The organism is Pseudoalteromonas sp. J2K-J979 (assembly GCF_058169715.2).
Window position 1 is genome coordinate 2,704,384 of the sequence record NZ_CM200281.1, and the last position, 57,671, is coordinate 2,762,054.

The window sequence follows — 57,671 nt, forward strand, 5'->3', positions numbered from 1 at the left end:
GGTTCAGCAACCCGATCTTCCATAATGGACAATGCGGCATCAAATTGCTGAGTGTGCAACAAGCTCGTAAAGGCAGACAAGCGCTGTGCAAACTCAACACTGTCGTGCATTGATAGAGATTGAGGTAAAACTGCGCGCGCTTTTGCGGTATTTAATGTAAAGCCCGGAAACGCCACCACGTAATACCATTGATCACACACAGGTAAGGATAACGATTTATTGGGAATTAAATCACCGGTGAGCTGCAAACCACCAAGGTAACAAGGAGTGATGTTATCGTAATGACGTCCACCACTGACTTTGGCCTCAAAATCAGCCATCAACTCAATCAACTCAACTTGGCTCAGTTGTGTATCTGCAAATTTATCTAAAGCTGCAAACGTTGCCACGACTGAACACGCACTTGAGCCCAGCCCAGATCCTATCGGTAAGTTCTTTTTAAGCTCTAACCGAACCGCAGCCATATTCGGTGCAACATGCTCACGAAAGTGCACTAAACATTGATACGCTAAGTTTTCCAATGGCTCTGCAGGCAGTTTATGTGCATAATCCCCGCTACAAATAAATTCATCTTTATTCGCACTTTGTACGGCAACTACATCCCCTAATAATTGCCCATCAATAGGCGCTAGTGCTGCGCCTAAAGCATCAAATCCAACCGCAAAATTACCCACAGAGGCTGGCGCGTAAACTTCAAACATAACCCCTCCTAGCGCGATACGATTTTTAAAATGTCAGAAAACACACCCGCAGCCGTTACCTGAGAGCCGGCACCATATCCTCTGATCACAAATGGACGTGGCTGATAGTATTGGCTTAGTATTGCCAGCGCGTTCTCGCCATCGCGAATATCGTTAAGGGCATGATCTGCTCCGACTGCTTCGATGCCTACTTTACAGTGACCATCAACAATACTCCCCACATAACGTAACACCTTTCCTTCATCTCGTGCCTGTGTAATGCGCTGACCAAAGACTTCATCTAATGAAGGTAACTGCGCCATAAACTCATCGATTGATGCGCCTTCTGCAAATCCACTTGGTAACACAGATTCAACTTCGATGTCTGATAACTCCAATTTTAAACCTGATTCACGAGCAATAATCAGTAATTTACGGGCGACGTCTGTGCCAGATAAATCATCACGAGGATCAGGTTCGGTAAAGCCATTCTTCTTCGCTTGTAACGTCGCTTCAGATAAGCTGAGCCCATCTTCTAATGCCCCAAAAATATATGATAATGAACCAGATAAAACTCCGCTAAAGCTGAGCAACTCATCACCCGCGCTAAATAATAACTTTAAGTTATCTAAGACAGGTAAACCTGCGCCGACATTGGTTTCGTACAAAAATTTACGGTTATTTTTCAAGCTTGTATCCATCAATTGCTGATAATAAGCTTGTGAAGAAGTGTTGGCTTTTTTATTAGCCGCAACGACATGAAAACCAGCTGCCAAAAAAGAAACGTATTGATCTGCGAGCTGACTTGACGAGCTACAATCAACAATGACTGGGTTTATAAGATGATTAGCTTTAACAAACTTTTCTACTGTGGCCAAATCAAAGCCTTGCTGAGACTCAGCCAATGCACCTGACCAATTAGTTAAATCGATGCCGTTTTCATCAAGTAATAACTGGCGTGAATTAGCAACACCGTAAAGATTGAGTTTGATATTGCGTTTTTCTAACCATTGCTGCTGTTTCTCAAGCTGTTTTATTAACTCTGCTCCCACTAAACCACAGCCAAGTAAAAACACATCAATAGATGGAATGTGGGTGAAAAAGTTTTCATGGCACACTTTTACGGCATCATTACACACACTGCCATCGATCACTGCCGAAATAGAACTTTCTGTGGAATCTTGTGCAATAGCAACAATATTTACTTGCGCTTGAGCCAGTGATGCAAAAAATTTAGCAGCCAAACCACGGTGCGCTTTCATGTTATCGCCAACCAATGTAACAATTGCTAATTCGCGCTTCACTTGCACAGGTTCAATTAGCCCAGCTTGAGATTCAAGCTCAAATGCATTTTGTAATGCATCAAGCGCTAATTCTAAATCAGCTTGATGGACACAAAAACTGATACTAAATTCACACGATGACTGGGTAATTAAAACGATAGAAACATTATCTTGCGCCAGAGCCGTAAACACGCGCGCGGCCATTCCTACTTTCCCCTTCATGCCTGGGCCTGAAACAGTGAGCATTGCTAAATCTTGTAAACTAGAGAGCGCTTTAACCGGCTCATCAGCTTGAGATACATCACTAATTAGCGATCCTGGCGCATCAGGGTTATGAGTATTTTTTATCTCACATGGTACCCCCGCTTTTGCGCAAGGTAAAATTGTCTTAGGGTGCAAAACCTTGGCACCAAAATAAGATAATTCCATCGCTTCTTTGTAAGACAAACTATCAATTTTAGTGGCTTTGGTGATGTAACGAGGATCGGCACTATATACACCATCCACATCAGTCCAAATTTGGCAAACTTGCGCTTTGACACAAGCTGCCGCTATCGCAGCTGAATAATCCGAGCCATTACGGCCAAGGGTCGTTAATTCACCCGCTTCATTACTCGCTGTAAAACCTGGCATGATATAAATATGGCTAGGTGATTTAGCCATTTCAGCATTAAATCGCTCGGTACTTAACGATACACTTGCCTCAGCATCTAAATAACCACCACGCGATGTAATACAGGCCGTTGCTTCTAAATAAGTCGGATTAAATTCACTTAATAACGCCTGCATCAAAGATACACTAATACGTTCACCGAAACTGATGACATAAGCACGAATAGGCTCAGGGCACACTCCCAACAGTGATATACCCGATAAGTTTTGCTCTAACTTTTTAAAGTCAGGCCAATTTTTTATCTCGCCACATGCTTGCTCAACATGCTGTTTTAATTCAAGGCTTCTTGCTGTCAACGCCTCCCATTGAACCTGATAATCATGCCCACTTTGAGCACGATCGACTAACTCGACCAAACTATCCGTCATCCCGCCTGGTGCTGATAGCACTAATAATGCCGGCACAGACGCAGACTCTTTCACTAAATGTGCGACTTGCTGTAAACATTCAAAATTAGCAAGGGATGATCCCCCAAATTTCATAACTTTCATTTAATAACCTCATTCCCCAGAAACGAAAAAAGGCCTGTGCTCGTTGTGAGCACAGGCCTTTTAAATTTGCGTACAGACCTATGCCACTATCCAGTTAGGATGGTGGTTGTAATAATAATGGTAAGTACTGAATTAATTTTGTTCATGACAATAGACTGCCTTAAACAGACACTTAGTGTCAATCACAAAAAGGGAATAATTTATTTCTTTCTGCACTAAAGAGTGTTATTTAATGCCAAATTTATGCAGTGTTTCTTGAAGTTTGGAAGACGAGACCGGTTTTTCTAAAAAAGTGAGCGCACCAAGTGACATAACTCTTTGCTTCATTTCAGGTTGAATATCGGCCGAAATAACCACAACAAAGCACTCTATTTTATAATCTCTGATATACTCTAACACACCGATGCCATCGAGTTCAGGCATCGTCAAATCTAGGCAAAGTAAACCTACTTCTTGTTGAGCTAAAATTGCAACCGCTTCTTTACCATTGGTAGCTTGATGAATTTCAAAGTCCTCATTAGCTTTGAAACATCGCACGACCTGTTTACGAGCTACCATGGAATCATCACAAACTAAAATAGGAAACGACATAACTGTTTTTAATAGACTTAGGGAATAACAGTTATAACATAGTCACTACAGAAAAAAACCGTTTTGAGGTATTTGATTGTAAATACAAAATAAAGTGGGTTTTATCTATTAATTTATTTATTTTTTTTAATATATTAGCTAAGTTTAAAAAGCAATTAAATATCGCAAATAAACGTATCAATGGAGTATTGGTTAACCAATGTTGCAAAAAAGTCTCTCGAAAAGATTATTAACAAGCGTGCTGTCTGTCTATTTCTTATTAACGTTTATTGTGACATGCGGACAAGTTATTGCAGAGTTTTACAATGCAAAAGACTATATTCGTAACGAACTAACAACGCTACAAAAAACGTTTTCAGGCAGTTTAACCCGCGCAATTTGGGAATTAAACACCCAACAAACAGTCACTATCGCTGAAGGGCTTTTAGCGATTCCGATGATTGAAGGCATTATCGTGCGTGACGATGGCGGAGAGATTATTTCTCAGCTCGGGCGTTCTCTCGACATTCGAGAATTATATAGTGAACAATTGGTTCAAGAAGCCTCTATTATTGATGAAACCACTTCTTCTGGCTTATTTGGATATACATTTCCGCTTATTTTTGAGTTTTCAGGTCGAGCAACCCAAGTGGGCGATGTGACGCTGTTTTCAAGTCGCGAAGTCGTACTTGATCGGATCATGATTTCTATCTACTTTTTGATCGGTAATGCAATGATTAAAACAACATTTTTAATCATTTTATTCCTGCTCTCTTTTAGAAAATTACTCACAGAACCCCTCACCGACCTCACTAATCAGATTGAAGAACTTGAATTAGATAACCTCGACGGCGCTCGCTTAGAAATCCACACCACCGAGCATAACGAGCTTAAAGTGATGGAAGAATCTTTCAATAAATTAATTGATAAAGTAAGCGATTACAAAAAACAACTCGAATCAACTCAAAAACAACTTTTACAAAGTAACGAGAAACTTGATCAACAAAATTTACTTCTCGAACAAGAAGTTGCTCGTAAAACATCTAACTTAAGCCAAGCAATGATGGACTTGCAACAGCAAAAATATGAACTTGAAAAACAAAAATTAACTTTAACAGAAGAAGTCGAAAGGCGAAAACATACAGAAGTTGAACTCATAACTAAACAAAATGACCTTCAGCGTTATCTAGATGAACTGAATTTAGCGCAAGAGCGCTTAGTGGGTTCCGAAAAAATGGCTGCTTTAGGTGGTCTTGTTGCAGGGATCACACATGATATCAACACGCCTGTAGGGATAGGTGTCACCGCAACCTCATTTTTAGAAGAACGCTTGGCCCAAGTCGAGCAAGCCTACGAAAATAAAACCTTATCTCCTAAAGCGCTCGAAGAGTTTATTAACGATGCCAAACAAAGCACAAGCTTACTGACTACCAATCTACAAAGAGCATCAGAGTTAGTCGCTAGTTTTAAACAAATTGCAGTAGATCAAGCCAGTGAAGCCGTTAGAACAATTAATTTAAAGGATTACCTTGGTGAAATAATTCGCTCTTTACACCCTAAATTGAAAAAAACGGCGCATAAAATCAATCTTGATTGCCCTGACGATTTGATTTTAAATACCCCAGCAGGGGCTGTGAGCCAAATCTTCACCAACTTAATTATGAACTCTGTTATTCATGGTTTTGAAGGGATCAGTGAAGGCACAATTAATATTAAAATTACCCAAACTGAAGATCTCGTCGATATCATCTTTCAAGATAATGGCAAAGGAGTCGAGCAATCACAGCTCGATAAACTTTTTGACCCTTTCTTTACAACTAAACGGGAGCAAGGTGGAAGTGGACTAGGTACACACATTAGCTTTAACCTCGTTAAACAAACTCTCTGCGGAGACATCGAAGCCACCAGCACACTAGGTGAAGGATTGACTTACCATATTAGCTTCCCAAAAGACATGCCAACCCCCTTGGCTATGTTGGCTGAATAATTTAACTGACCAACTTTTTAAATCAATAATAATGGCGCTCTATGCGCCATTATTATTTATGCCACAGTTTAAAATTGCTATCATCAATTCACACCAACAGTAGGATAAATAGTATGTGGTTTAGCAACCTTATTTGTTATAAATTTAAGCAAGATATCAGTTATGCCCAAGACGAATTTGAAAAAGCACTCGAACAAGATACCTTTCGTCCATGTGGTAGCCAAGACTTAAGCACCTTCGGCTGGACTAAAGCTTTCGGTAAACATGGGCAATCTTTAAGTCACTTCTCACAAAATGCAATTTTAGTCTGTGCTAAACGTGAAGAGAAAGTGCTGCCAGCGGCGGTGATTAATGACTTATTAGCTGAAAAAATTGAACATATTGAAATCGAAGAAAATCGCCCCGTAAAGAAAAAAGAAAAAGATGAATTAAAAGAAAACCTTCTACACAGCTTACTGCCACAAGCGTTTAAAAAATCCAGTTTGCAATTTGCTTTTATCGACTTAGAAAAAGGCTGGTTAGTGGTCAATAGCGGTAGTTTTAATAAAGCTGAAGAGTTATTAGCATTACTGCGTAAATCTCTTGGCACTTTGCCTGTGGTCCCCGCTTTTGTAAATTTTGATTTAGGGCTTTTTTTAACCAACTGGCTAACTGAATTTAACCCACCAGAAGGTTTTGCAATTGGTCAAGATGCTGAATTAGTTGAAGCCGATGAAAATGGCGGACAAGTGAAACTCAAGCAGCACGACTTAGCGTCCGATGAAGTTAAAAATCACCTTGAGAACGGAAAAGTAGTGACTAAACTCGCTTTTGATTGGCGTGAACGCGTTAAATTTATGCTCCAAGATGATGGTTCAATCAAACGTCTTAACTACTCCGAAACACTTAAAGAAGAAAACGCTGATATTCCAAAAGAAGATATGGCGGTTAAACTTGATGCTGACTTTATACTGGCCAGTGAAGAGATTAAATTACTCCTTGAAGAGTTGATCAACAGCTTAGGCGAACCTGAGGATGCATTAGCTTAGACGTTTACAAAAGAAAGGCCAATTAACTTAGCTAATCGGCCTTTTTACTAAACAAACACTTCATTATGCAAATATAGCTTTTACATCTTCAAGCGTTGTTAAATATTCTTCGTCTTGCAACACTGTTAAACATGGAATAATGCCTTTATCAACGTAAACCTGCAAAGCCGCTTCTTTATCTGAAACCTGCAATAACCCCTGCTCTATGGCACCAATTCGGATAAAGTCAACATAACAAGGCTTTTCAGGGCGATAATTTGGATTTGACCAACTTTCAGCAACTTCCACGAATTCTTCCGTAAAGTCCCAAGCTCGCATAATTGAGCCACCTATTTTCCCCCCGAGCTTTTGGATAGAATGCGCTAAGAAACTCGGATTTCCAAAAACCTCTTCATGGCGTTCAGCCTCTGTCAAAATAGGTAATACACCAATGTTATAAACAAGTGCAGCTAAAGTAATGGTGTCAATATTTAAAGACGTGCGCTTGTTTTCTTTAAGATACATCTGTAATAAAGTAATGGCACTTGCTGCAACTGTTAACGTTCGTTGCCACGCTTTATCCATATAGCCTTTCACAGTTTCGTTTTTAGATACAAACAATTGCTCCATCGCCATCGCCGTTGCAATATTCTTGATTTGTCTTAACCCAATTCGAGTTACAGCTTGGTTTAACGTCGACACTTTTATGGTGCGGCCTAAAAAGGCGCTGTTTGCAATCTTAATCATCCGTGCAGCAAGTGCAGGATCATGTTGTATAACATCAGCCATCTCCATCAAGTTCACTTCAGGGTCATCAGCCGCTTTACGCACTCTAACTGCAATCTCAGGTAAAGTAGGTAACACTAAGGTATCGTTGTTTATTTTTTCAATTAAGATGGTAAGTAGAGCATTTTCTGTTGACATAAAATCCTGTTCCTTATTGCAAAATCCCCAATAAACAAGGGACTAGATAATTCTTATTATGTTTACTCAAGTATCGACCAAGAAATCGATAAAGTTAAGGAAAAAGATCATTTTTTATGATTTATTTTTTTGCCTGTTTTTTTACCCAAGTTTAAAACCAACACATTGAGCTTTACCCACTCTCTGAGAAACAGGCTCCATAAACAATTTCAAGCACAATGACCTAGCGATAAGTTCTTTTTATTAAAATTGCACCTATCAACCTCTAATTATAAAAATCCAAAAAGTTCGATTTACTACACAAAATAAATGTAACAAAATTTGTCTAAACAAGAAGATTACTCCAAGTTTAAATAAAATAAAATCATATACTTACAAAAAAAACATTACAGAATAATTTAAAAAGTTACATAATACTCATAATTACAACTACTTATATTTTGCTAAACCTTCATTCCCTGCCTACAACTAGAAGGGCTTTGCCCTTTTATCAAGGCGCAAGTTAATAATAATTAACCATTAATAACAGGGATTTATAATGCGTAACTCAACTCTTTCACAATCCATTCGTTTAGCTTTACTCTGTAGCTTATCCACTCCAGCTCTCGTTTTTAGTCAACTCAGCCTCGCTGAAGAAGACAAAGCAGATAAAGATATCGAAGTGATTGCAGTAACCGGTAGTCGAATTCGGCAAATTGGTGCCGAGTCAGTATCTCCTATTATTTCAATTGGAGAAAAAGAGCTTGCTTTTCAACAAGAACCTGAGGTTGAGCAAATTCTAAGAAATCTTCCTGCCACGATTCCTGGTGATGGAAGTAACGTTAACAACGGATCAGCTGGTGCCTCGACCATTGATTTAAGAGGGCTAGGTTCACAACGTTCATTGATTTTGATGGATGGACGAAGAATGATCCCATACAACTATAATGGTTCGGTTGACTCATCAACCATTCCAAGTGCGCTCATTAAAAGCATAGATATTGTTACTGGTGGCGCCTCAGCTACTTATGGTTCAGATGCTATCGCTGGCGCTGTGAACGTCATTTTAAAAAATGATTTTGAGGGGGTCGATTTAGATCTTAAACATGCCAGAACGGGTGACAATGATGGGGATAAAAGCAGCATTGCTCTAACTTTAGGTTCGAGCCTAGCGGATGGTAAAGGTAATGCCGCTATTTCGTTAAGTTGGATGAAACGAGATGAAGTCCGTTTGGGTGACCGACCTTTAGGCTTGCTCGGAATAGATACTGCGTCAGGTGCTAACTATGAACAATTTTTAAATGGTGAGCCGCCAGTTCCAGCTCCGAGTGAATGTAGCGCACCAAATTCTGTTGCCGCAGGCGGATCCACGACTTCAATTCCAACTCGATTTGCGATTGTGGGCGGAGGAGCTAGCGCCTCAGGGCAATTCAGAAATGACGGCTCACTGCAAAGTGATACGTGTAGCGTCTTTAACTTTAATCCCTACAATTTCTACCAAACCCCGACTGAACGTTATTCGGCTACGGCATTAGCCCATTATGATGTGAATGATGACCATCAAATTTATACAAACTTCAGCTTTACTAATACCAGTGTCGATACTCAAGTCGCACCATCAGGCACTTTTGGGGCATCCTTTGATTTACCTCTTCGAAATCCACTCATTGGCGCTCAAGCTCGTCAATTTATGATCGATGCAGGCAATAACGCATTAGCATCAAACTTGCTCAACTCAAGTAACTGGCAAGATATCAATGGGAATGGTGTAGTCGATCAAGATGACTACTTAAGAGTTCAGTTACGTCGACGGACAGAAGAATTAGGTGCACGAACTGAGCGCTATGATTCTGAACAATTCCAATTTGTAGTGGGAACCCGAGGTTTACTCGCTGGTGATTGGGAATATGATGCTTATTATCAATATGGTGAGTCAAATAGAACAACTGTAAGAGCGGGTTATACCAATTTAACTAACATTCAAAATGCGCTCGATACATTTGATGGCGTGACCTGTAACAACGGCGATGCAACCTGTGTCCCTATCAACTTATTCGGTGGCTTTGGGACAATCACGGAAGAAATGGCCGGATACGCACAAGCGATTGCTCTGCAGCAACAAAAGTATAGTCAAGAAATAGCAACCGTAATTGTTAATGGCCCAGTTGAATATATACAACTACCCACAGCTGATGCGCCTTTAGCGATGAGTTTTGGTTATGAAACACGTACCGAAAAAGGTTTATTTGAACCTGATGAGTGTTTGAAACTCGCCCCTTCAAGCTGCCAAGGTGGTGCTGGCGGAAATCAACTTCCTATCGAAGGTGGCTTTAAAGTTGATGAGTTTTTCCTTGAAGGAGCACTCCCTATCCTAGCTGATTTACCAGCAGCCCAATCGCTCGATTTAAGTTTCGGTTATCGCTGGGCTGACTACGATACAGTGGGCAACAATGAGACTTGGAAACTAGGCTTCAATTGGCGTCCAATTGACTCCGTGTTATTTAGAGTCATGCAGCAACAAGCGACTCGTGCACCAAATGTAGGTGAAATCGCCTCCCCTGTCGTTACGGGCCTTGATAACGCAAAATACGACCCTTGCTCAGTCGGGAATCCTAACGGTATTGACGCGACACTTCGTCAATTGTGTATTTCGACAGGAATGAGCGATGCACAAGTGGGCAATGTTCAAGATGTAGTGTCTGGTCAAGTCAGTGTCATTTCAGGGAGCGATCCTGCTAATCCTCCAGGTGCAGAACAAGCAGATACATTTACAGCAGGTATCGTTTGGACTCCTGAGCTTGATTTTGCCGAAGGGCTAACTTTAACAGTCGATTATTATGATATTGATATTCAAGACATCATTGGCAGTTTTTCAGCGCAAGAGATTCTCGATTCGTGTTATGTGCTCGGTGACACAACCGAATGTGCCAAAATCAAGCGAATTGGTGGCGATTTAACCGTAGCAGGAGCTGGGATCCAACAATTCACAACAAACTTGAAATACCAACGTGCTGAAGGGATCGAGGTAGGCTTCAATATCGCTTTCGATTTAACCGACTACGGACAACTTGAGTTTTCAGGCACAGCGAATAAATACCTCACACAAGAAACGCAAAGCTCAGATACACAAAGCGTGCTTGATTGTAAAGGTTACTATGGTACATCATGCGATCCTATAGCGGAGCTGCAATGGATCCAACGTACAACTTGGAACTATGAGGATACAACCGTTTCTTTACAATGGAGACACTCTGACAGTATTGAAATAGAACCAGGCGAGCGCGCAGGAGTGTTCGAAGCTTTTAGAGAAATTGATAGCTATAACTACTTTGATTTATTTGCCAGCTATACCTTTAACGAAAACACCAAGTTTACTTTTGGTATTGATAACTTGTTTGAAAAAGAGCCGCCAGTTGTTGGTAACGAAGCCGGTGATACAAGCTCTAATTCAGGAAATACCTTTCCGAGTAATTACGATGTATTAGGCCGTAAATTCAAAATGGGTGTGAAATTTCAGTTCTAACTTACGCACATTTTGTTAACAAACTAGGCATTCACGCGAATGCCTAGTTTTTTTATGCCATTAATAATTTTATTCTAGCTATTTCTTCTGGCAGATAAGGGCTTGCAGGAAACTTTCCCCATACAGGTGCAGGCCAAGCAATATCTGTTTTATAGCGAACAACATGGTGAATATGTAATTGTGAAACCATGTTGCCAAGTGCCGCGATATTAAGCTTATCAGGACTAAAGGTCTCCTGTAATAACTTGCTTAAAGTCATCGATTCTTGCCAATATAACGCTTGCTGGTCATTGGTTAAATCGGTGAACTCTGTCGCTCCTGCAATCCTAGGCACTAAAATAAACCATGGATATTGTTGATCATTCATTAGTAACACCCGGCACAGCGGCCAGTCGGCAATTAATACACAATCACGTTCAAGCTCTGGCGCTAAAGAAAAATGGCTCATACATCTCATTCATATCTGATGGTAAAGAGAGCCTATTTAACCGCAACCTGTCATTGATAGCAATTTGTTGCAGTTCAATTTGCTTACTATTACCATCAAGACACTTTTAATCCGCTCAAGGTCGCAACGTGAATAAAAAAAATACGCTGCTCGCACTCTCGCTTACCGTGATAGGTGCAACACATGCAGTTTCAGCTCAACCTCTTTCAATAGAACGTATTTTTTCTGATCCGGGTCTATCAGGAAAAGCTCCCGTCAAACTCAAGTTTTCTCCTGATGGCTCTCGAGTGACTTACTTACAAGGTAAGGTCGAGGATTACAACCGTTACGACCTGTGGGAATATAACCTAAAAGACAATAAAAACCGTTTATTAGTTGATTCTCAAGCTTTATTTTCTGGGCCTGAGTCGTTATCTGATGAAGAAAAAGCCCGTCGTGAACGTCAACGTATATTTGGTAAAGGTATTTTAGAATACACGTGGTCAAAAGATGGCACGGCCCTACTGTTTCCTCTTAATGGCGATTTGTATTACTACAGTTTGAAAGATGCAAAAAGCAAAAAGCTCACCAATACACCTCAATTCGAAACTGATGCACGCTTCTCGCCTAAAGGTAATTTTGTTTCGTTTATTCGTGATCAAAATTTATATGCGTTAAATATCAACTCAGGTCAAGAAGTTCAGCTCACTAAAGATGGGGGCGGCGTCATTAAAAATGGCATGGCCGAATTTGTCGCCCAAGAAGAAATGAGCCGTATGACCGGCTATTGGTGGGCGGGCGATGAATCAAAAATAGCTTTCACTCGTGTTGATGAAACCCCTGTAGCCGAGGCTATTCGAAATGAAATTTACGCTGAAGAAGTCAAACTTTTTAATCAACGTTATCCATTTACTGGAACAGCAAATGTTGATATTCAATTAGGTGTGGTCACGTTGAATAAGCAACAGATTGACTGGATAGATTTAGGTGCAGATAAAGACATCTACATTGCTCGCGCTAAATGGTTAAAAGACAGTCAGACGTTATCTTATCAATGGCAAGACCGCTCTCAGCAAACTCTTGAATTGCGTTTTTATAATACCAGTAACAAACAGCAATCAGTGGCATTGACTGAAAAAAGTGAGACCTGGATAAACCTTCATAAAGATTTACGCTTTTTAGATGATAAAGAACATTTCATCTGGGCGTCTGAACGAGATGGTTTTAAACACCTGTATTTATACAAAGTGAATGGCGAACTAGTCCGTCAAATAACTCAAGGTGATTGGATTGTAGATGGAATAAAAAGCATTGATGAAACAAAAGGCCTGGTTTACTTTTCTGGCCGTGCTGATTCTGTGTTAGAAAGCCATTTATACACCACCCCTTTATTCAAAGAAGGAAAAATAGTTCGTATTACAGAGTCAGGTTCCTATCATAATGTTGTGATGGCTGATGACCATCAATCCTTTATAGATAGCTTTTCATCTGTAAACCAACCAACATCTGTTGCACTACGAAAAAGCAATGGTGAATTTATTACTTGGCTTGAACAAAATAAATTAGATGATAGCCACCCACTTTCACCATACTTACCTCAGTTTGTCACCCCAGAGTACGGTACCTTAACAGCGAATGACGGCCAAATTTTAAACTACCGCTTATTCAAACCAGTTCAGCTGAAAAAAGGTGTTAAACACCCTGTTATTGTCAATGTCTATGGTGGCCCACATGCACAACGAGTAACCAATAGCTGGCGCAGCAAAAACTTATATTTTCAATATATGGTTCAGCAAGGGTACGTGGTATTCCAACTAGATAATCGAGGTTCATATAACCGTGGTAAAAAGTTTGAAGACGCTATCTATAAGCACTTAGGTGTGGTTGAAGTAGACGATCAAATTACTGGGGTTGAGTTTCTTCGTACCTTAGATTACGTTGATGCAAATCGCATTGGTATTTATGGTCATAGTTATGGTGGCTATATGGCACTGATGGCCATGTTTAAAGCGGGAGATTATTTCCAAGCAGGCGTATCAGGTGCACCCGTTACCGATTGGGCACTGTATGACACACATTACACAGAGCGTTATTTAGGTCACCCAGAAACTAATGCAAAAGGTTATGAAGCCAGCGCTGTATTCCCATACGCCGATAACTTAAAAGGCCCATTGCTTATTTACCATGGGATGGCCGATGATAACGTCTTGTTCACTCATGCGACAAAAATGTTCAAAGTCCTACAAGACAAAGTAAAGCCATTTGACATGATGACTTACCCAGGCTCAAAGCACAGCTTAAGAGGCAAAGAAGTACAAACGCACTTACACCAAACAATCACCCAATTCTTTGATCGAGAATTTAAGTAGTAACCAAAAAAGAGCTAACCTAAGTTAGCTCTTTTTTCTTAACGATTTAATCAACACGTTTAAAGGCAGTAAGTAGTAAAAAAGCTCGTCAACGATGCGGCTGTCGGTTTACCATTTTGCCAATCCCCGCCTTCGACACCACTCCCTGCAATATCAACGTGAACATACGGAAGGGGTTGCTCAGAGTCTAAGCCATGTTTATCTAGCCCTGAGGCTATCGCCAAAAATGCCATAGGGAACTGATGACCACGTGCCGTAATTGCTGATGGCGCACTGTTACTTGACATGACATCATCGGCTAAAGTACGAGGACGAATAAAATCATAATCTTCACGGCGACTGCGAGATACCTCACTGCCATCCGCCCACAAATCGCCTTGCTGAGCAAAAGTGGCAGATAAGCGCTGTGCTAACGCAGGGCCGTTTTCGACTAAAGCTGTGTAAGGACCCATAGCACGTGCTGCATGACCCGTTAAGGTGGCAACTGTAAACAACTCTGGATTAATCTCATTCTTAGCGACTTCTTTGAGTTCATGCAGTAAATCACCCATAGCTAAGCGGCCTTCAGCATCTGTATTTCCAATTCTAACTCGTACACCCGCACGGCTTGTCACAATTTCATCCGGCACAAAACAATCTGAACCAATTGAATTACGAACCACCGCTAGCATTGCGACCACTTTCACCCCTTTAGGCTGATATTCAGCGATGGATTTCATTAATCCTGCGACTGATGCAGCACCGCCCTTATCTCGGCTCATGCCAGCCATCGCACCACCCACCTTTAAGTCTGCACCACCGGTGTCATAAACTAAGCCCTTGCCGACAATAAGTAATGTTTTGTGGATCTCACCTTCAGGGATATACGTCATTTTGACCACACGAGGGTGATGACGTTCCACCGCATAAGAAGCACGTGCGACTGTGCTAAGCATTGGATACTGATCATCAATAAACTTCAAATCAGCAATCACTTCAGTCGCTACAGGAGAGTCAGCAAATAAATCGACGCAATATTGAGCAAAGTTTGGAGGTGACATACGCTCAGGCTCAGTGCCACACAAATCTCGAGCGGCTGTTTGACCTTTCGCTAACGCACTGAGCTGCTTTATCTGTTCTTCACTCGCGCCAACTAACGCTAACTTTTTAATTGGGCTGATAGCCTCACCGTGAAACTCTCGCGCTTCAAGCGGCTGCCAAAGCGCTTGTTCGACCCCTAAATAAGCCACAGAAGCAGCGTGGGTAAATTTGGCATCTAAACCTGCACTTATTACATGTAAAATTGGCGCTGTACTACCCGCTAATTTGGCTTCATTAATCCCGAGTTTTGCCGCATCGAAAAAGCGCCTCACATCATCATAATCACGAGATAGACTGCCTGTTGGCGCGAGGATTAAACGCTTCCCGGGTACATGCTCACAAATTAAAGTAACAACTTGCTTACCGATACGTTGATCTATTAACTGAGACTGTTGAATATGAGCTGATATTTGAGGGGATGTCACTTTAGAAAAATCATCAGCGATAATAATTAACGCATCAAAATCTGTACTGTGCAGAAAGTCATCGGCACCAATAGTGGACAAAATAAGCTGAGACATAGTGAAACTCTTAAACAAGAAAGGAAATCAAATTATCGCAAAACAATATGGGAATACCAAGCAATTAAAAGATTCGAAAAGGTCAAAAAAATATCAACTTCACTTTGTTGGACTATACTTCACTAACAAATAAGTGCGAGCTGCAAATTATGAATTTAAAAACCAAAATCACCTCAAGTTTTTCCATTCTTGTTGCTATCTCATTGGTTGTGTTATCAATCATTTTAGGTAGTTATAGTACTAATAAAGCAAGTGAAGCATTAGAAGGTCAAATACATCAACGCTTAATTGGTCTCAGGGATGCTAAAAAAGAGCAGCTGACTGATTATTTTACCTTGATAGACAATCAACTCATTACACTTGCAAGCAGCGAAACATTAATTGATGCTGCTTCAGAGTTTATCAAAGCATTTCACAACATAGAAAGCGAGGTGAGCAATAAAGCTATAAAGACGTATTATGAAAATGATTTTTCTACCCAATACTCAGAAAAAAATGGCTCACAAATTGATAGTAAAAAATTACTCAATCAATTAGACCGGCAGGCTATTTTTTATCAAAACAATTACATAGCTAAAAACTCTCACCCATTAGGTAGTAAAAATAAACTCATGTCATCAGAGGGGGCAAGCCAATACAATGAATTACATGCTCGCTATCACCCATTTTTAAATGATTATTTAGCTCGTTTCGGATATTACGACATTTTCCTAATTGACGCGCAAACAAGTCATGTCATCTATTCCGTCTATAAAGAATTAGATTACGCAACCTCGATGAATGATGGCCCCTTTAAAGACAGCGGCTTAGCGAATGTATTCCATGCTGCAAACGCACTCACTGAGGGAGATGTCGCGTACGAAGACTTCGAACAATATCTCCCCTCCTATCAAGCACCCGCAGCATTTATCGGCACCCCCATATTTGCCAATAATAAAAAAATCGCAGTGCTCGTTTTTCAAATGCCAATCGATAAAATAAATGATATCACCACATATGGGCAGCAATGGTCACAAAGGGGCTTGGGGAACTCTGGTGAAACATATTTAGTTGCAAGCGATAATACGATGCGAAGCGAAGGCCGCCTGTTAATCGAAAATAAAGAAAGGTACCTAGATAGCATAAAGAAAACAAATCTTAATCAGGAGGCTATCGACAATATCGACTTGAAAAATACGACTGTTGGGTTTCAACGTATCAAAAATAATGCAATTGATCGCGCATTGGCCGGAGAGTCTGGAGTCACGACCATAATTAACTTTCAACAAGAACCCTTGATTACTGCATATACGTCATTCGACATTCATGGTCAAAAGTGGGCACTGGTTAGTGAAATAAGCCAGGTAGAAGCATTTTCAGATATTGACCAGTTTGCATCGAATATCTCATTTATCACATTAGCAACTACAGCGATCATGCTCTTACTTGCCTTTTTTGCCGCCATACTGCTAAGTAATTTTATTGTTACACCGATTAGAAAACTGAGCAGATTTATCAAAAACACAGCAAATACAATGGATTTGAGCCAACGTGTAAACCAAAGTGATATAACTGAAGATGAGGTTGGCATCGTAATGACCTCTTTTAACCAAATGCTCGATACCTTTGATCAAACACTACAAACAGTCACAAATGCGTCATTACATTTAAGCGAAGACTTAACCACTTTACAAAAGCATTTCAAAGAAATAACCACTAAAACTCAGCTCCAAACTGATTTAACAATTCAGATTTCAGCTGCAATGGAGGAAATGGCCACAACTTCTGAAGATGTTGCGTACAATGCCCAGCAAACAAGTGATGCAAGCCACAACGCAGTAGAAGAAGCGCAGAATGGTAATGTAAACGTGCAAAAAAATCTCGATGCAACCAAACAGCTTTCAGACGCAATGGCTGCAACAAGCAAGCAAATGTCTGAACTAGAAGAAAAGACTCAAAGTATTACCAGCGTACTTGAGGTGATCCGTAATATTGCAGACCAAACTAACTTACTTGCATTAAATGCAGCAATAGAAGCTGCCCGCGCCGGAGAGCAAGGCCGTGGTTTTTCTGTGGTAGCAGATGAAGTGAGATCCTTAGCCCAACGGACACAAGAATCAACCGCAGAAATAAATGTTATCATTCATGCCTTACAGCAAGGCTCTGAAAATTCTATGCAAGCAATGCAGGTATCACATGATCTTGCTGAGCATACGTTAAAATCAGCTGAAAATGCAGGGGTGAGTTTAAACTCAGTCAATGAGCAAATTCATAAAATTGAAGCATTTAATGAGCAAATGGCCACCGCCGCAACAGAGCAAAGTGCCGTTGCAAGAGATGTAACTAAACAAGTTTCTGAAATTACGCATCTCGCAAGTGACAATGATTCAAGTATCCAAAAAGCCAATCACTCTGTCGGCAAAGCACTCGATGAATCAAATGAAGTTCAAAAACAAATAGATAAGTTTAAACTCTCAAAGAGAGTTTAAATTAAGTAAATCTAAGCCGACTCAAAGAATATCCAATAGATAATTCATCAATTCACTTTGTCTGATTTATTCAAAGTGAATTGAGTTTTAAATAGCTAACGAATCAGTTGAATTAGTCATTAACAATCTAACTCTAATTGCGGGCTTTCCATTACTGATGATATCCCGACCCCTAAGCCAAGCAAACGCACTGACTTTTGTCCTCCTCGAGCAATTGCTTTAATCATCAAGTTTTCAAACGTTGTTTTATCTAAATTTGTAGACGAAACATCAGCTGTCGTTGTAATAAAGTCAGAAAACTTTACTTTAACTGAAAGCTTATTAATTCGATTAAGTAAGTTTTGATTGTGTAACCTTCTTTCTAGCTCCTTTAATAATATGGGGATCTTATCTGTGCAATTTTTCACACTGACTAAATCAAATTCATAAGTATGCTCAACACTTAATGACTTTCTTACTCGTTCGATTTGAACGTTTCCTTCAGACAAACCTGCACACTTTCGATATAAAGACGAACCGAATTGCCCAAAGCGACTTACAAGCCAACTTTCGTCACGCTCGAGTACATCTTGGCCACGATAGAGTCCCATGACGTGTAGCTTATTTAAGGTCACTTTACCCACTCCAGGTATTTTAGCTAAATCCAGCTCAAACAAAAAATGTGAAACTTGCTCTGGATTGACAACATATTGGCCATTTGGTTTATTTAAATCGCTCGCTATTTTGGCCACAAACTTGATAGGAGCCACCCCGGCAGACGCTGTCAGTCCAGTAGTTTGAAAAATTTGCTCTCGAATCGCTTGTGCCATTAATGTCGCACTACCAGCACAAAACTGCGAATTTGTTACATCTAAATAAGCTTCATCAAGTGATAACGGTTCAACTAAATCCGTATATTGATTAAATATGGTTCTAATTTGCTTTGAAACATCTTTATAAACCTGCATTCGTCCTGGTACCATAATTAACTCTGGGCACAGTTTTTTTGCTTGATAATTAGACATAGCAGATCGCACGCCATACTGGCGAGCTATATAATTTGCTGTAGAAATAACCCCACGACGGCTATCACTACCAATTGCAATCGGTTTGTCTACAAGATCGGGGTTATCACGCATTTCAACAGCTGCGTAAAAACAATCCATGTCGATATGTATAAATTTTTTCATACTGACAATGATTACTGTTCATTTATACAGTGTCAATTATTTTAGATACAAAAAAAGCGCTTACGCGCTTTCTTTACAAAATTTGGTTTTGTTTCCAAACTTCTTCTTTTGCCATTCGCTTTTTGCGTTTATCGCATGGATTATCACAATCGCATGCCTTTTCGACACCAACAGCACCTAAGCCACCACAGCTACTTGCCATTGATTTTTTTTGTACTACCATACCTACTGCCATAGCGGCAATCACAACCATAAACAATACAAACGTCAGTATAAATAAAGACATTTTTCGCCCCAATACTCAATCATTACCTATAATACCCGTGCTAATTATAGCCTTTTACATGATTAAAATCCCAGTTTTTCTATAGATAAGGTGTAAAAGCTGGGCTCGAATAAGTAGCTAAACCCGAATTTGTTTTTGAAATAAAATACGCGGCAATATTATTTTTTTCAACGTACGCTTTTGCCTGAACAGTGCCCATTGCCAGTAATGCAGTTGCTAAACCGTCAGCCGTCATGGCTGAAGGAGAAAGTACGGTTACTGAGACCAAATCTTGGACAATAGGCTTCCCTGTGGTTGGGCTGATGATATGAGCAAATGTTTGCCCATCTAACTGATAATAAATCCGATAATCACCAGACGTGGCCACTGCCATGGTACCTGGCTTAAAAGTTTTGTGGATTACTCTTTGATCAAGAGTCGGGTCTGGCTCTTCAATGGCAATAACCCAATCTTCCCCATTGGCTTTTTTACCTGATAGACGCAACTCACCCCCAATTTCTACCATATAATTAGTGAGATTTTTTTGTTCTAGTAACTGCGCTACTTTATCAATGCCATAACCTTTAGCTATTGCTGAAAAGCTAACTTCTAGATCTGGTATTGATTTTGCTAGTCCCTGCTCATTAAGTATTAATTTATCGACTCCAATGCGCTTTTGAATCAGTTTAAGCGTCTCATCTTCGGGAATTTTTACCGGGTGTTTATTAGGACCAAATCCCCATAAATCAATTAAAGGCCCCATAGTGACGTCGAGTGCACGTGTACTTTTACCTAAACGAATCGATTCAGCTACCACAATGCGAAAGTCATCAGATATTTGAAATGGCGTGGTGAGTCGCGATTGATTAAACAGTGATATTTCAGAGTCAGGAATATAAGTCGACATTGATTGATTAACTTGTGCCAAGACATCGGTAACTTCTGAATATAAATTTATCGATTGCATTTGCTCAACAGGCACAAATACTTTAACTGTAAATGTAGTACCCATTGTTTTACCTTGAAGCAAGACCTCTTGTACCCGTTCATTATCTTTCGCTGGCTCGCAGCCTTGTAAAAACAGGGCTATCAACAAGATACTTATTAAGCTAAACCAATTCAAGCTCTTCATTTTATTCCTCAACACTTTCAAATCGATACAAAAAAGGCTTCTTATCTACTATTGTAAATAAGAAGCCTATATTACCCTAATAATTTCTATTATGGGTCTAAACTTTTTGGCTAGCCACCGAAGTCATCTAATAAGATATTTTCTTCTTCAACACCTAGTTCTTTGAGCATATTGATAACCGCAGCATTCATCATTGGAGGACCACACATGTAGAACTCACAATCTTCAGGTGCTTCGTGATCTTTCAGGTAGTTCTCGAATAACACGTTGTGGATGAAGCCTGTGTAACCTTCCCAGTTATCTTCTGGTTGCGGATCTGATAGTGCGCAGTGCCATACGAAGTTGTCATTTTCGGCTGCTAACCCATCAAAATCTTCAACGTAAAACATTTCACGCTTAGAACGAGCACCATACCAGAAGCTCATCTTACGCTTAGAGTTTAAACGTTTAAGCTGATCGAAAATGTGTGAACGCATTGGGGCCATACCTGCACCACCACCAACAAAGACCATTTCAGCGTCAGTGTCTTTAGCGAAGAACTCACCAAATGGACCAGAAATCCATACTTTATCACCTTCTTTTAATGACCATATGTACGAAGACATTTTACCACAAGGAAGTGACAAATTATTTGGCGGCGGAGAAGCGATACGCACGTTTAGCATAATAATGCCTTCTTCTTCTGGATAGTTAGCCATTGAGTATGCGCGGATTGTTTCCTCGTCTACTTTTGACTCCAGATTGAAGAAACCAAAATGCTCCCAGTCACCACGGTATTCTGCAGGGACATCAAAGTCTGCATATTTAACATGATGTGGTGGCGCCTCAATTTGAATATAACCACCAGCACGGAAAGGCACCGACTCGCCATCAGGGATTCCAAGCTTCAGCTCTTTGATGAATGTTGCTTTGTTATCGTTAGAGATAACTTCACATTCCCATTTTTTAACACCGAAAATTGATTCTTCTAATTCAATTTCCATATCTGTTTTCACATTTACCTGACAGGCTAAACGACAACCTTCGCGCGCTTCGCCTTTAGAGATATGATCAAGTTCAGTCGGTAATATATCACCACCGCCTGAATGAATGTGAACACGACACTGACCACAAGAGCCACCGCCACCACAGGCTGATGATACAAAAATACCAGCGTCAGCGAGTGCGCCTAGTAGTTTGTTACCTGCAGATGTTTTAATTGCTTTATCAGCATCGCCATTGACACCGATGATAATGTCACCACTGGCCACTAACTTAGATTTAGCTGCAATAATAACTAAAACAAGTAGTACCACGATAGCGGTGAACATACCTACGCCTAAATATACCTCAAGCATGATTTTTCCTTGCTACCTTAAAGTGAAATACCAGAAAATGACATAAAACCAAGACCCATCAGACCAACAGTAATAAAGGTAATACCTAAACCACGAAGTCCATCAGGAATATCAGCATATTTCATTTTTTCACGAATACCTGCAAGTGTTGCAATTGCAAGTGCCCAACCCACACCAGAGCCAATACCATAAACCACTGATTCAGTGAAGTTATAGTTACGCTCGACCATGAAAGATACCGCACCAAAAATCGCACAGTTAACTGTGATTAATGGTAAAAAGATACCTAATGCATTGTATAGTGCAGGGAAAAACTTATCTAAGGCCATTTCTAGAATTTGCACAAGTGCTGCAATAACACCGATAAATGTTAGGAAACGCAAGAAGCTTAAGTCAGCTTCAGGAAAGCCCAACCATTCAAGTGCGCCTGGAGCCAACACCGCGTGGAAAACGAGGTTATTAACGGGTACTGAAATACCTAGTACGAAGATAACAGCGACACCTAAACCGATCGAAGTTGTAACTTTTTTCGATACAGCCAAAAATGTACACATACCTAAGAAGAATGATAACGCTAAGTTTTCAATGAAAACTGCTTTAACAAATAAACTAATATAATGTTCCATTGTTCTCTCCTTAACCTTTCGCTTCTACTTGGTCTTTCTTGTAAGTACGAAGTACCCAAATGAATAAACCAATGATGAAGAAAGAACTTGGCGGAAGAATCAGTAAGCCCATAGGCTGATACCAACCACCATCAGACACTAATGGTAAAATTTCAGCACCAAATAGTTTACCTGAACCAAATAACTCACGAATAAAGCCGACAGTGATTAATACCACTGAATAACCCAATCCATTACCAATACCATCTAAAAATGACATGAGTGGTGGTGACTTCATTGCATATGCTTCTGCACGACCCATTACGATACAGTTAGTAATAATCAAACCAACAAATACAGATAGTTCTTTAGCTGTCGCATAAGAGAATGCCTGCAATACTTGGTCAACAATGATTACTAACGATGCAATGATGGTCATTTGCACGATAATACGAACACTTGAAGGAATCTGATTACGGATCAATGAAATGAACATGCTTGAAAAAGCCGTCACTAATGTCAAAGCTATTGACATAATTACCGCATTTTTAAGACTTGAAGTAACCGCTAACGCAGAACAAACACCTAGTACTTGAAGTGCAATTGGGTTATTGGCAAAAACCGGTCCAAATAAAACCGACTTCATTTCTTTAGTATTAGCCATTATTCAATGCTCCTTGACGAACTTTAGCAAGGAAAGGACCGAAGCCGTTTTCACCTGTCCAGAACTTAAAGGTATTATCAACACCCTTAGACGTTAATGTAGCACCCGATAAACCATCTACCTTGTGAACATCACCCGCAGCATTTGCTTTTACGATATCAACAGGAAGTTGTTTACCTTCCCACGTAGACACCCATTTTGCATTCTGAATTTCGCCACCTAAGCCAGGCGTTTCAAAGTGCTTATAGAAGTTAATTGATTTAATCGTTTTAGTATCTGGCTCAAGCGCGATAAAACCAAACATTACACCCCAGAGACCGTAACCTTGCACAGGAAGAATGATAGACTCAACAGCACCTTGAGCATTTTTAGCAAAGTACACAGGAGACTCAGTCGTCATACGCTGAATCCCTGCTGTATCTGTTTCTTTGTCTAATTTAACACTGCGTTTTGCGTCAAATTTTGATTTCTCAAAATCAAAGCTATTTGGATCAGTATCGACAAACTCACCTGTTTTCATGTTGACAACACGTGCTTCAATGTTCTTCTCAAACACTGCTTTTACGTCTGTTACATCAGCGAAGCCAGCTGCAGCTAAAATATTACGTTGAATATCTTTCGCTTTGTTCTCGTCTTGGAAAGGACGTAATTGAACTGAAGCAAACGATACAAAGATCGCACACACTAAACAAAGTGCAACAACGACGCCAAGCGTTTTACCAATAGATTCGTTATTACTAGACATTGCGTGCTAACCTCCTCTTGATGTTAGACTGCACAACGAAGTGATCGAATAACGGCGCAAACAAGTTAGCAAATAAAATCGCTAACATCATACCTTCTGGATATGCAGGGTTTACAACACGGATCATCACAACCATAAAACCAATTAAGATACCGTAAGACCACTTACCACGGTCAGTGAATGATGCAGATACTGGGTCTGTCGCCATGAAGAACATACCAAACGCAAATCCACCTAACACTAAATGCCAATGCCAAGGCATTGAGAACATAGCATTTGTTTCAGAACCAATTGCATTTAGTAAGAACGACGTGGCTACCATACCTATCATTACACCCACAACAATGCGCCATGAAGCAATGCGGACATAGATTAAGAATAAACCACCAAGCATGATCGCTAGCGTTGACGTTTCACCTACTGAACCTTGAATAAAACCATAGAAAGCGTTTAACCATAATTCCATATTGCTGTAATCAATGCTTCCAACAACAGCTTGACCTAACATAGTTGCACCTGAAAATGCATCTACTGCAGTCCACACTGTATCACCTGAAATTTGAGCTGGGTAAGCGAAGAATAAAAAAGCACGACCAGCAAGCGCAGGATTTAAGAAGTTACGGCCCGTACCACCAAATACTTCTTTAGCGATTACCACACCAAAGGTAATACCTAGTGCAACTTGCCATAAAGGAATAGTTGCAGGAAGAATCAATGCAAATAACACCGAAGTTACGAAGAATCCTTCATTCACTTCGTGCTTGCGCACTGAGGCGAAAATTACTTCCCAAAAGCCACCTACAGCAAATGTAACAGCGTAAATAGGTAAGAAGAAACATGCACCATAAAACATTTTGGCGCCCCAGCCTGCATCAGCAGTCAACTCACCACCAAGCATTTGGAACAAGCCTACTTGCCATGTATTGGCCAGTTCAAAACCACTCGCTAATGCAGCTGTCGCTTGATGACCAATATTAAACATTCCAAAAAACATAGCTGGGAATGTTGCCATCCACACTAAAATCATGATGCGTTTTAGGTCGATGTTGTCACGAACGTGTGAACCATTTTTAGTCACTAGGCCCGGAGTATAAAAAATAGTCGCTGCAGCTTCGTAAAGCGCATACCATTTTTCATATTTTCCACCTGGTTCAAAGTTAGGTTCAATTTTCTCTAAATAATTTTTTAAGCTCATTATTAACCTTCCTTCTCAATTGTTGTCAGGCAGTCACGAAGGATCGCTCCATATTCGTATTTACCAGGACAAACGAAGGTACATAACGCTAAATCTTCTTCATCTAATTCCAACGCACCAAGAGAGATAGCCCCATCTAAGTCACGAGAAATAAGGTCTCGCAATAAAAGCGTGGGTAAAATATCTAATGGCATGACCCGCTCGTAGTTACCAATTGGCACCATAGAACGATTAGAACCACCCGTTGACGTTGTCATATTAAACAAGCGTTTAGGTGATAAATGCGATAAAAATGTACGCGTAACCGAGAACTTTTTGCTACCAGGAACAATCCAACCAAACAGTTCTTTCTCACGGCCTTCAGCCAAGACAGAAACTTGGTTATGATAACGACCTAAGTAAGCTTGAGGGCCCGCAGCAGTATTACCAGATAAAACTGAACCTGAAATAATACGGTTTTCACCATCTTCAAGTTCACCTGATACTAATTCAGTCAAAGAAACGCCTAGTCTAGTTTTAATTAAACGAGGGTTTTTAACCGAAGGACCAGCTAAAGAAACAACGCGATCAGTGAAAATTTCACCAGTAAGGAATAACTTACCAAACGCTATAACGTCTTGATAACCAAGATGCCATACTTGCTTGCTCATAGAAACTGGATCTAAGTGGTGGATATGAGTCCCCACTAAACCTGCAGGATGAACACCACCAAACTCATGCACTTCAACAGAAGCAATCGATGAGCTAGGCACTGAACTACCTGACGTTTTACAAACAAACACTTTGCCATCAGTTAAGCGAGAAACCACAACTAAACCAGCTTCAAATGCTTCGCTATGCTCAGCAATCACAACTGCAGGGTCTGCAGCTAGCGGGTTAGTATCACTTGCAGTAACAAAGATTGAGCTCGGATTTGCATCCAACGCTGCCACTTTACTGAAAGGGCGTGTTCTCAACGCCGGCCACTGGCCTGATTCGACAAGTACTTCTTTGACTTTTTCACGGTCAAGGTTCGCAAGCTCACCCGCCGAAAATGAGTCAAAGGTGATCTGCTCGTTGCCATCAAGTTCTATGACAACCGACTGCAGAACACGCTTAGCACCACGGTTAATTTCTTTAACTACGCCAGAAGCTGGAGCAGTATATTTGACGCCTGGGTTCTTTTTATCAACAAAAAGAACTTGGCCTTTTTTGACTTGGTCATCCACGCGAACTTGCATGGTAGGACGCATTCCGATGAATTCTTCACCTAGCACAGCCACTCGTTTGACGGCAGAGCCATCATGAATAACTTGCTGAGGTGCGCCTTCAATAGGAAGATCCAGACCTTTTTTTATATTGATCATACGCACTTGCATTACATTAACGGAAAGAAACTGAAAATTCTGCTTACTGTGAAAACCAACTTATTTTTAAGTCCACTCAAGTACACCGCTCGATAAATATTTTTTATCAAACAGTGATAGGTTACACAGTGAAACCCACACATATCCACCGAATTTTAACATTATTAAGCATGGTTATGCGAGCCAATTTATGAAAATTCTTCTTACAAATGACCTAATTGAAGTACATATTTTGTACCACGCAATTTTTCAAGAAATAAAATAATAAAAATGATTTAACTTTATAAATGTCAATAGGCTATTTAGCTAAACCGAGCACGAAGGCTTATTTTTAAAATTGCACTCATCATTGTAGTGGCTTTAAAAAAAAAGGCCGCATTATGCGACCTTTTATTTTATTGTTTTGATTTAAAGCATTTGCTCAATTGGTGTTAATGAGTTCACATCCGCATCATAATCAACTGAGTCGATACCAAAACCGAATAATCGTAAAAACTCATTGTGGTAACCCACATAGTCAGTTAGCTCATCAATGGTGTCGGTAGTCACTGAGTCCCAAACAGTTTGAATTCGTGCTTGCACATAATCTTCAAGTTCTTTGTAATTTTGGAATAAATGGCCATCAGCATCTAAGCGCGGCGAATTTCCATACAGATTTTCATTAAACAAACCATGAATCTGCTCAATTGTCCCTTCATACGTACCATCCGCTTTCATCACTTTGAACAACGCAGAAATGTACAAAGGCATGATTGGAATAGCCGAACTTGCTTGTGTTACTACGGCGTTTAGAGATGAAACATAAGCCTCACCCTTTAAATGACGTGTGCTGTGCTTAATTGCAGAAGCAGCGCGATCTAAATCTTCTTTAGCTTTACCGATAGTCGCATGACCATAAATAGGCCAAGTCAACTCTTTGCCGATGTAAGTATAGGCTGTGGTTTTAAAGTTTTCAGCCAAGACATCGGCATCTTTTAGTGCATTTAACCAAAGCTCCCAATCTTCACCGCCCATTACTTTTACAGTGTTCGCAATTTCATCTTCATTGGCTGCTTCAACCGTAATTTCATCAATAACACGCTTTGACGTATTCAAATTTTTAGTCGTCACTGACTTACCAATTGGCTTTAGAGTTGATGAATAAACATCCCCCGTGGCAGGATCGGTACGACGCGGTGATGCCAGACTATAAATGACCAAATCAATTTTGCCCATTTCAGCTTGAATCGCTGCAATGGTTTTTTCTTTGATTTCGTTAGAAAACGCATCGCCATTAATACTTTTAGCCCACAAACCTTCGGCTTCAGCTGCGTGATGAAAAGCAGCTGAGTTATACCAACCAGCAGAACCAGTTTTTGTCTCAGTGCCTTCTTTTTCGAAGAAAATACCCAAAGTTTTTGCTTGAGAACCAAATGCAGCAGTGATACGTGATGCTAAACCATACCCAGTTGAAGCACCGATCACTAACACATTTTTTGGACCATTTTCTAACGCACCTTGCGCTTTGACATAGTCAATTTGTTCTTTTACATGTTCAGCACAGCCAACAGGGTGTGCATTGGTGCAGATAAATCCACGGATTTTAGGCTTGATTACCATTATTTGATTCCATATCTATCACATAAAATTGCCTGCTAGTTTAAATCACATTCAGGCAAAACAGGTCTGATCAGCGCCAGATTACAAAAAAAAGACGCTAATGAGTATTAAAAACACGGCTTAATCTCTATTTAAGTAATAAGCCTTCTCTGAAATTGTATGATACTGAGAGACTTGCTGTAAAAAGTCATTATACGCCGTCCAAATTTCGCGCATTTTATCATCACTCGCCACTTGTTCTTTCATTACTTCTTTCATCGCTTGCTTAAGTGCTAGCATTACTTGCGGTGGTAGTGGTCGAATATCAACCTGATGCTTAGTCTTTAATTGCTCGAGAGCTTGATTATTTCGTGCGGTGTATTCATCTAACATATCTGTGTTTGCGACACGCATCGCAGCATTAACAATCGCTTGTAAATCTTCAGGAAGATGTTCAAATGCTGTTTTATTAATTAAAAACTCTAAATTTGCACCAGGCTCATGCCAACCCGAGTAATAATAATACTCAGCCGCTTTATTCAAGCCAAATGCCAAGTCATTATATGGACCCACCCATTCGGTGGCATCTATCGCCCCAGTTTGCAAAGCAGTAAATAACTCACCACCCGTCAACGAAACAGGCACCCCACCTAGTTTTTTCAACACTTCGCCACCTAAGCCAGGTATGCGCATTTTCAGACCTTTGAGATCTTCGACTGTGTTGATCTCTTTTTTAAACCAGCCAGCAAGTTGCACCCCTGTATTGCCACCAGCCGCAGGGATTAAATTAAAGGGAGCGTAAAGCTCTTGCCACAGTTTTAGGCCACCACCATAATGCAACCAGCCATTCACTTCTTGTGCATTCATTCCAAATGGAATCGCGGTAAAAAATTGGGCCGCCGGAATTTTTCCCTTCCAATAATATGCTGCGCTGTGCCCCATTTCTGCAGTTCCTGCAGAAACAGTATCAAAGACTTCAAAGCCAGGAACCAGCTCTCCAGCACCAAAGACTTTAATTTTTAAACGGCCATTACTCATTTTTTCAACATTTTTCGCAAACCGTTCAGGGGCCGTGCCTAATCCCGGGTAATTCTTTGGCCAACTCGTGACAAGTTTCCATTCAATTGTCTCAGCCTGTGGCTGGTTATGTGCTACTACGTTTAGATTTGGCTTTATTTGCGAATTATCGCCACAACCACCCAATATTAGAGCGAATGCAACACAACAAAGCGGGATTATTTTTTTAGTCATTTCTTTCCCTTAATCATAAATTTTATGAGGTAACCATGTAACGAGTTGCGGATACATAGCCATTAAAATAAGTAATATCAACTGGATCGCGACAAATGGGATCACTCCTTTGTATATATCACTGGTTAATACTGTTTTAGGGGCCACTCCTCGTAAATAAAAAAGTGCAAAACCAAAAGGCGGTGTTAAAAAAGATGTTTGAAGATTGACCGCAATCATGATCCCTAACCAAATAGGGTCCACTCCCATCATTAATAAAATAGGCGCGACAATCGGCACTACCACAAATGTAATTTCAATAAAATCAAGGATAAAACCAAGCAAAAACATCACCAGCATTACCACAAGTACCGCAGCAAAAACACCTCCTGGTAACTTGTCGAATAATGAAACAATGAGCTCTTCTCCACCAAACCCGCGAAACACTAATGAAAATACCGCGGCGCCAATTAAAATCATAAACACCATTGCAGTAACTTTAAGGGTACCTTGTGTGACATATCGTAAATTAGCGAAGGAGAGCTGTTTTTGCCAAAGCGCAAGTACTAATGCACCAAAAGCACCGACTCCAGAGGCTTCGGTTGGAGTCGCAACACCCAATAAAATAGACCCCAATACCACACCTATCAAGATAAGCGGGGGCACCAATGCAGTGATAGGCCCAACTTTTCGGCGCTGTTTAATTTCGACAATATCTTCTTTCGTTAGGCTTGGGACACTTTGAGGTTTTAAAACAGCTAAACTAATCGAGTAAGTAATGTATAAAAGTACTAAAATAAGTCCTGGTATCATTGCACCGGCAAACAAATCACCTACAGAGATATTATCAGGACTGAAGATCCCCATGTTGAGCTGAGCTTGTTGATAGCTACTAGACAGAACATCGCCAAGTAACACCAAGGCAATTGAAGGAGGGATTATTTGCCCAAGAGTACCTGTCGCGGCAATAACCCCTGTACTGTATTGCTTACTGTAACCACGCTTAAGCATCGTCGGTAATGCCAACAACCCCATAGTTACGACCGTCGCCCCAACAATACCAGTACTGGCAGCCAACAACATACCGACTATTGCAACCGAAATCCCCATCCCTGCTTTAGTGCGACCAAATAAAAGCGCCATCGCATCCAGTAAATTTTCTGCAACTTTGGATTTTTCGAGCATTAAGCCCATAAAGACAAACAAAGGAACCGCTAATAATGTGGTATTTGTCATAATACCATATAGGCGATTTGGGAAAGCTTGCAAAAAGGCCATATCAAAGTGCCCAAACATCACTCCTATACCAGCAAACGCTAACGAAGTACCAGCCAACGCAAAGGCCACAGGAAACCCTGTTAGTAAAACCATACAAACCGCTAAAAACAGATACAGTGCTAAATAATCCATCATTTCACCTCTGGTATCTGTGAATCATGGGGATCTTGCCCCAATATCGTCACAATGATTCGACAAAGCTCTGCAATTGCTTGCATTAATAAAGTGACGGGGAACAAGAAAAGTAACGTTTTTAGCAGGTAAACAGCCGGGATCCCCCCCGCTTCAATTGACCCTTCTTTGACTAGCCACGATTGCAATACATAATCATAGCTGGACCATAAGATAAACACGGCTGTAGGGATTAACAAAAATAGAATACCAAAACAATCAATCCAAGCTTGTTGGGACTGTGATAAATGACGGTAAAATACATCGACTCTGACATGTTCATTATATTTGAGGGCATATCCGCAACCGAGCATAAAAACCGCAGCATGTATGTATAGAATGGACTCCTGCATAGCAATCCAGCCTAAATTGAATACATACCGAAAAATAACCACCGCGGTCATAATGAGCACCATCAAGCAGGTGCTCCAAGCTAACAATTGACCAAGTCGCTCAGTGAACAAGTCTAGGTAACTTGCCACGCTTTGAAGTGTTTTTCGCATATACATCATTTAAAATTAATAGCATACGCGAAAATCTAACATTTAAATAACGTCTAATAAACCTTTGTTATACAAATCAGACGAGATCAGATTTTGCAATCTTATAAGTGTGCACTTACTTTTTTAGAGCCACCTAAACAATTTGGTGATAATGGTGCTTGTTGATATAAATCAGTCCACTCATGCGGAGTGTATGTATGAAGTGCTAAAGCATGGATGTGCTTAGCCAGTTCATCGGCCAAGACAGCATTCACCGCTCGATGACGTTGCAACAACCGTTGATTGGCAAAATCTTCTGTCACGATAATAACCTTAAAGTGAGACTCTAATCCTGCACTGTGCATGTGACTTTCGTTGATAACCTCTAAATGCTGACAATTAAATTGTGCCATCAACTTTTCTTCGATTTGAATCTGCATTTGCATTGGCTTAACCCTTTTAAATTCGTAGACCTACTGTAGCGTAAAAAAAGTGTCTTTTGACGTGAATATTTTCACTTAACAAGGCAAGCCTTTGTCCGTAAAACAAAGATTATTTTATTGTAAAAAGCCCCCAAGCTATAGCTAAAAATCGATTTTTAAATAATTAGTTTATATTTTAACTACCTAAACCAAACAACATACCACCTTAAAAACAGCCTATTTCAATACAAGCCTTAAGACCTCACATAACGAAAAGTAAGATTGATTCGACCTGATTGCACTTTGCTTTGTTTGGGTAAACTGTGTTGATACTCCTGTTGGGCCCTTCCCATCATAATTAAGCAATCTCCATCTAGCAGCGGCAAATTAATCACCTGTTTTGTCATTTTATTGCGAATTTTAAACAGACGAGTTTCCCCTAATGATAAAGACGCGATAGTTGGGTTCATACCCAACTCAGGCTCATCATCGCTATGCCAGCCCATGCTATCGTGTCCATTTCGATACCAGTTTATTAATACAGCATTAAAAGGCGTCTGGCACAAAGCACTAAGACGCGCTTTTAGCCCCAATAAAGCATCTGGCCAGGGCTCAGGCTTCATCTGCAAACCAGAATATTGATAAGCTGCGTCCAAATCACCAAAATAACATTGCAACCTAGGAATGGGAACCGCTCGTCCAAACATATTTAACTTAGGCTGTTGCCATTGGCAATGGCCAATCAAATATTGATATAGCGCCAATGATTTCTGAGCACTCAAGGTCTTTTGATGATAATTAAATTCATTAGGCAAGGATTTGATCTTGGTGTTGGACAAAGGCATGTTAAAATCACTCTTATTCAGGGCGAATACTCCATAAAGAAGATAATGACACAAGCAACCTTAGGCACAAAAAGTTTTATTCTCGAGCGTTTTCCATTAGATCAAAAAAATAGAAGTCTTCAAGCGTGGGATGCTGCCGATGAGTATTTAATCGATTACGTGAATGAACATCACGCTGACAGCCAAAATATTTTATTGCTAAACGATAGTTTTGGGGCTCTTGCCTGCTTTTTTGCCGGAATAGGAAAAAAGTGCAACGCTATCACAGACTCTTATATTGCACAGCAAGCGACTGTCCATAATTTAATTCAAAACAATTTAAATTCTGATGCGGTGACTTTTTTTGATAGCTTAGCTACACCCAATCAGCATTATGATCTTGTGCTGATCAAGCTTCCAAAAAATCTTGGTTATTTAAGCCATCAACTCGCCACGCTCAGTCAATTTATTCCTACAGATACCCCTGTTATTGCTGGCGGAAAAACGAAAGATGTGCATAACTCGACCTCTGCTAACTTTGAGAAGTACATCGGGCCAACTCATACCAGCTTAGCAGTCAAAAAATCTCGGTTAGTGATTAGCACCCTTAAGCAAACAGCGCAACAAAGTCCCTATCCGATTTCTTGGCCCCTAGAAAAAACCAACGCTCTAATTTTTAATCATGCCAATGTTTTCTCAAGAGAATCTCTTGATATTGGCGCACGTTTTTTTGCTAATTACTTACCCCAAGGTAACAAGCCCCTTAATATTGTTGATTTAGGCTGTGGTAATGGTGTCATTGGATTACAAACACTTCAGCAGGCACCACAAGCTCACCTCACCTTTGTTGATGAATCTTTCATGGCCATTAGTTCAGCTCAACTCAATATTGAACATAACTGCGCCGAGCAAGTCAACAATTGCTCTTTTATTCAAGGTGATTGCCTCACCGACCTAGAAGATGTAAGCCAAGATATCGTATTGTGTAATCCACCATTTCACCAGTTACAAGCGGTCACCGACCATATCGCCCGACAAATGTTTCAAGATAGCCATAGAGTATTGCGCTCAGGTGGCGAACTAAGAATTGTCGGAAACCGCCATCTTGATTACCATGAACAGCTCAAGTATTTGTTTGGTAACTGTAAGTTGCTGGGTTCTAATAAAAAATTTGTTGTATTAAGTGCAAAGAAACGTTAAGCATCAGGTTGTTCAGCGCATCTTCATAAATCAGAATGATACTAAGTCGTCGAACCACATACTCAAAGCTCATTTGGTTTTTTAAAAAGGTTAGTCATGAAAAAAATAGTTTTAAGTGTTAGTTTACTAGCGTTAACAGCGTGCCAAAGCGCCCCCTCTAATATTATAATTCAGCCAAATTACACTGCCTCTGGTAGTCAATTGATAGGGACGCAGTTTGACGTCACAGTTCGTGATGTTCGGTCGAATAACAGCGCTTTAAAAGTGATCAAAAAAGACGGAACAATCACGGTTCCAAGTAATAATTTGAGCCAAAGTCTACAAAAAACATTCATCAGCGCACTAAAACGCCATGGTGCAAATGGTGAAACCCAATCAAATAATCAGCTTGAATTAAAAATCCATCAATTAGAAGCCATTGTTAAACAAGAAACCCTCAAATATCGCAGTGAATCTGTGATTGAACTCGAATTAATCATTAACCAAGGTAACCGACGTTTTGCAAAATATTACAATGGTAACCAACAAAGTGAAGGCCCACTCATTCATGACAAAGCGAAAATTGAAAGCGATTTGAATACCTTGTTAGAGCAGCTCATCTCACGTATGGTAACTGACCAAGAGTTAAAACAATTTTTACAAGGTTAAGCGCTATGTTTTTTCGTTTATTCGTTATATTTATTTTTATCTTTAGCTCTTTTTCGTGCTTAGCTGCAATTGAAGGTCGTTTTGTTCAAAAAAATAATTTGTTTCCACGGGTCAAAATCAGCACCAACCTTGGTGAAATTTTACTGGAGCTAGATCGGAGCAAGGCACCGATTACCGTTAATAACTTTTTAACCTATGTAATGGATGGTAGCTACAAAGGTACCATTTTCCATCGCGTAGAACGTGATGAACTAAATGACAAAGACTTTGTTATTCAAGGCGGCGGTTACGACTCTAAATACGAAGCTGTGAGCGAAAACGATCCGATCTTTAATGAAAGTGGTAATGGCTTAAAAAACGATATGTACTCAGTTGCCATGGCTTATCAAGATAGCAAACCACATTCTGGGACACGTCAGTTTTTCTTTAATATGGACGACAATGATCACCTCAACCCTGGCAAAGACTGGGGGTTTGCTGTCTTTGCCACCGTGATGGAAGGTTATGATACGCTGGATAAAATCATGGCGGTCGAAACCGACTATAACGAAAAAATAGGTTACTCGTTTATTCCGGTCCACTCTATTACGATTCTTGATATTAAAGTACTCGACCCACTATAACCTTGCGAGGGCTTTATACCCAAAGAGCCCTGAGCACTAACAATAATAAGACTCGCCATGAACAGCTCATTATCGCTCAAAGAATATTTCTCTTACTTCAAAGATAAACGCCTCATTAATATCTTTATTTTTGGCATGGCAAGTGGTTTTCCTTGGGTGTTGATTGGCTCAGTCATGTCAGCTTGGCTAAAAGATGAGGGGCTCAGCCGCAGCACTATCGGCTTGTTTGGTTTAGTATTTGGTGTCTACAGTATAAACTTTTTATGGTCCCCTTTGATTGACCGTATTAAACTGCCGCTACTTTATAATTGGCTCGGGCAACGTCGAAGCTGGATTTTTGTCTGTCAGCTTATCATCATCATTGCCACATGTAGCTTAGGGTTAGTCGATATCAAAGAGCAACTCGCCACTGTTGCCCTACTTTGTTTTATTATCGCCCTGGCTTCTGCAACCCAAGATATCTCAATAGATGCTTTTCGAATTGACTCACTAGCCGAGCATGAAAGCTACAAAACAACCGCGGCTGCCGCTATGGCAACCTCTGGTTGGTGGTCTGGCTATGCACTACTCGGAGCGATCCCTTTTTACGTAGCCGATATACCTCACTGGCAATGGCCTCATGTTTATTTTATTTTAGCCGGATTAATGGCCGTGCTATGTCTCAGTCTATTCTGGGCTCAGGAGCCAAAAACAAACCGCGATATAATTCAGGCTGAGCTGGAGCGAAATTACCAATTAGCGTTGACTCAATCTCAGCATAAAATAGCTGCGCTACAAAAACCGGTCGCCTGGCTGATGGTCACCTTAATTGAGCCCTTTAAATCCTTTTTCAGAAAAAATGGCGTCAAGTCAGCCCTTGCTTTGTTGGCGTTTATCTTTTTGTTTAAAATTGGTGAAGCCTTTTTAGCACGTATGTCGATAGTGTTTTATAAAGAGATTGGCTTTAGCAATACTCAGATTGCGAATTACTCCAAACTAGGAACTGGCTTGATAACGATTGTTTTTGCATTCTTTGGCAGTATTTTCAATCATAAATATGGCATTGTAAAAGGTCTGATGATAAGTGGCATTGCCATGGCGGCATCTAATCTAATGTTTTCTTATATCGCCATTCAAGGGCCTAAAGAGCATTTATATGCCATTGCAATAGTCGTCGACGGCTTTACGCAAGCTTGGTCTTTAGTGGCGATGGTGGCATTTATTTCAATGCTCTGTGATCGTGCATTTACTGCTACACATTATGCGTTATTAGCATCCTTAGGGAATTTAGGACGTACAATGCTGTCAAGTTACAGTGGCGTGGTGATCGATGATTGGTTACATGGAAACTGGGCGCTCTTTTTTGCCCTAACAGCACTGATGGTTCTACCATCATTGCTCTTTTTGTGGCTAATTAGAGATAAACTCTACCAATTAGAAAATAACTTCCACGCAAATAGTAATGCGACAACTGAAAAATAACTGCGTCCTTGCTAGGTTTATCCCTGTTTAAAACTTATTCGCCTTTAAGCAGCGCTAAACCTTCAATTGGATCGACTTCAAGCGCATGACAATAACGCATGAATTCAACAACGTCTAAACGACGCTCTTGGTTTTCAATTTTACCAATGAATGAATGCGGTGTGCCTAGGATTTGAGCTAAGCTACGCATTGTATGGCCTTTTTCTTGACGTTTGTCTTTTAACCATTTTGTTAAACGTCCGTTTTCTTCAGACGAGACAGTTTTACCCATCATATACATCTCCTACTAGATGAATGTTACTAATAAAAATTAAATGAGAATGCCCCTTCCCATTTAAAGTTCAGCTAAACGTGCATTATTAACGCTGCATTTAGCAAATTCTGACTATTTAACCATAAGCCCAATATTAGGTATAGCCGTTTTTTTAATCTTTACCTAATTTAGGTTCTAATTAACATCTCATTTGCTATTTATTTGCAAAATGCGAATATATAGCGGCATGATTCCCGTATGTTTCTACCAAGTATGTATTTAAGGGAATTCGCTTCAAGCGATACTAACATAGAAACCATACTATTTTTGTGACTTTTTTAAGACTGTTTATCACAGATAGTTTATCTATTTATAACAAAACTAAATAAATATTCGATCGTTTAATTGAGCTATAATGCGATTTAGCGTGTTTATTATCTAGCTGTAACGCAATCAAGAACATTGCTAAACAACTGATATACTCGAATTTAGTTATCAGCATTCTCTTTATACAGGGACTTGGATTGTATGCTCCGTTTAATGTTTTTATTACCCATAATTTTGTGCCTTGCTTGGTATTTTTTCTTAAAGGCAAATAATGTAACGGTGAAAGAAGGGAAAAAAGGATTTTTTTATATTCTGGCATTCAGCGCTTTTCTACTCGGGTTCTTTTCATTGATGATCCACCTCACTCAATAACCAAAAACTAAGACTATTTACAAGGCGATGAATGGCTTTCCCCCCACATTCATCGCCCGAAAACACCTATTTCCTTTCTTTTGCGCTAATGCGTAATGCGAGTAAGCATGGGGTTAAAATCAATGTTAGTACAGTAGCAAATGCCAACCCACCCGCGACAGCCGTTGATAGTTGCACCCACCACTGCGTCGAAGGTGCACCTATATCAATCTGGCGATTAAATAAATCGATATTAACTTGCAACACCATCGGCATAAGGCCCAAAATAGTGGTGACTGTCGTTAATAAGACAGGTCGTAGTCGTTGGGCCCCTGTTCTCAAGATCGCCTCTCGCGGAGGCACTCCTTGCTGACATAATACATTGTACGTATCAATCAAAACTATATTGTTATTCACAACAATCCCAGCCAGTGCAATCACACCGATACCAGACATAACGATGCCAAAAGGTTGCTGTAAAATAAGTAACCCTAAAAAGACTCCCACAGTAGAAAAAACGACGGCACTTAAGATTAAAAATGCTTGGTAAAAACTATTAAATTGTGTGACTAAAATAATTCCCATTACAAACAGCGCGACCAAAAATGCATTTTTCAAGAACACTTCCGATTCATTTTGCTCTTCGTTTTCACCTCGAACCTTTAATTTTACTCGAGGATCTAAGCCTTGTGCTTTTAATTCATTTTGCAAACGAGGTAATGCCATACTGAGTAAATAGCTAGGCCGCATATCTGCGTTAACAGAAACAACACGGTGGCTATCAACTCTACGAACCGTGTCGACCTTTTGCACCGCTTGACGTGAAACGAAGTGAGAAATTGGAATTTGGCCGTTGTGAGTATTCACTCGCAGGTTTTCCAATCGACCTAGATCTCTTTTATCAAATGGAAACCGAACGCGAATGTCAATTTCGTCATCCACATCATCAGGGCGATACTCACCTAGCTTTAGACCATTGGTGATCATCTGCACATTCGCACCTAGCATCGCGGCATCGGCGCCAAATCTGGCCGCATCTGCACGATTGAGCTTTAGTTGCCACTCAATACCGGGTTTTGACCCGGTGTCATCTACATTTGTAAACGCCCCGTCCGCTTCAATGGCAAGCCGGATCCGCCTAGCCTCTTGCTCGAGGATATCAGGGAACTTTGAACTCAGTTCTATCGACAAATCTTTGCCTCCACCCGGGCCGTTTTCATCTTTTCGAAGCTCTATTTCTACACCTGCAATATTGTTAGTCAGTGATAAAACTTGCTCGATAATATCATCCGCTGGGGGCCGTTCATCCCAATCTTTCAAATTCAGGCGCAAAGTGCCCACCAAATCCTTACCTCCCGTTAACGAATAAAGCGTTTTAATCCCCTCAACAGACAATACTCGTGATTCCACGTCCTCCATGATGGTATTTTTTTCATAAATCGATAAATCACCGAAAGAACGCACTTTGATGTTGACCCCATTAGGTTCAACATCCGGAAAATATTCGATACCAAGCTTAGATTGCCCGTAACCAATAAAGACTAAAACAGCAAAGCCAATGGCTCCAATTAAGACCAGCCATGGGCGTTTTATCGCTGAATCAAGTACATACACATAACGTCCAACCAGTCCGCGAAGTTGAGTTAAATCACCTTTTTCAGCTGCGAGTAGTTCGTACTTTTGAGCCTGCGTGAGGGTTCTCACTTTACCAATTAGACTACCGAGTGTGGGCACAAAAATAAGTGCCATAACTAACGATGCACTCAGCGTTGCCATTAAAGTAATAGGAAGGTATTTCATGAACTCGCCCATCATTCCGGGCCAAAATATCAAAGGGGCAAAAGCAGCAAGCGTTGTTGCTGTCGAAGCGATAATCGGCCAAGCCATTCGTTTAGCTGCTAACGCATAAGCTTGGCGACGATGCATCCCTTCTCCCATCATACGATCGGCAAATTCTGTGACAACGATTGCACCATCAACCAACATTCCCACAGCCATAATTAACGCAAAAAGTACGACGATATTAACGGTCATACCAAAGACTGAAATCACTAAAATCCCTGTTAAAAAAGATCCCGGAATAGCTACACCAACCAAAAATGCAGCTCGCGATCCCAAAATTGCAATAATAACAATCACCACCAGTAACACAGCCGATAGCACATTATTTTGCAAATCATTTAGCATTTGTTCGACATCCACAGACATATCGCCGGTATAATTAACCTTGATGTGCGCAGGCCAACGGGTTTTCGTTTCGCTCACCACAGCTTTGACTTGCTTGACTGTATCAATAATGTTTTCACCAGTGCGCTTTTTAACTTCGAGTGAGATAGCTTGTTCGCCGTTAATCCGTGCGATTGTATTTGGATCTTTATACGCCCGCCGAATAACAGCCACATCCATAAAGCGGACAACTTTATCACCTACAACTTTAACTGGTTGCTCCATCACATCTTGAATGGTTTCAAATACAGAAGGAATTTTAACGGCAAAACGGCCTTTACCTGTATCGAGAGTGCCTGCTGCTATTAATCTATTATTATTACTCAGCAACTGAAAAATATCATTTTGACTTAAGCCATACGAAACCATCGCCAATGGATCGACTTCAATTTCAACCATATCCTCACGATCTCCCCCAATCTCAACTTCTAAAACACTTGAAATTGCTTGGAGGTCATCTTTGAGTTGCCGCGCTAACGTAAGCAACCCTCGCTCAGGGGCCATTCCTGACAATGTGAGGGTAATCGTAGGTTGTTCATCTTCCATTAGCACTTCATGCACTTCTGGCTCTTCTGATTCTGAAGGGAGTTTTGCTTTTGCTAACGAGACTTTATCGCGCACATCGGCAAGCGCCTCTTTTGGATCCATCCCTGCAATAAATTCAAGAGTCACCGATGCATGCCCTTCACTGGCGACTGCGGTCATCTCTTTTACACCTTCAATTGCACGAAGTTCAATCTCCATGGGCCTTACGAGCAAACGTTCAGCATCTTCAGGAGAGATCCCATCATGGACTATCGAGACATAAATAAAAGGAATAGTGACATCTGGATTCGCTTCTTTTGGAATCGTTTGATACGTGACCCAGCCCGCAATCAAAAGCAATGCAAAAATAGATAACCCGGTGCGAGTATGGTGCAATGCAGCATCAATGAGATGGCCCATATTTACTCCTCGTCCTGTGCATAAATAGGCTCAACAACATCGCCTATTCTCACAAAACCTTGACCAAGAGTAATAATATTGGCCTGCTCCCCTAATCCAGTCATCCACACACCATCGACCGTCGATTTGACAATATTGATAGGCGAGAAAACCACTCGATTGTCCGCATCAATACTTTTAACACCAATATTTCCTTGAGGATCTAGTGCCATAAAGGCAGGACTCAATTTAATAGCCGTAACTGAATCTGCATTAATATCTAATTGAGCCGAGAAGCCCGCCCTAAACTTCATATTCGGATTAGCAAACGCAGCCTCAATTCTAAATGTGTTGGTATGTGAGTCAGCAACTGATGCGATATAACGTATTGCCCCTTGATAGCTTTGCTGATTCAAAATAGTGGCAGTGACAGGTTGCTTGAGTTGTAAACCTGCAACCTCCGACTGAGTGACATCAGCACGGATCACCAATGGGTCTAAATCTGCAAGTTCAAACACAGCATCACCACGGCCGACATAATCCCCTTCTTGGACTAAACGTGTATTGATCACACCAGCAAAAGGCGCAACGATTTGAGTACGCTCATTGCTTAGCGCTAAACTCGCATAAGTCGCTTTTGCCTGCGCTAGCATTGTTTCAGCCTGAGCTAATTGCACCTGATCTTGCAACCCTTTCTTTTGAAGTTTGACTGCTCCTTGATACTCAAATTCTCTTTGTTTAATTAAAGCTTGTGCTGATGCAATTTGTTGCGGGAGATCTCCCTTTTCTAAAGACATCACCACCGTGCCCTTTTCAACAAATGCACCTTCATCAACATATATCCGATCCACTTGCCCCGCTTCGTAACTACTCACACGCGCAATTTTATCAGGCTCACTGCGACCATAGAGTGATAACGATTTATAAACCGACTCAGCAAATAACCGCTCTACTTTCACTTTTGGTTTATGGACTAACTTATCGCTTGGTTCGGCTTGAGATTCGGCGTTTGATGGGCCTGTCATCATCCAAATAATGACAGCTAAACAAATCATTAATGAAATCAGGTAGGGCTTTTCATCCAAAAGCATCTTGATGCGTTGCGGGGTAAACATCGGCTTCTCCACGTTGAGCAGTGCAAAGAAAAGCAAATTAGTGAGTAAGCAACTCTTTGAACTTCAATTATTATTTATTTTTCACAGCTTAAATAATACGAACTTTCGAGAGAATAGAAAGGGAAAAAATGCAATTTTTTGTAAGCACAAAAAAACCACTGCAAGCAGTGGTTTTTAGCTAGATTCACTCGTTTAAACGCTAAATGAAGAACCGCAACCGCAGGTTGCTGTCGCGTTAGGGTTATTAACAAAAAAGCGCGAGCCTTCTAACCCTTCGGTATAATCAACTTCACCGTCAACTAAATATTGAATACTCATTGGATCAATTACCAGTGTGACACCACTTTTTTCAATTTCTAAATCACCTGGGTTTACTTTCTCATCGAAGGTAAAACCATATTGAAAGCCTGAGCAGCCACCACCAGTGACATACACGCGTAATTTTAGTGCTGGGTTTTCTTCTTCTTCAATTAATTGCTTCACCTTGTTGGCGGCAGCATCGGTAAATTTAATCGGTAATTGATCTGACATTATCTTACTCACTAGACGGCAATGGCGAAATTATCTAATACCCGAGTATTTTAATCAAGTACTCGCACTATCTAAAGGACAAAGTTTAATCAACCGGTTGCCAAGGAATGGTTTGCGTTAACAGTTCAAATTTTTGCCATTTTAATGTCGGTTTAACCGCTTCTAGTTCAACTTGTTTTGCCACAAACCCCTCAGGTAATTTGAATACCCCTTCAAATAACTGAAAGTAATGAAATTTAAAGTCTGTTTCTGCGTGCGGAAAACCAGCTAAAATTAATAAATCAAGCTGAGCGCTTTGCTGGTTTACCTCACCATGCAAAGTTAACGATACTCGTCCTTGACTCAATTTTTTAGTCGTTGAAGCTTGATATAACAAAAAAGTAAATTGATATCGTTGATTGTCTAAGGCCCTTAGCTGCCAGTTAAGTACAGATAGTCCCGTGTTAACTAATTCAGGTGCCATAATCGTTTGATAGACAAGTAACTCTTTTCTTAAATCGACTAACTCATCTGTCAATTGGTTAATTTGAGCTTTGTTTTGTTGTTGTGATGCTTGCTCTAATGATAGTGCCGCTTGCGCTATGCTCTCGTTGCGTTTGCTTTGTTTTAATTGCACTTTCACAGCTAAAAGATGCTCTTTGAGTTTGTCATATTCTTGCTGAATATCTTGGCGAGTCGACAAAGCCATATAAGTAATGCCGCCCGCACCGATAATCACGCTCAAAAATAAAATAAACACCACCGCGTAACGCACCGACCAAGCCTTGATTTGCGTCATACCAACCTTAGATAAAGCACCGTTTTTATTAGAAAATAAAACGACTTAAACGAATCAATCTGTTAAACTTTCTTGATTGTGGAACATATTCAGGATTATGCAATGTCGCTTGAATCCCTCAGGCGTCGTTTGGCTCGACCAAAGACATCTGTACAACTTTGCTTGCTGGGAGTCTGTGCAGGGCTAATTGCTGCGATCCTCATCATACTATTTCGTCTAGTTATCATTGCTGTGCAAGGCATGTTTTTAAATGAAGCGGATAACTTTGCCGAATTAACGACTCTCGAACGTTTCGCTTTACCTGTTTTAGCGGCACTGTGTATTGCCATTTTTGCTGACTTTACAGGCTTTAAACATTACCGCTTGGGGATCCCTTTTGTACTGCACCGCATTAAACAGCATTACGGCAACATGCCGATATGGAATGCTGTCAATCAATTTGTAGGCGGCGCTTTAGCGTTAATCAGTGGCTTTTCTGTCGGTCGAGAAGGACCATCCGTTCATATGGGAGCCACGGGGGCCAGCATTTTAGGCACTTGGCTGCATTTACCTTACAACGCAATGCGGACTCTGGCTGGATGTGGCGTGGCAGCGGGTATCGCCGCCTCTTTCAACACTCCGTTAGCTGCTGTTATTTTTGTAATGGAAGTGGTCCTTCGGGAATACAAAGTGCACATTTTTGTGCCCATAATGCTCGCAGCGGTGACCGGCGCGCTGACTACACAATTTGTCTTTGGTACCGATACGGAACTCTCAATGATCCATGTCATTCCATTAAGTGGTTGGCATATTCCCTATTTAGTTTTATGTGGCGTGGTACTGGGTGCATTGGCGTTCAGTTTTAATCAAAATTTAATGTTGATTATGCGCACTTTCAGCAAAGTAAATATGTTTCCACGTTTAATATTGGCAGGCATTATCACAGGTATGATTGGTTACCTTGTTCCTCAAGCCATGGGGCCAGGGTTAAGTGCGATAGCCATTTCAGTTTCATCCCCAGAAGACATTCAGTTACTAACCACTATTTTTGTCGCTAAACTCCTCGCGACCCTCTTTGCTTTAGGTCTGGGCATTCCCGGCGGAATTATTGGCCCAGTAATTGGCTTAGGCGTTGTAATTGGTTCTATGATGTCTTTTTTTGGTCATTATATCAGCCCAGATGTCGAAGTCGTTGGTACCTACGCGGTCCTCGGTATGGCAGGCTTACTTGCCGCCACCTTGCATGCTCCGTTAGCGGCCTTAGTTGCAGTGATGGAATTAACCTCCAGCCCAACCATTATTGTGCCAGCAATTGTGGTGATAGTGTCTGCGTATGTTACTGCGCTGCAACTATTTGGTAATCGTTCTATTTTCTTGCAACAGCTCGAATTTCAAGGGCTCGCATACCAAGTATCTCCTGCGGTGGAAGCATTACAAAAAGTGGGCGTGCTCGATGAAATGGATGAAGACTTTAAACTGCTTTATAGCGATGATAAACAACAGATTGCCGATACACTCAACGCGGTCGATGCCCAAACTCCACTCATCGTCTTTGATGAAGAGCACGGCTATCGCCTTGCCGAATATGATTTATCACTGACAGCTGAAGAAACAGTCTCGATTTTATACGTCCCACTTGAAGGCGTCAGCAGTCAATCGACTTTAGCTGAGGTGTTTACCGTGCTCAACGATAAGCGCAGTGGCGCAGTCTATGTTTATAACAAACTGGATAATAAACAAATTATGGGCCTGATCCGATGGGATCATATTCGCCACATACTCACGATACGCAATAGTTTACTTTAGGGTTGCTGCACGATATGACCGCATTATTAATATATAAAAGCTTGCACATTTTTTTTATGGTCGCTTGGTTTGCCGGTATTTTTTATTTGCCGCGCTTATTTGTCTACCATGCGATGAGTAACGAAAAACCTTGCCATGACATGCTCAAAACCATGGAACGAAAACTACTCTATTTTGTCACCCCATTTGCGCTGCTCACTCTCGTTTTTGGAGTGTTGATGATTGCTGAATATGGCCGTGAATGGTTTCGCCACAGCTTGTGGTTGCATTATAAACTGGTGTTTGTCATTGCACTGTATCTCTACCATGGCTACTGCTTTAAACTATTAGCCGACTTTAAACATGACCGTAATACACGCAGCGATAAGTTTTATCGTATTTTTAACGAAGCACCCGTGCTTATTTTATTAGCTATCATCTTTTTAGCCATTCTCAAACCAGCACTATAAATTAAGCATTCTGATAAAATTAAACACTACAGTCGCGCGTGAATTTGATATAGTTACGCGCGAAAATTCCCCGTAACTTTGTTCTTTAGGATTAGCCATATGTTGAACTTTCAAGGCGAAAATATTCTTTCGGTAAATCAATTAAATAGAGATAGTATTGACACTATTTTTGCTGTTGCTAAAAAAATGGAGCCGTATGCTAAAAAACGAAAGCGTACCAAAGTGCTCGAAGGTGCGATTTTAGCTAATCTATTCTTTGAACCAAGTACTCGTACTCGCGTCAGTTTCGGCACAGCATTTAACTTGCTCGGTGGCCTTGTCCGCGAAACCACAGGTATGCAAAGCTCAGCGTTAGCAAAAGGTGAGTCTCTGTATGATACTGCACGCGTCATTTCAGCATATGCTGATGCCGTCGCGATGCGCCACCCAGATGCTGGTTCTGTGTCAGATTTTGCAACTGGCTCTGATGTGCCTGTAATCAATGGCGGTGATGGACCCAATGAACACCCAACTCAAGCGCTGCTTGATTTATTAACCATTGAAAAAGAATTAGCCCGCTTTGACCGCAATATTGACGGTATGCACATCGCATTAGTCGGTGATCTAAAATATGGCCGCACTGTCCACTCACTTTCTAAGTTGTTGTGTCATTACAAAAACGTTAAATTTTCGATGGTTGCACCAGATGGCTTACAAATGCCTGATTATATTTTAGATTCAGTCACAAATGCCGGACACCAAATTCAATTAGTCAGTCAAATGGAAGGTAATTTAGCTGCCGATATCGTCTATCAAACACGAATTCAAGAAGAGCGCTTTCCTTCTCAAGAAGAAGCAAACAAATACCGCGGTGGGTTTCGTATTAGCCAAGCGATTTATGAAGCGCACTGCAAGCCAAGTTCTGTATTAATGCACCCTCTACCACGCGACAGTCGTGGAGAAGCCAATGAACTTGATAACGATCTTAATCAAAATGATAACTTAGCTATTTTCCGCCAAGTCCAAAATGGTGTGTTAATTCGTATGGCATTATTTGCTCTAACCTTAGGTGTCGATAACCTTGTTGAAAAACACGAAGTCGAAGTCCCTTGGTTTAGCCGTAAACGTGATAGCTAATCAAAGAAAAGGATAAATACATGACTATCAGTCAAGACCTATTTCAACGCGCGCTCGATTCGATTCCAGGTGGTGTCAATTCACCAGTGCGTGCCTTTAATGGTGTAGGTGGAACCCCTCTTTTCATCACCAAAGCACAAGGTGCGTACACGTTTGACGCTGATGGCAACCAATACATTGATTATGTTGGTTCATGGGGCCCGATGATTATGGGCCACAACCACCCTGCGATTAAACAAGCAGTGCTTACAGCCGTTGAAAATGGATTAAGCTACGGCGCGCCAACTGAAACAGAAATTCTCATGGCTGAAAAAGTAAAAGCCTTGGTGCCATCGATCGAAAAAGTACGTATGGTGAGCTCTGGCACAGAAGCAACCATGAGTGCTATCCGCCTTGCCCGTGGCTTCACTGGTCGTGATAAAATTTTAAAGTTTGAAGGCTGTTACCATGGTCATGCAGACTCTCTGCTTGTAAAGGCAGGCTCTGGTGCTCTGACTATGGGTGTGCCAAACTCTCCGGGGATCCCAGCCGATTTTGCTCAGCACACTTTAACTGTATCATTTAATAATCTCGATGAAGTAAAAGCTATCTTTGCTAAATACGCGAATGAAATTGCGTGTGTAATCGTCGAGCCTGTAGCCGGAAACATGAACTGTATTCCGCCCGTTAAAGGCTTTCTAGAAGGCTTACGCTCGGTCTGTGATCAATACAAATCAGTGCTTATTTTCGATGAGGTCATGACTGGGTTTCGTGTTGCATTAGGCGGCGCACAGCAATACTACAACATCACCCCTGATTTGACTTGTTTAGGAAAAGTAATAGGCGGTGGCATGCCTGTGGGTGCATTTGGCGGCAAAAAAGAGATCATGGATTTCATCGCCCCTGTCGGGCCTGTCTATCAAGCAGGTACTTTATCTGGCAACCCAATTGCAATGGCGGCAGGTCTCGCTGCATTAGAGTTGTTGGCCACTCCAGGTCTGCATGATGAGCTAGAAGCGAAAAGCAAACGCTTATGTGAAGGATTCGAACAAGCAGCAAAAGAAGCCGGTATTGCTCTAACCACAAATTACGCTGGCGGCATGTATGGCTTCTTTTTTACTGAGGCAGAAAAAGTAACCAGCTATCAACAAGCCACTGAGTGTGATATTGAGCGTTTCAAGCGTTTCTTCCACTTAATGCTTGAAGAAGGGGTCTACTTAGCGCCATCGGCCTTTGAAGCGGGATTTGTCAGTACCATGCATGGTGATGAAGAAATCGAGCAAACTATTGCAGCGGCTAAGCGCGTATTTGCAAAGCTTTAATCGTCAGATTGATACACAAAAAACCAAGCCTGAGAGCTTGGTTTTTTTGTGTTTAACCGCAATTAATGACACGCTGGCTGTTGCTGGAACTCAGAAGCTCGCACCGGCAGTTTAATCACAGTCCCACACCCCGGTGGTGCTTGGCGCCCAGTCTGTTCAGACACAAACGCCCATTTTATATTCGCAGGCCGAGTATCCGCTATCGATTCAGGGTTGAGTTGTTTTAGATACCGAATGTACAACTCCAATGCACCTTGGCCTCCAGTTAACCCTGTCGATTTATTGTCATCTCGCCCCAACCACGCCACCGTGACGGTGTTGTGATCAAAGCCCGCATACCAGCTGTCACGTAAGTCATTGCTGGTCCCTGTTTTACCTGCAAACTGAATGGTCTGAAAATGCTGTTTGAGCTTTTTAGCCGTTCCTTCATAAGTGACTTTTTTCATTGCATATTTTGTTAAATAAATCGCATCGTCTTTAAAGCGTGACTCTTTGCGCGGTCGGTGATGATAAATTACCGCTCCCACTGCATCTGTAATCGCCGCTATAGCTGTTAACTTCTGATAGCGACCATCTTGCGCTAATGTGGTGTACATTTGTGCAACCTCAAAACTAGACAACTCCAATGCACCCAATAATAAAGAAGGATACGGATTAATGGCCCCCTCGATACCCAGTTGCTCGACTGTGCGCGCAACATTCTCGATACCCACATCTAAACCGAGTCGCACAGCAGGTAAGTTCACACTTTGACTAAAAGCTTGATATAAAGGCATAGCTCCGCGAAACTTATGATCAAAGTTCTCGGGTTTCCAGCGATTACCTTGATCATCGACCATCGAGATAGGCTGATCCTCAAGCAAAGTTCCTAAGTGATAGTCAGTAGAAGATAAGCCTGTTAAATAGACTGCTGGCTTAACTAATGAACCAATATTGCGCTGCGAATCTAAAACACGATTAAAACCCGACAACCGAGTATCTCGCCCGCCAACTAAAGCACTGACACCACCTGATTGAATATTCACAGACACCATTGCTGCCTGAAGTTGATCCGCTTTTTTATGACGTTCAAGTATCGGAAGCCCTTGAGATATCGCGTCTTCCATGGCTGTTTGTTTTTGTAAATCAAAATAAGTAAACACACGCACCCCCGCATCAAGTGTGTCTTTTGATTCCAGTAACTCATTTAGCTCCCGACTCACTAAATCTAAAAAGCCTGGATGTGCGACTTTGGCACTTTTTCCCATATCTTCAATCCCTAACGGGCGATTGAGCGCTAATTGTAGTTCTCGCGGGCTGATTAATTGATTTTCAGCCATCAACCTTAAAACTAAATCACGGCGTGACATGGCTCGCTCAGGATAACGACGTGGGTTATAAAAAGACGGTCCTTTAATCATCCCCACTAGCAGAGCGATTTGATGATATTCCAATTCATTTGCAGGCTTGGCAAAGTAAAAATCACTAGCTAACTCAATACCATGCACTCCTTGGTTATAAGCTTGACCAAGGTAAACTTCGTTTAAATACGCTTCCAATATTTGATCTTTGCTATAGCGATAATCCAAAATAAGAGCGATTAACGCTTCATTAAACTTACGTATATAAGAGCGCTCTCGACTCAAATAAAAGTTTTTCGCAAGCTGTTGGGTAAGTGTACTGCCGCCTTGCACAGTTCGACCAGCTAGAATATTCGAATAGAGTGCCCTTAAGATTGACCACGGAGAGACACCGTGATGGTGATAAAAATCTTGGTCTTCAACAACAAGCAGCGCTTCTTTGAGCATATTTGGAATACGCGCTAATGGGACAAATTCACGATCTTGACCGGTTGCATTACTTAAACGAGCAATTTGAACAGGTTCAAGCCGCGCATGGGATAAATCACGCTGTCTGTCATCCTTAATAACTCGAAGCTTTTTACCACCAAATGATAACTCAAAGACTCGTTGCGTTTCTGGGCCATCAAAAAATTCAAACGCTCTACGGTAAATTTGTACTTTATTAGCCGAAACAACATATTGCCCAGTGGATGAAAGTTGATTGACCTGAGAGTAATTTAAACGGTTAAGTTCCCACACCACTTCTTGAATGGACAAGTACTGGCCAGGATAAAATTGCATTGCTCGGGCATAAACTTGCGCTGGTAATTGCCATTTGTTTCCCTCAAATTGACGCGTGATCTTTGAGTCCAGATAGATAACATAAAGGCAAATGACTAAACTTAAGGTTAAACTCCCTTTCCATAAAATCGACCAAAGGCTCTGCATAAACCGTGTTTTCAAGTTTCGAAGGGCTGGCTTTTTTTGTTTAATTTTTCGGGGATTTTTTTTATTTGTATCTGCTGGCTTCTTGGTTTTTGCGGAGTTTTTTTTAGCGGTCGAACGGGGACGTTTCGTAGCAGGCTTCTTTTCGGGTGGCGTCTCTTTAGCTGTCATAACACTCGTTTCTTAACACATCATTTGAATTAGTACGAAACACTAACTCTTTGTATGAGCTAAGCATATCGCGCTTTAACAAGTCATGCAGTATTTTTAAGGCAAGAAACGTTGATTTGCTCAAACCATCAACATGATGGGCAGATTATAAGCATTAAACTTTGACTGAGGGTTTTTGAGTTTTCAGCAGACCAAACCAAAAAGCCATTTCAAACAACACACCTAAAACTAAAAAAACAGTTCCACCAGCAGTAAAGCTGGCGCTATAAAAGACTATCGACAACATGATTAAGCCAATCAAAATTAACCACTTCACTGCAACTTTCATCATCGGCTCCTTAAACTTTATCTGTAGACTAATTGTGGGGAATAAGCATGAAAATAACAATAAACTATGTGTAACAATTTATAAAATGGCGATTGCGCAGCCCTGTTTGACCACAGCTTAATCTTGATTGAGCAAGCACCAACGATGGTGATATCCACCTCTTCATTTTCTCTTGAGAAGCCTAGTTGAGCTTGTTAGTCTAGAAAACATTCTTTGCATAAAAACAGAAAAAACAATGAATAACTTCCTGCAAAAATACCCCATTCATAGCGAAATAAAAGTCGCATGGGGTGAAATGGATGCGCTAAAACACATCAACAATGTCGCTTATTTTCGTTACTTTGAAACTGCCCGCCTCGATTTTTTCAATCAATTTAATTTGCTCGATGAATTAGAAAAAACCGCCATTGGCCCAGTAATCAGTGAAAATAATGCGCGCTATAAGCGCCCAGTAACTTACCCTGATACTTTATTCGTGGGAGTTAGTATTTCTGATATCAAAAGCGATCGCTTTATGCTGCATTACACTGTCATGAGCCAAGCTCAACAAGCCATTACCACCGTGGGCTCCTCTCAAGTGGTGATGTTTAATTTCAAAACAGGTAAAAAAGCGCCGTTATCTAATGAGCTTATCGCTATTTTAAAACGCTATACCAATGTGCCACAGGAGCCCTACAATGAAATTTAATCGACTCGGTGCAAGTAACCTTACAGTTTCAGAAATTTGTTTAGGCAGTATGACTTGGGGATTGCAAAACTCTCAACATGATGCTGATCAACAAATTCACCATGCGCTTGATCAGCAAATCAACTTTATTGATACCGCCGAAATGTATGCGGTCCCGCCAAGCCCGCAAACCTACGGTAAAACAGAAGCCATAATCGGTGACTGGATCCGCCGCCACCAGCCACAACGCCAGGCGCTGATCATTGCCAGCAAAGTTGCTGGCCCCGGACTCAATTGGGTTCGCGATGGAAGTCCAATGTCAGGTCAAAGCGTTCAATTAGCCGTTGAAGCATCCCTAAAACGCCTGCAAACTGATTATATCGATTTATATCAATTACATTGGCCAAACCGTACTTCACCACACTTTGCCAAACATTGGCCAAATATGATTGATTTTACTAAGACTGATTCCTCTCAAGAAACTGAGCAGATGCTCGATATTTTGCAAGGACTCGATCGCTGCGTGAAGGCTGGTAAAATTCGATATTGCGGCCTATCTAATGAAACACCATGGGGGATAAGCCAATACCTCAAACTTGCAAAGCAGTATAACTTGCCACAAATGGTCTCAATTCAAAATGAATTTAGTTTACTCCACAACAAAGACTGGCCGTACCTGATTGAACAATGTGTCCATGAAGACATCGCTTATTTACCTTGGTCAGCCCTCGCTGGCGGTGCATTAACCGGCAAATACCTTAACGGCGCACGACCTGAAGGGAGCCGATGGACCTTAGTACAACGCAATGGGTTATTTCGTGATACATCACAGTCACAACAAGCAGTCGCTGCCTATGTTGAACTAGCCAAGCAGCATAATGTTACGCCTGCTCAATTGGCACTGGCATGGTGCAAGCAAATCCATGGAGTCAGTTCAACTATTATTGGCGCGACAAATCAGGTGCAATTGCAAGAAAATATAGCCGCGTTTGAGCTTACTTTGAATGACGAATGCCTGAACGCTATCCACCTTATTTTGCAACACAACCCGCAGCCTTTTTAAGTCAAATAGGGTTATTCGCCATTGAGCTAATAACCCTAGATCTCGATCCTTCTCTCCCCTTTGGCAGAAATAAAGTATGCGTGCATCAGAAACTGAGCAACAAATTCGAATTTTTAACTCGGGTACTCTATGCTTGAATGAATAAAAACCGCAAGGACATCAAATGGCCCGCTTTGTATTTATCTTTTTGACTTTAATACTATTAATGAGCTGTAGCGAACACAAAAATAAGCCAATCAAAATTGGCATCAATCCTTGGCCCGGTTATGAGTTTCTCTACCTTGCTGATCAACTTGGTTTATACAAACAAGTCGGCTTAGATATAGAAATTATTCAAGTTTCAACATTAGCCGATGTTCAACGTGCTTACCTCAATGGCCAAGTGGATGGATTCACAAGTACATTAGTTGAAGCTGTTCAAATTGAAGCGCTCGGGGCACCTGCAGTCGAAATTATTTTACTACCCGATTATTCCAATGGTGGAGATGTCATTTTAGCCAACCAAAATCACTCCTCAATTACAGACTTAAAAGGAGCCACTATTGGCTGTGAAGTTAACTCATTGGGATTATATTTTTTAGCCCGAGCATTAGATAAATACAACCTTAAAATCACAGATGTAAAAGTAAAAAACATAGAGCAGTCACAGGGGTTAAACGCTTTAAACGAGAACGAAATCGATGCCTTCGTTAGCTACCCGCCTTATTCGCTCAAAATTTTAGAACAGCCACAATACCAACAAATATTTAGCTCTGCTGCCATTCCTACCGAAATATTAGACGTAGTGTCAGTTTCAAAAGACATCCTCCTCGCCAATCCAGACTTAACACATAAAATCCAGCAAGCTTGGAGCTTAGCTCTCAAATATCATCAGCAGCACCCAGACAAAGCCAACCAAATAATGGCACAACGAGAAGGAATAAGCGTCGCGGAGTTCTCAGATACACTGAACGATTTAAAGATACTCGACCTACCCGAGCAAAAAAAAATCGTGGCTTCAGGCCGTGTAACCGAACTGGCTCTATCAGTGTGTCAAACCCTAACGCAAATTGAGTCTATCACTTCAAATTGCGCGCACACTCAAAAAATCATTGACATAAATAGCTTTTAAATAAACTCAAATGCTAAAAAAATTAATGTATCGCCACACCATTTTATTTAGATTGACGGTAATAAATATTACCGTGCTCATTGTTATTTTAAGCGCGATGACTGCAGCCTTTATTAATGAAGCAAAACAGCGTGTAAGCAGCCACACCGAAGCATTCTTAAAGCAACAAGTCCAAGCTACAACACTGGCACTACAAGGAAATTCTTTGATAGGTAATGCGACTCGAGTCATATCCGCAATCGCCACAGACAGTAACATTTTAAGAGCATCACTGATTAAGGCACAAGATCAAAGCATTTTTGCTGATAGCCAACATCAGTTTTTGCACACTTCTATCAATCAAGCATTTAATGCTCATACATTGTCGTTTTTATCACAAGCAATCACTAGTTCACCAAACACAGTTAAAAAAATTGAAGGTGAACACTTTTATTACCTTGCTAAAATCGTCTTAGTTGATCCCGACATCGAGCGCCAACGAAGTTTCTTTATGTTTATCAAGTATGATCTTAGAGATGGGCAGCAAAGTATTTTTTACGAACTAAGTAGTTATTTAATCATTGTGTTATGTGGCTTTAGTTTTATTTTCTTTATTGCGCACTTAACCCAAAAACGCTATATTTTCTCTCCCTTAACGCTCCTAAGCAATGAGATCTCCAACCGCACTCAACTAAAAACTCGTGATGATGAATTTGGTGTATTTATTGATGCGTACAATCTCGGACTCTACACACAACAAAAGCAAGAGCGTGAACTCGCCGAGTCTCGGCGTTATATCGACACCATCACTCATGAAATTCCGATTTTATTGGCATATTTTAATAATGCACGCTGCTTAGAATTTATTAATAAACGATTCTTATCTTGGATCGACAAAACACCTGAGCAAGTCGCAGATATCCCAATAGAAAAATTGCTCAGCCATCATATTCGTACCGATTTAGAACCTTTTTATTCACGCGTTTTAACAGGTAAACAATGCTTTTTTGACTGTGACTTTATCGATAAAGATTTAGAGTTTAGGTATGTAAAATGTACTTTTATCCCTGATACATACCGCGATGGCACTGTAAAAGGATTTTTCATTTGTATTGAAGATATTACCGAGATTCAGCAAAGTAATGAGCGAATTACCAACTACTTGCATGAATTAGAAAATACCAATACAGAACTGGAGGAAGCGCGCTTTGCGGCAGAATCATCCGAAAAAGTAAAATCAGAATTTCTGGCCTGTATGAGCCATGAAATTAGAACCCCAATGAATGGCATTCTTGGCCTATTAGGCGTAGTCCAGCGCCATGCCACAATGAGCCCTGAGCATTATGAAAACATTTCTTTAGCACTCAATAGTGCAGAGTCATTAATGAATATCATCAATAGTATTTTAGATTTTTCAAAAATAGAGTCCGGAAAGTTAGAGCTAGAACGGACGTCATTTCACTTAAAATACGAATTGGATGCAATTCTTGCGTTGCTGAGCTCTCAAGCTAATGAAAAGCATTTGATTTTCAAACAAACCATTGATCCTTCTTGTGATTGTTTTGTGATGGGCGATCCGACTCGTTTACGACAAATCATCATTAATTTATTAAGCAATGCGATCAAGTTTACACCCAATGGCACAGTCACTTTTAATGCTCAACTAAATCAAGAAGATCAACACTATCGACTAACCTGCCAAGTATCCGATTCAGGAATAGGCATGACTCCAAACCAACTTAGTAAATTATTTCAACCGTTTAGTCAGGCTGATAGCTCGACAACACGTCAATTTGGCGGCACAGGGTTAGGTTTATCAATTGTTAAACGACTGTGTGAATTAATGGGCGGATCGATCAGCGTCTGTAGTGAACCCGAAAAAGGCAGCAGTTTTAACTTTCACATTTCATTGGAAATGGGAGAAGATGAAACCACTCAGACTTCTCCCGAACACACTTATGATCGTCATCACTCGGCTCATAAAATACTCTTAGTAGAAGACAATACAATCAATCAGATTGTCGCTATTAAAATGCTCAGCGAGCTCTCACTTGAAGTTGATATCGCTCAAAATGGTCTTGATGCATTAAACATTCTCAAACAATGTGATGACCTTAACCCCTATACACTGATATTAATGGACTGCCAAATGCCTGAACTTGATGGCTATCAGACGACTGAGTTAATCAGAGCTGGCGATATCAACTCGTATTACAGTACCATCCCCATAATTGCAATGACCGCAAACGCCATGAAAGGAGATAAAGAAAAGTGCTTAGCTTGCGGAATGAATGACTACATAAGCAAGCCACTCCAACTAGATGATATTTATCAAGTATTATCGCTTTGGTTATCTAATCTCTCTAAAAACTAATCACTTAACTAACGGCCAAATCAAAATAGTGTTCCTTTTTCATTGCATTATACGAAAGATATCGTATATTAACTACGAGCGACTTCGTATATAAAAATAACATTGCGAATCTAAGGAGAAGATGATGTCCAAATTTACCGTGATTATTGCGAGTTCATCGAATACACACATAAACCTCATTAATGATTGCATCAATGATGATAGGCGTTTTGAATTAGCCTGTGTCACACATCACAGCGACGAAATAGTTGATTTATGCAGCAACACTCAGGTTGATCTGCTGATCATCAGCGACACATTGTTTGAACAACTTTCAGAGACAGAGCGTTTCAAGCACTTACCAATCCATACAAAATTAGCGTTCATCTCAAACTCACCCAAATTTGCGGCACACGCATTCGAGTTCAATACAATTGATCTAATGCCGCTTCAATTAACAAAAGATCGCGTGCACAGTATGTTTAGTAAGTTTGCTAAAACAAGCGAGCCCCTCTACCTAAATCATTTAAAACAAATGCACTCCTTACTGCAACAAGTGAAACATTACGGATTAGAGACTGAACAAATCATCGTGAAAGAATCCGGACGGATCCGTATCATTGATACCAATGATATTGAGTGGATTGCGGGAGCGGGTAACTATGTAGAACTTCATTTAGGGCAAGAAACTCGACCAATTTTACATCGTGAGACATTGTCTTCGATGCTTAATAGAATGGCCGTCCACGGCTTTGTCAGAATACACCGTTCGACACTCGTCAAAAGGCGCAGCATAAAAGAGCTGAAGCCCACTGAGAATGGCGACTATTTACTCACACTAAAAAATGGTGCATCTCTTAATTTATCCCGTCGCTACAAACAAAATATGACAGGGATCTTGTGCTAAGCACTTTTTTACGATTGATTACGAACAAGTTCGTATGATAGTGTATCAAAAATAAGCACATGCCGTGCGAGGAACGAACAGCGTTATGAGCAAACAAAAGCCAGTACCCACAACGACAGAATTAAATTTACTTAACATTCTTTGGCAAATTCAGCCTGCGACTGTTAAGCAAGTGCATGAACATCTAACAAAAACACAAACATCGGGCTACACCACGGTACTAAAGATGTTGCAAATAATGCACGAAAAGGGCCTTGTTTCGCGAGATGAAAGTCAACGTGCCCACCTCTATCAAGCCTACGACTCACAAACTCAGACGCAAAGCTCTATTATAAAAGATTTGCTCGGTAAAGCGTTTGGCGGCTCTAAATTTAACCTTGTGCAACGCGCACTCGGCGAAAGTGCCAGCAAAGATGAAATTGACGAAATCCGTAAACTACTTGATTCATTAGAAGAAAAAAAATAAGAAAGGAACATCAACATGGATGTATTAGCGCATGTCTTAGACAATCGCTTTTTTCAATTACTCGCTTGGCCATTAATACATTTTTTATGGCAAGCCTGTGTGATTGCTGTGCTGGTGTATGCAGGCCTTAAACTCATAAATAATCGCCACTCAAAACTACGTTACTGCTTGTGTTTACTTGCACTTTTACTTTGTCTATTTAGCCCCTTTGCTACATATCTAACGATTGAATCAGAAATACAGATCAACGAAGTGGTGAGTGTGCAAGAGTTAACCCTAGTTGAAACGCACTTACAAAATATGACTACCACCTCTTCCGCCCCCCTTTTAAATCAGTGGTTAGATTACACACCTTTATTATCATTACTGTGGCTGATTGGCGTGTGCTTTTTCAGCGTGGCCTTGCTGTTGCAAATGTATCATACTTATCAACTCCCTAAGATGAATACCATCGCCCCAAGCATTGAGTTACAGCAGCTGTTTTCCAATCTTATTCAAAAGTTTAGGGCCAACAGACATAGTCGTTTATTAATCTCTATGACCGCTGAAGTACCTATGGTCATCGGCTGGATAAAACCAGTGGTGTTACTCCCTTTATCTATGAGTTCTGGATTAAGCCTCCAACAAGTTGAAATGTTATTAGCACATGAAATTGCGCATATTAAACGCTATGACTATTTAGTGAATTTTTTACAAACATTAGTCGAAGTTGTGTTTTTCTTTCACCCAGCAGTACATTGGATTTCAAAGCAAGTTAGAGCCGAGCGTGAATATTGCTGCGACGATGCGGCACTTTCATGTTGTAATAACCCGCTAGCCTATGCCAACACATTAACTCAAGCTGAA

At 40.8% G+C, this 57,671-nt stretch carries 48 protein-coding genes (2 of these 48 only partly in view); 20 read left to right on the plus strand and 28 right to left on the minus strand.

Features of this window, described 5'->3' with window-relative positions:
* The 3 genes from thrB to AC3KVK_RS12510 all read right to left on the minus strand — a co-directional run.
* Positions 1-701, minus strand: the 5' portion of a protein-coding gene (gene thrB / locus AC3KVK_RS12500) for a homoserine kinase (protein WP_490311505.1). Its footprint begins 238 nt before the window's first position; only the first 701 of its 939 coding nucleotides appear in the window; it begins with the start codon at positions 699-701; the stop codon falls past the left edge of the window.
* An 8-nt stretch (positions 702-709) separates the two neighbouring features.
* Positions 710-3,127, minus strand: coding sequence for a bifunctional aspartate kinase/homoserine dehydrogenase I (gene thrA, locus AC3KVK_RS12505; protein ID WP_490311506.1), 2,418 nt, complete (start codon positions 3,125-3,127; stop codon positions 710-712).
* 225 nt (positions 3,128-3,352) lie between these two features.
* The gene (locus AC3KVK_RS12510; RefSeq protein ID WP_490311507.1) at positions 3,353-3,718 is read right to left on the minus strand and encodes a response regulator; all 366 of its coding nucleotides are present in this window, start codon (positions 3,716-3,718) and stop codon (positions 3,353-3,355) included.
* A 199-nt stretch (positions 3,719-3,917) separates the two neighbouring features.
* On the opposite strand from AC3KVK_RS12510, the gene AC3KVK_RS12515 reads away from it, so the two are divergent.
* Positions 3,918-5,684 carry a sensor histidine kinase gene (locus AC3KVK_RS12515; RefSeq protein WP_490311508.1) on the plus strand — a complete coding sequence of 589 codons (1,767 nt, stop codon included), beginning with the start codon at positions 3,918-3,920 and terminating at the stop codon, positions 5,682-5,684.
* A gap of 113 nt (positions 5,685-5,797) precedes the next feature.
* Positions 5,798-6,712: a recombination-associated protein RdgC gene (rdgC, locus tag AC3KVK_RS12520; RefSeq protein ID WP_490311509.1), complete on the plus strand. Its 915-nt coding sequence runs from the start codon at positions 5,798-5,800 to the stop codon at positions 6,710-6,712.
* 63 nt (positions 6,713-6,775) lie between these two features.
* Here rdgC and AC3KVK_RS12525 read toward each other — a convergent pair whose 3' ends face one another.
* Positions 6,776-7,615, minus strand: a complete 840-nt coding sequence (locus tag AC3KVK_RS12525; protein ID WP_490311510.1) for an HDOD domain-containing protein — start codon at positions 7,613-7,615, stop codon at positions 6,776-6,778.
* 538 nt (positions 7,616-8,153) lie between these two features.
* Here AC3KVK_RS12525 and AC3KVK_RS12530 point away from each other — a divergent pair.
* Positions 8,154-11,117 carry a TonB-dependent receptor domain-containing protein gene (locus tag AC3KVK_RS12530; RefSeq protein ID WP_490311511.1) on the plus strand — a complete coding sequence of 988 codons (2,964 nt, stop codon included), beginning with the start codon at positions 8,154-8,156 and terminating at the stop codon, positions 11,115-11,117.
* Between the two features lie 52 nt (positions 11,118-11,169).
* Here AC3KVK_RS12530 and AC3KVK_RS12535 read toward each other — a convergent pair whose 3' ends face one another.
* Positions 11,170-11,565, minus strand: a complete 396-nt coding sequence (locus AC3KVK_RS12535) for an HIT domain-containing protein (protein WP_490311512.1) — start codon at positions 11,563-11,565, stop codon at positions 11,170-11,172.
* A 146-nt stretch (positions 11,566-11,711) separates the two neighbouring features.
* On the opposite strand from AC3KVK_RS12535, the gene AC3KVK_RS12540 reads away from it, so the two are divergent.
* Positions 11,712-13,913, plus strand: coding sequence for a S9 family peptidase (locus AC3KVK_RS12540; RefSeq protein WP_490311667.1), 2,202 nt, complete (start codon positions 11,712-11,714; stop codon positions 13,911-13,913).
* A 59-nt stretch (positions 13,914-13,972) separates the two neighbouring features.
* On the opposite strand, the gene AC3KVK_RS12545 is transcribed toward AC3KVK_RS12540, so the two are convergent.
* Positions 13,973-15,514 carry a M17 family metallopeptidase gene (locus tag AC3KVK_RS12545; protein ID WP_490311513.1) on the minus strand — a complete coding sequence of 514 codons (1,542 nt, stop codon included), beginning with the start codon at positions 15,512-15,514 and terminating at the stop codon, positions 13,973-13,975.
* Between the two features lie 149 nt (positions 15,515-15,663).
* Here AC3KVK_RS12545 and AC3KVK_RS12550 point away from each other — a divergent pair, with 149 nt between their 5' ends.
* Positions 15,664-17,982 (plus strand): methyl-accepting chemotaxis protein, encoded by a 2,319-nt coding sequence (locus AC3KVK_RS12550; RefSeq protein WP_490311514.1) that lies wholly within the window; start codon positions 15,664-15,666, stop codon positions 17,980-17,982.
* A 119-nt stretch (positions 17,983-18,101) separates the two neighbouring features.
* Here AC3KVK_RS12550 and dinB read toward each other — a convergent pair whose 3' ends face one another.
* From dinB to AC3KVK_RS12625, 15 genes are all read right to left on the minus strand, one after another.
* Positions 18,102-19,151 (minus strand): DNA polymerase IV, encoded by a 1,050-nt coding sequence (gene dinB / locus AC3KVK_RS12555; protein WP_490311515.1) that lies wholly within the window; start codon positions 19,149-19,151, stop codon positions 18,102-18,104.
* Between the two features lie 73 nt (positions 19,152-19,224).
* Positions 19,225-19,437 (minus strand): (Na+)-NQR maturation NqrM, encoded by a 213-nt coding sequence (gene nqrM, locus AC3KVK_RS12560; RefSeq protein ID WP_490311516.1) that lies wholly within the window; start codon positions 19,435-19,437, stop codon positions 19,225-19,227.
* A 79-nt stretch (positions 19,438-19,516) separates the two neighbouring features.
* Positions 19,517-20,548 (minus strand): FAD:protein FMN transferase, encoded by a 1,032-nt coding sequence (locus AC3KVK_RS12565; protein ID WP_490311517.1) that lies wholly within the window; start codon positions 20,546-20,548, stop codon positions 19,517-19,519.
* Between the two features lie 110 nt (positions 20,549-20,658).
* Entirely contained in the window at positions 20,659-21,885 is a 1,227-nt protein-coding gene (nqrF, locus tag AC3KVK_RS12570; RefSeq protein WP_086742559.1) for an NADH:ubiquinone reductase (Na(+)-transporting) subunit F, read from the minus strand.
* A gap of 17 nt (positions 21,886-21,902) precedes the next feature.
* Positions 21,903-22,511, minus strand: coding sequence for an NADH:ubiquinone reductase (Na(+)-transporting) subunit E (nqrE, locus tag AC3KVK_RS12575; RefSeq protein ID WP_086742558.1), 609 nt, complete (start codon positions 22,509-22,511; stop codon positions 21,903-21,905).
* Positions 22,512-22,521: 10 nt separating this feature from the next.
* Entirely contained in the window at positions 22,522-23,154 is a 633-nt protein-coding gene (locus AC3KVK_RS12580) for an NADH:ubiquinone reductase (Na(+)-transporting) subunit D (protein WP_086742557.1), read from the minus strand.
* Positions 23,147-23,899 (minus strand): Na(+)-translocating NADH-quinone reductase subunit C, encoded by a 753-nt coding sequence (locus AC3KVK_RS12585; RefSeq protein ID WP_490311518.1) that lies wholly within the window; start codon positions 23,897-23,899, stop codon positions 23,147-23,149. Before AC3KVK_RS12585 ends, AC3KVK_RS12580 begins: the two co-directional genes overlap by 8 nt.
* Positions 23,892-25,094: an NADH:ubiquinone reductase (Na(+)-transporting) subunit B gene (locus tag AC3KVK_RS12590; RefSeq protein ID WP_490311519.1), complete on the minus strand. Its 1,203-nt coding sequence runs from the start codon at positions 25,092-25,094 to the stop codon at positions 23,892-23,894. Before AC3KVK_RS12590 ends, AC3KVK_RS12585 begins: the two co-directional genes overlap by 8 nt.
* Before the next feature lie 2 nt (positions 25,095-25,096).
* Positions 25,097-26,440: a Na(+)-translocating NADH-quinone reductase subunit A gene (locus tag AC3KVK_RS12595; protein WP_490311520.1), complete on the minus strand. Its 1,344-nt coding sequence runs from the start codon at positions 26,438-26,440 to the stop codon at positions 25,097-25,099.
* A 408-nt stretch (positions 26,441-26,848) separates the two neighbouring features.
* Entirely contained in the window at positions 26,849-28,039 is a 1,191-nt protein-coding gene (fabV, locus tag AC3KVK_RS12600) for an enoyl-ACP reductase FabV (RefSeq protein WP_490311521.1), read from the minus strand.
* 120 nt (positions 28,040-28,159) lie between these two features.
* Positions 28,160-29,269, minus strand: coding sequence for a TRAP transporter substrate-binding protein (locus AC3KVK_RS12605; RefSeq protein WP_490311522.1), 1,110 nt, complete (start codon positions 29,267-29,269; stop codon positions 28,160-28,162).
* Positions 29,270-29,278: 9 nt separating this feature from the next.
* Positions 29,279-30,658 (minus strand): TRAP transporter large permease, encoded by a 1,380-nt coding sequence (locus AC3KVK_RS12610; RefSeq protein ID WP_490311668.1) that lies wholly within the window; start codon positions 30,656-30,658, stop codon positions 29,279-29,281.
* Positions 30,658-31,200 carry a TRAP transporter small permease subunit gene (locus AC3KVK_RS12615; protein WP_490311523.1) on the minus strand — a complete coding sequence of 181 codons (543 nt, stop codon included), beginning with the start codon at positions 31,198-31,200 and terminating at the stop codon, positions 30,658-30,660. The genes AC3KVK_RS12610 and AC3KVK_RS12615 overlap by 1 nt, the downstream gene beginning before the upstream one ends.
* 101 nt (positions 31,201-31,301) lie before the next feature.
* Complete coding sequence (locus AC3KVK_RS12620; protein ID WP_490311524.1) at positions 31,302-31,625, minus strand: BolA/IbaG family iron-sulfur metabolism protein; 324 nt, start codon at positions 31,623-31,625, stop codon at positions 31,302-31,304.
* A 230-nt stretch (positions 31,626-31,855) separates the two neighbouring features.
* A complete protein-coding gene (locus AC3KVK_RS12625; protein ID WP_490311525.1) occupies positions 31,856-32,446 on the minus strand; it encodes an alpha-ketoglutarate-dependent dioxygenase AlkB family protein in 591 nt (196 codons plus the stop codon).
* 42 nt (positions 32,447-32,488) lie between these two features.
* Between AC3KVK_RS12625 and AC3KVK_RS12630 the strand changes: the two genes are divergently transcribed.
* The 4 genes from AC3KVK_RS12630 (at position 32,489) to AC3KVK_RS12645 (ending at position 36,357) form a co-directional block, all read left to right on the plus strand.
* A complete protein-coding gene (locus tag AC3KVK_RS12630; protein WP_490311669.1) occupies positions 32,489-33,625 on the plus strand; it encodes a methyltransferase in 1,137 nt (378 codons plus the stop codon).
* A 96-nt stretch (positions 33,626-33,721) separates the two neighbouring features.
* Complete coding sequence (locus AC3KVK_RS12635) at positions 33,722-34,273, plus strand: YajG family lipoprotein (protein ID WP_490311526.1); 552 nt, start codon at positions 33,722-33,724, stop codon at positions 34,271-34,273.
* Positions 34,274-34,278: 5 nt separating this feature from the next.
* On the plus strand, positions 34,279-34,896 hold the full coding sequence (locus AC3KVK_RS12640) for a peptidylprolyl isomerase (RefSeq protein ID WP_490311527.1): 618 nt from the start codon (positions 34,279-34,281) through the stop codon (positions 34,894-34,896).
* Between the two features lie 57 nt (positions 34,897-34,953).
* Positions 34,954-36,357: an AmpG family muropeptide MFS transporter gene (locus tag AC3KVK_RS12645; protein WP_490311528.1), complete on the plus strand. Its 1,404-nt coding sequence runs from the start codon at positions 34,954-34,956 to the stop codon at positions 36,355-36,357.
* A 34-nt stretch (positions 36,358-36,391) separates the two neighbouring features.
* Here AC3KVK_RS12645 and AC3KVK_RS12650 read toward each other — a convergent pair whose 3' ends face one another.
* From AC3KVK_RS12650 to AC3KVK_RS12670, 5 genes are all read right to left on the minus strand, one after another.
* Positions 36,392-36,631, minus strand: coding sequence for a helix-turn-helix domain-containing protein (locus AC3KVK_RS12650; protein ID WP_086742544.1), 240 nt, complete (start codon positions 36,629-36,631; stop codon positions 36,392-36,394).
* 744 nt (positions 36,632-37,375) lie between these two features.
* A complete protein-coding gene (locus AC3KVK_RS12655) occupies positions 37,376-40,459 on the minus strand; it encodes an efflux RND transporter permease subunit (protein ID WP_490311529.1) in 3,084 nt (1,027 codons plus the stop codon).
* A 2-nt stretch (positions 40,460-40,461) separates the two neighbouring features.
* Positions 40,462-41,553 carry an efflux RND transporter periplasmic adaptor subunit gene (locus AC3KVK_RS12660; protein WP_490311530.1) on the minus strand — a complete coding sequence of 364 codons (1,092 nt, stop codon included), beginning with the start codon at positions 41,551-41,553 and terminating at the stop codon, positions 40,462-40,464.
* A gap of 192 nt (positions 41,554-41,745) precedes the next feature.
* Positions 41,746-42,084, minus strand: coding sequence for an iron-sulfur cluster insertion protein ErpA (erpA, locus tag AC3KVK_RS12665; RefSeq protein WP_086742541.1), 339 nt, complete (start codon positions 42,082-42,084; stop codon positions 41,746-41,748).
* 85 nt (positions 42,085-42,169) lie between these two features.
* Positions 42,170-42,862, minus strand: coding sequence for a DUF6776 family protein (locus tag AC3KVK_RS12670; protein WP_490311531.1), 693 nt, complete (start codon positions 42,860-42,862; stop codon positions 42,170-42,172).
* Positions 42,863-42,964: 102 nt separating this feature from the next.
* Between AC3KVK_RS12670 and AC3KVK_RS12675 the strand changes: the two genes are divergently transcribed.
* From AC3KVK_RS12675 to hemL, 4 genes are all read left to right on the plus strand, one after another.
* Positions 42,965-44,647 (plus strand): chloride channel protein, encoded by a 1,683-nt coding sequence (locus AC3KVK_RS12675; protein WP_490311532.1) that lies wholly within the window; start codon positions 42,965-42,967, stop codon positions 44,645-44,647.
* A gap of 14 nt (positions 44,648-44,661) precedes the next feature.
* A complete protein-coding gene (locus AC3KVK_RS12680; RefSeq protein WP_490311533.1) occupies positions 44,662-45,096 on the plus strand; it encodes a CopD family protein in 435 nt (144 codons plus the stop codon).
* A gap of 99 nt (positions 45,097-45,195) precedes the next feature.
* Positions 45,196-46,212 carry an aspartate carbamoyltransferase gene (locus tag AC3KVK_RS12685; protein WP_490311534.1) on the plus strand — a complete coding sequence of 339 codons (1,017 nt, stop codon included), beginning with the start codon at positions 45,196-45,198 and terminating at the stop codon, positions 46,210-46,212.
* A 20-nt stretch (positions 46,213-46,232) separates the two neighbouring features.
* A complete protein-coding gene (gene hemL, locus AC3KVK_RS12690) occupies positions 46,233-47,513 on the plus strand; it encodes a glutamate-1-semialdehyde 2,1-aminomutase (protein WP_490311535.1) in 1,281 nt (426 codons plus the stop codon).
* Between the two features lie 62 nt (positions 47,514-47,575).
* On the opposite strand, the gene mrcB is transcribed toward hemL, so the two are convergent.
* A complete protein-coding gene (gene mrcB / locus AC3KVK_RS12695; RefSeq protein WP_490311536.1) occupies positions 47,576-49,951 on the minus strand; it encodes a penicillin-binding protein 1B in 2,376 nt (791 codons plus the stop codon).
* A 154-nt stretch (positions 49,952-50,105) separates the two neighbouring features.
* Positions 50,106-50,282 carry a hypothetical protein gene (locus AC3KVK_RS12700; RefSeq protein ID WP_490311537.1) on the minus strand — a complete coding sequence of 59 codons (177 nt, stop codon included), beginning with the start codon at positions 50,280-50,282 and terminating at the stop codon, positions 50,106-50,108.
* A 232-nt stretch (positions 50,283-50,514) separates the two neighbouring features.
* On the opposite strand from AC3KVK_RS12700, the gene AC3KVK_RS12705 reads away from it, so the two are divergent.
* The 7 genes from AC3KVK_RS12705 to AC3KVK_RS12735 all read left to right on the plus strand — a co-directional run.
* Positions 50,515-50,967, plus strand: a complete 453-nt coding sequence (locus AC3KVK_RS12705; protein ID WP_490311538.1) for an acyl-CoA thioesterase — start codon at positions 50,515-50,517, stop codon at positions 50,965-50,967.
* Positions 50,957-52,009 carry an aldo/keto reductase gene (locus tag AC3KVK_RS12710; protein ID WP_490311539.1) on the plus strand — a complete coding sequence of 351 codons (1,053 nt, stop codon included), beginning with the start codon at positions 50,957-50,959 and terminating at the stop codon, positions 52,007-52,009. Before AC3KVK_RS12705 ends, AC3KVK_RS12710 begins: the two co-directional genes overlap by 11 nt.
* Positions 52,010-52,172: 163 nt before the next feature.
* On the plus strand, positions 52,173-53,120 hold the full coding sequence (locus tag AC3KVK_RS12715) for an ABC transporter substrate-binding protein (protein ID WP_490311540.1): 948 nt from the start codon (positions 52,173-52,175) through the stop codon (positions 53,118-53,120).
* Between the two features lie 10 nt (positions 53,121-53,130).
* Positions 53,131-55,473, plus strand: a complete 2,343-nt coding sequence (locus tag AC3KVK_RS12720) for an ATP-binding protein (protein ID WP_490311541.1) — start codon at positions 53,131-53,133, stop codon at positions 55,471-55,473.
* Positions 55,474-55,594: 121 nt separating this feature from the next.
* Entirely contained in the window at positions 55,595-56,359 is a 765-nt protein-coding gene (locus AC3KVK_RS12725; RefSeq protein WP_490311542.1) for a LytR/AlgR family response regulator transcription factor, read from the plus strand.
* An 85-nt stretch (positions 56,360-56,444) separates the two neighbouring features.
* Positions 56,445-56,825, plus strand: a complete 381-nt coding sequence (locus tag AC3KVK_RS12730; RefSeq protein ID WP_490311543.1) for a BlaI/MecI/CopY family transcriptional regulator — start codon at positions 56,445-56,447, stop codon at positions 56,823-56,825.
* A gap of 15 nt (positions 56,826-56,840) precedes the next feature.
* A protein-coding gene (locus tag AC3KVK_RS12735; protein ID WP_490311544.1) for a M56 family metallopeptidase crosses the window boundary here: on the plus strand, positions 56,841-57,671 show its start. It continues 1,065 nt past the right edge of the window; 831 of the gene's 1,896 nt are visible here — the first part of the coding sequence; it begins with the start codon at positions 56,841-56,843; the stop codon falls past the right edge of the window.

What these genes read in the sequence shown, in the direction of transcription:
- AC3KVK_RS12700 (WP_490311537.1), bottom strand. Translation starts at nt 50,282, where the DNA reads ATGATGAAAGTTGCAGTGAAGTGGTTAATTTTGATTGGCTTAATCATG.
- AC3KVK_RS12545 (WP_490311513.1), bottom strand. Translation starts at nt 15,514, where the DNA reads ATGTCTCAGCTTATTTTGTCCACTATTGGTGCCGATGACTTTCTGCAC.
- AC3KVK_RS12685 (WP_490311534.1), top strand. Translation starts at nt 45,196, where the DNA reads ATGTTGAACTTTCAAGGCGAAAATATTCTTTCGGTAAATCAATTAAAT.
- AC3KVK_RS12660 (WP_490311530.1), bottom strand. Translation starts at nt 41,553, where the DNA reads ATGTTTACCCCGCAACGCATCAAGATGCTTTTGGATGAAAAGCCCTAC.
- AC3KVK_RS12730 (WP_490311543.1), top strand. Translation starts at nt 56,445, where the DNA reads ATGAGCAAACAAAAGCCAGTACCCACAACGACAGAATTAAATTTACTT.
- AC3KVK_RS12590 (WP_490311519.1), bottom strand. Translation starts at nt 25,094, where the DNA reads ATGAGCTTAAAAAATTATTTAGAGAAAATTGAACCTAACTTTGAACCA.
- AC3KVK_RS12725 (WP_490311542.1), top strand. Translation starts at nt 55,595, where the DNA reads ATGATGTCCAAATTTACCGTGATTATTGCGAGTTCATCGAATACACAC.
- AC3KVK_RS12515 (WP_490311508.1), top strand. Translation starts at nt 3,918, where the DNA reads ATGTTGCAAAAAAGTCTCTCGAAAAGATTATTAACAAGCGTGCTGTCT.
- AC3KVK_RS12670 (WP_490311531.1), bottom strand. Translation starts at nt 42,862, where the DNA reads ATGACGCAAATCAAGGCTTGGTCGGTGCGTTACGCGGTGGTGTTTATT.
- AC3KVK_RS12640 (WP_490311527.1), top strand. Translation starts at nt 34,279, where the DNA reads ATGTTTTTTCGTTTATTCGTTATATTTATTTTTATCTTTAGCTCTTTT.
- AC3KVK_RS12705 (WP_490311538.1), top strand. Translation starts at nt 50,515, where the DNA reads ATGAATAACTTCCTGCAAAAATACCCCATTCATAGCGAAATAAAAGTC.
- mrcB (WP_490311536.1), bottom strand. Translation starts at nt 49,951, where the DNA reads ATGACAGCTAAAGAGACGCCACCCGAAAAGAAGCCTGCTACGAAACGT.
- AC3KVK_RS12625 (WP_490311525.1), bottom strand. Translation starts at nt 32,446, where the DNA reads ATGCCTTTGTCCAACACCAAGATCAAATCCTTGCCTAATGAATTTAAT.
- AC3KVK_RS12655 (WP_490311529.1), bottom strand. Translation starts at nt 40,459, where the DNA reads ATGGGCCATCTCATTGATGCTGCATTGCACCATACTCGCACCGGGTTA.
- AC3KVK_RS12530 (WP_490311511.1), top strand. Translation starts at nt 8,154, where the DNA reads ATGCGTAACTCAACTCTTTCACAATCCATTCGTTTAGCTTTACTCTGT.
- AC3KVK_RS12720 (WP_490311541.1), top strand. Translation starts at nt 53,131, where the DNA reads ATGCTAAAAAAATTAATGTATCGCCACACCATTTTATTTAGATTGACG.
- thrA (WP_490311506.1), bottom strand. Translation starts at nt 3,127, where the DNA reads ATGAAAGTTATGAAATTTGGGGGATCATCCCTTGCTAATTTTGAATGT.
- nqrE (WP_086742558.1), bottom strand. Translation starts at nt 22,511, where the DNA reads ATGGAACATTATATTAGTTTATTTGTTAAAGCAGTTTTCATTGAAAAC.
- AC3KVK_RS12715 (WP_490311540.1), top strand. Translation starts at nt 52,173, where the DNA reads ATGGCCCGCTTTGTATTTATCTTTTTGACTTTAATACTATTAATGAGC.
- nqrM (WP_490311516.1), bottom strand. Translation starts at nt 19,437, where the DNA reads ATGTCTTTATTTATACTGACGTTTGTATTGTTTATGGTTGTGATTGCC.
- AC3KVK_RS12525 (WP_490311510.1), bottom strand. Translation starts at nt 7,615, where the DNA reads ATGTCAACAGAAAATGCTCTACTTACCATCTTAATTGAAAAAATAAAC.
- AC3KVK_RS12550 (WP_490311514.1), top strand. Translation starts at nt 15,664, where the DNA reads ATGAATTTAAAAACCAAAATCACCTCAAGTTTTTCCATTCTTGTTGCT.
- nqrF (WP_086742559.1), bottom strand. Translation starts at nt 21,885, where the DNA reads ATGCTTGAGGTATATTTAGGCGTAGGTATGTTCACCGCTATCGTGGTA.
- AC3KVK_RS12650 (WP_086742544.1), bottom strand. Translation starts at nt 36,631, where the DNA reads ATGATGGGTAAAACTGTCTCGTCTGAAGAAAACGGACGTTTAACAAAA.
- AC3KVK_RS12565 (WP_490311517.1), bottom strand. Translation starts at nt 20,548, where the DNA reads ATGAAGAGCTTGAATTGGTTTAGCTTAATAAGTATCTTGTTGATAGCC.
- dinB (WP_490311515.1), bottom strand. Translation starts at nt 19,151, where the DNA reads ATGAAAAAATTTATACATATCGACATGGATTGTTTTTACGCAGCTGTT.
- erpA (WP_086742541.1), bottom strand. Translation starts at nt 42,084, where the DNA reads ATGTCAGATCAATTACCGATTAAATTTACCGATGCTGCCGCCAACAAG.
- AC3KVK_RS12585 (WP_490311518.1), bottom strand. Translation starts at nt 23,899, where the DNA reads ATGTCTAGTAATAACGAATCTATTGGTAAAACGCTTGGCGTCGTTGTT.
- AC3KVK_RS12605 (WP_490311522.1), bottom strand. Translation starts at nt 29,269, where the DNA reads ATGACTAAAAAAATAATCCCGCTTTGTTGTGTTGCATTCGCTCTAATA.
- AC3KVK_RS12615 (WP_490311523.1), bottom strand. Translation starts at nt 31,200, where the DNA reads ATGCGAAAAACACTTCAAAGCGTGGCAAGTTACCTAGACTTGTTCACT.
- AC3KVK_RS12635 (WP_490311526.1), top strand. Translation starts at nt 33,722, where the DNA reads ATGAAAAAAATAGTTTTAAGTGTTAGTTTACTAGCGTTAACAGCGTGC.
- fabV (WP_490311521.1), bottom strand. Translation starts at nt 28,039, where the DNA reads ATGGTAATCAAGCCTAAAATCCGTGGATTTATCTGCACCAATGCACAC.
- AC3KVK_RS12680 (WP_490311533.1), top strand. Translation starts at nt 44,662, where the DNA reads ATGACCGCATTATTAATATATAAAAGCTTGCACATTTTTTTTATGGTC.
- AC3KVK_RS12710 (WP_490311539.1), top strand. Translation starts at nt 50,957, where the DNA reads ATGAAATTTAATCGACTCGGTGCAAGTAACCTTACAGTTTCAGAAATT.
- hemL (WP_490311535.1), top strand. Translation starts at nt 46,233, where the DNA reads ATGACTATCAGTCAAGACCTATTTCAACGCGCGCTCGATTCGATTCCA.
- AC3KVK_RS12510 (WP_490311507.1), bottom strand. Translation starts at nt 3,718, where the DNA reads ATGTCGTTTCCTATTTTAGTTTGTGATGATTCCATGGTAGCTCGTAAA.
- AC3KVK_RS12610 (WP_490311668.1), bottom strand. Translation starts at nt 30,658, where the DNA reads ATGGATTATTTAGCACTGTATCTGTTTTTAGCGGTTTGTATGGTTTTA.
- AC3KVK_RS12620 (WP_490311524.1), bottom strand. Translation starts at nt 31,625, where the DNA reads ATGCAAATGCAGATTCAAATCGAAGAAAAGTTGATGGCACAATTTAAT.
- AC3KVK_RS12675 (WP_490311532.1), top strand. Translation starts at nt 42,965, where the DNA reads ATGTCGCTTGAATCCCTCAGGCGTCGTTTGGCTCGACCAAAGACATCT.
- AC3KVK_RS12645 (WP_490311528.1), top strand. Translation starts at nt 34,954, where the DNA reads ATGAACAGCTCATTATCGCTCAAAGAATATTTCTCTTACTTCAAAGAT.
- rdgC (WP_490311509.1), top strand. Translation starts at nt 5,798, where the DNA reads ATGTGGTTTAGCAACCTTATTTGTTATAAATTTAAGCAAGATATCAGT.
- AC3KVK_RS12535 (WP_490311512.1), bottom strand. Translation starts at nt 11,565, where the DNA reads ATGAGCCATTTTTCTTTAGCGCCAGAGCTTGAACGTGATTGTGTATTA.
- AC3KVK_RS12580 (WP_086742557.1), bottom strand. Translation starts at nt 23,154, where the DNA reads ATGGCTAATACTAAAGAAATGAAGTCGGTTTTATTTGGACCGGTTTTT.
- AC3KVK_RS12595 (WP_490311520.1), bottom strand. Translation starts at nt 26,440, where the DNA reads ATGATCAATATAAAAAAAGGTCTGGATCTTCCTATTGAAGGCGCACCT.